The organism is Streptomyces sp. DI166, assembly GCF_900091315.1.
GTDB lineage: Bacteria > Actinomycetota > Actinomycetes > Streptomycetales > Streptomycetaceae > Streptomyces > Streptomyces fuscus.
On record NZ_FLSP01000053.1, the window covers coordinates 1 to 56,380 of the forward strand.

At 71.6% G+C, this 56,380-nt stretch carries 50 protein-coding genes (1 of these 50 cut by a window edge); 27 read left to right on the top strand and 23 right to left on the bottom strand.

Going from position 1 to position 56,380, the window contains the following annotated elements; all coding sequences use genetic code 11:
* The first annotated feature begins 171 nt into the window (after nt 1–171).
* Nucleotides 172–1,776 carry a nickel/cobalt transporter gene (locus tag GA0115233_RS24085; RefSeq protein ID WP_093722369.1) on the top strand — a complete coding sequence of 535 codons (1,605 nt, stop codon included), beginning with the start codon at nt 172–174 and terminating at the stop codon, nt 1,774–1,776.
* Between the two features lie 33 nt (nt 1,777–1,809).
* Nucleotides 1,810–3,435: a serine/threonine-protein kinase gene (locus GA0115233_RS24090; RefSeq protein WP_093722370.1), complete on the top strand. Its 1,626-nt coding sequence runs from the start codon at nt 1,810–1,812 to the stop codon at nt 3,433–3,435.
* Nucleotides 3,436–3,462: 27 nt separating this feature from the next.
* On the opposite strand, the gene GA0115233_RS24095 is transcribed toward GA0115233_RS24090, so the two are convergent.
* Nucleotides 3,463–4,257 (bottom strand): SGNH/GDSL hydrolase family protein, encoded by a 795-nt coding sequence (locus GA0115233_RS24095; RefSeq protein ID WP_093722371.1) that lies wholly within the window; start codon nt 4,255–4,257, stop codon nt 3,463–3,465.
* A 261-nt stretch (nt 4,258–4,518) separates the two neighbouring features.
* Here GA0115233_RS24095 and GA0115233_RS24100 point away from each other — a divergent pair, with 261 nt between their 5' ends.
* From GA0115233_RS24100 to GA0115233_RS24130, 7 genes are all read left to right on the top strand, one after another.
* Complete coding sequence (locus GA0115233_RS24100; RefSeq protein ID WP_093722372.1) at nt 4,519–5,727, top strand: S8 family peptidase; 1,209 nt, start codon at nt 4,519–4,521, stop codon at nt 5,725–5,727.
* Nucleotides 5,728–5,936: 209 nt separating this feature from the next.
* The gene (locus tag GA0115233_RS24105) at nt 5,937–6,311 is read left to right on the top strand and encodes a hypothetical protein (protein ID WP_250748992.1); all 375 of its coding nucleotides are present in this window, start codon (nt 5,937–5,939) and stop codon (nt 6,309–6,311) included.
* A gap of 1 nt (nt 6,312) precedes the next feature.
* On the top strand, nt 6,313–7,410 hold the full coding sequence (locus GA0115233_RS24110) for a GNAT family N-acetyltransferase (RefSeq protein ID WP_093722374.1): 1,098 nt from the start codon (nt 6,313–6,315) through the stop codon (nt 7,408–7,410).
* Nucleotides 7,411–7,746: 336 nt separating this feature from the next.
* Nucleotides 7,747–8,565, top strand: a complete 819-nt coding sequence (locus GA0115233_RS24115; RefSeq protein ID WP_093722375.1) for a glycosyltransferase family 2 protein — start codon at nt 7,747–7,749, stop codon at nt 8,563–8,565.
* Complete coding sequence (locus GA0115233_RS24120; protein ID WP_093722376.1) at nt 8,562–9,566, top strand: glycosyltransferase family 2 protein; 1,005 nt, start codon at nt 8,562–8,564, stop codon at nt 9,564–9,566. Before GA0115233_RS24115 ends, GA0115233_RS24120 begins: the two co-directional genes overlap by 4 nt.
* Entirely contained in the window at nt 9,559–10,377 is an 819-nt protein-coding gene (locus tag GA0115233_RS24125; RefSeq protein ID WP_176711923.1) for a polysaccharide deacetylase family protein, read from the top strand. The genes GA0115233_RS24120 and GA0115233_RS24125 overlap by 8 nt, the downstream gene beginning before the upstream one ends.
* Nucleotides 10,370–14,083, top strand: a complete 3,714-nt coding sequence (locus GA0115233_RS24130; RefSeq protein WP_093722377.1) for a lipopolysaccharide biosynthesis protein — start codon at nt 10,370–10,372, stop codon at nt 14,081–14,083. Before GA0115233_RS24125 ends, GA0115233_RS24130 begins: the two co-directional genes overlap by 8 nt.
* Nucleotides 14,084–14,092: 9 nt before the next feature.
* Here GA0115233_RS24130 and GA0115233_RS24135 read toward each other — a convergent pair whose 3' ends face one another.
* Nucleotides 14,093–15,511, bottom strand: coding sequence for a GH39 family glycosyl hydrolase (locus GA0115233_RS24135; protein WP_093722378.1), 1,419 nt, complete (start codon nt 15,509–15,511; stop codon nt 14,093–14,095).
* A 134-nt stretch (nt 15,512–15,645) separates the two neighbouring features.
* Between GA0115233_RS24135 and GA0115233_RS24140 the strand changes: the two genes are divergently transcribed.
* Together GA0115233_RS24140 and GA0115233_RS24145 are read left to right on the top strand one after the other, a co-directional pair.
* Complete coding sequence (locus GA0115233_RS24140; RefSeq protein WP_093722379.1) at nt 15,646–16,740, top strand: DUF5925 domain-containing protein; 1,095 nt, start codon at nt 15,646–15,648, stop codon at nt 16,738–16,740.
* A gap of 31 nt (nt 16,741–16,771) precedes the next feature.
* Nucleotides 16,772–17,539, top strand: coding sequence for a DUF72 domain-containing protein (locus GA0115233_RS24145; RefSeq protein WP_093722380.1), 768 nt, complete (start codon nt 16,772–16,774; stop codon nt 17,537–17,539).
* A gap of 10 nt (nt 17,540–17,549) precedes the next feature.
* Here GA0115233_RS24145 and GA0115233_RS24150 read toward each other — a convergent pair whose 3' ends face one another.
* Nucleotides 17,550–17,921, bottom strand: coding sequence for a GntR family transcriptional regulator (locus GA0115233_RS24150; RefSeq protein ID WP_176711924.1), 372 nt, complete (start codon nt 17,919–17,921; stop codon nt 17,550–17,552).
* Between the two features lie 71 nt (nt 17,922–17,992).
* On the opposite strand from GA0115233_RS24150, the gene GA0115233_RS24155 reads away from it, so the two are divergent.
* Entirely contained in the window at nt 17,993–18,916 is a 924-nt protein-coding gene (locus GA0115233_RS24155; RefSeq protein ID WP_093722382.1) for a GNAT family N-acetyltransferase, read from the top strand.
* A complete protein-coding gene (locus GA0115233_RS24160) occupies nt 18,897–19,397 on the top strand; it encodes a DUF402 domain-containing protein (RefSeq protein ID WP_093722383.1) in 501 nt (166 codons plus the stop codon). The genes GA0115233_RS24155 and GA0115233_RS24160 overlap by 20 nt, the downstream gene beginning before the upstream one ends.
* 3 nt (nt 19,398–19,400) lie before the next feature.
* On the opposite strand, the gene GA0115233_RS24165 is transcribed toward GA0115233_RS24160, so the two are convergent.
* Both GA0115233_RS24165 and GA0115233_RS24170 read right to left on the bottom strand, forming a co-directional pair.
* Entirely contained in the window at nt 19,401–20,015 is a 615-nt protein-coding gene (locus GA0115233_RS24165) for a class I SAM-dependent methyltransferase (protein WP_093722384.1), read from the bottom strand.
* A 27-nt stretch (nt 20,016–20,042) separates the two neighbouring features.
* The gene (locus tag GA0115233_RS24170; RefSeq protein WP_176711925.1) at nt 20,043–21,287 is read right to left on the bottom strand and encodes an RNA-guided endonuclease InsQ/TnpB family protein; all 1,245 of its coding nucleotides are present in this window, start codon (nt 21,285–21,287) and stop codon (nt 20,043–20,045) included.
* 50 nt (nt 21,288–21,337) lie between these two features.
* Between GA0115233_RS24170 and GA0115233_RS24175 the strand changes: the two genes are divergently transcribed.
* The 3 genes from GA0115233_RS24175 to GA0115233_RS24185 all read left to right on the top strand — a co-directional run bounded on the left by GA0115233_RS24175 (nt 21,338) and on the right by GA0115233_RS24185 (nt 23,057).
* Nucleotides 21,338–21,496: an Arc family DNA-binding protein gene (locus GA0115233_RS24175; RefSeq protein WP_093722385.1), complete on the top strand. Its 159-nt coding sequence runs from the start codon at nt 21,338–21,340 to the stop codon at nt 21,494–21,496.
* 215 nt (nt 21,497–21,711) lie between these two features.
* Nucleotides 21,712–21,849, top strand: coding sequence for a hypothetical protein (locus GA0115233_RS41185; protein ID WP_093722386.1), 138 nt, complete (start codon nt 21,712–21,714; stop codon nt 21,847–21,849).
* A 176-nt stretch (nt 21,850–22,025) separates the two neighbouring features.
* On the top strand, nt 22,026–23,057 hold the full coding sequence (locus GA0115233_RS24185; protein ID WP_093722387.1) for a lytic polysaccharide monooxygenase auxiliary activity family 9 protein: 1,032 nt from the start codon (nt 22,026–22,028) through the stop codon (nt 23,055–23,057).
* A 56-nt stretch (nt 23,058–23,113) separates the two neighbouring features.
* On the opposite strand, the gene GA0115233_RS24190 is transcribed toward GA0115233_RS24185, so the two are convergent.
* Together GA0115233_RS24190 and GA0115233_RS24195 are read right to left on the bottom strand one after the other, a co-directional pair.
* The gene (locus tag GA0115233_RS24190; protein ID WP_093722388.1) at nt 23,114–23,974 is read right to left on the bottom strand and encodes an esterase/lipase family protein; all 861 of its coding nucleotides are present in this window, start codon (nt 23,972–23,974) and stop codon (nt 23,114–23,116) included.
* Nucleotides 23,975–24,120: 146 nt separating this feature from the next.
* Complete coding sequence (locus GA0115233_RS24195; protein WP_093722389.1) at nt 24,121–24,564, bottom strand: MarR family winged helix-turn-helix transcriptional regulator; 444 nt, start codon at nt 24,562–24,564, stop codon at nt 24,121–24,123.
* Between the two features lie 101 nt (nt 24,565–24,665).
* On the opposite strand from GA0115233_RS24195, the gene GA0115233_RS24200 reads away from it, so the two are divergent.
* On the top strand, nt 24,666–25,040 hold the full coding sequence (locus GA0115233_RS24200; protein WP_093722390.1) for a cupin domain-containing protein: 375 nt from the start codon (nt 24,666–24,668) through the stop codon (nt 25,038–25,040).
* On the opposite strand, the gene GA0115233_RS24205 is transcribed toward GA0115233_RS24200, so the two are convergent.
* Genes GA0115233_RS24205 through GA0115233_RS24215 form a run of 3 tightly spaced genes read right to left on the bottom strand, consistent with a single transcriptional unit; the run spans nt 25,018 to nt 30,571 of the window.
* The gene (locus tag GA0115233_RS24205; RefSeq protein WP_093722391.1) at nt 25,018–26,157 is read right to left on the bottom strand and encodes an NADAR family protein; all 1,140 of its coding nucleotides are present in this window, start codon (nt 26,155–26,157) and stop codon (nt 25,018–25,020) included. The two genes, GA0115233_RS24200 and GA0115233_RS24205, sit on opposite strands and share 23 nt — an antisense overlap.
* A gap of 17 nt (nt 26,158–26,174) precedes the next feature.
* Nucleotides 26,175–27,149: a DNA polymerase Y family protein gene (locus GA0115233_RS24210; RefSeq protein ID WP_093722392.1), complete on the bottom strand. Its 975-nt coding sequence runs from the start codon at nt 27,147–27,149 to the stop codon at nt 26,175–26,177.
* Nucleotides 27,146–30,571, bottom strand: coding sequence for a DNA polymerase III subunit alpha (locus GA0115233_RS24215; protein ID WP_093722393.1), 3,426 nt, complete (start codon nt 30,569–30,571; stop codon nt 27,146–27,148). The genes GA0115233_RS24210 and GA0115233_RS24215 overlap by 4 nt, the downstream gene beginning before the upstream one ends.
* Before the next feature lie 133 nt (nt 30,572–30,704).
* On the opposite strand from GA0115233_RS24215, the gene GA0115233_RS24220 reads away from it, so the two are divergent.
* A complete protein-coding gene (locus GA0115233_RS24220; protein ID WP_093722394.1) occupies nt 30,705–31,757 on the top strand; it encodes a DUF3533 domain-containing protein in 1,053 nt (350 codons plus the stop codon).
* A 257-nt stretch (nt 31,758–32,014) separates the two neighbouring features.
* Here the strand turns inward: GA0115233_RS24220 and GA0115233_RS24225 are convergent, their stop codons facing one another.
* The 4 genes from GA0115233_RS24225 to GA0115233_RS24240 all read right to left on the bottom strand — a co-directional run bounded on the left by GA0115233_RS24225 (nt 32,015) and on the right by GA0115233_RS24240 (nt 36,700).
* Nucleotides 32,015–33,097 (bottom strand): S1 family peptidase, encoded by a 1,083-nt coding sequence (locus tag GA0115233_RS24225; protein WP_093722395.1) that lies wholly within the window; start codon nt 33,095–33,097, stop codon nt 32,015–32,017.
* Between the two features lie 275 nt (nt 33,098–33,372).
* The gene (locus GA0115233_RS24230) at nt 33,373–34,242 is read right to left on the bottom strand and encodes a slipin family protein (RefSeq protein ID WP_093722396.1); all 870 of its coding nucleotides are present in this window, start codon (nt 34,240–34,242) and stop codon (nt 33,373–33,375) included.
* A 158-nt stretch (nt 34,243–34,400) separates the two neighbouring features.
* Nucleotides 34,401–35,309, bottom strand: a complete 909-nt coding sequence (locus GA0115233_RS24235) for a S1 family peptidase (RefSeq protein WP_093722397.1) — start codon at nt 35,307–35,309, stop codon at nt 34,401–34,403.
* A 221-nt stretch (nt 35,310–35,530) separates the two neighbouring features.
* The gene (locus GA0115233_RS24240) at nt 35,531–36,700 is read right to left on the bottom strand and encodes a DUF5685 family protein (RefSeq protein ID WP_093722398.1); all 1,170 of its coding nucleotides are present in this window, start codon (nt 36,698–36,700) and stop codon (nt 35,531–35,533) included.
* A 313-nt stretch (nt 36,701–37,013) separates the two neighbouring features.
* Between GA0115233_RS24240 and GA0115233_RS24245 the strand changes: the two genes are divergently transcribed.
* Nucleotides 37,014–37,451 carry a cell division protein SepF gene (locus tag GA0115233_RS24245; protein WP_093722399.1) on the top strand — a complete coding sequence of 146 codons (438 nt, stop codon included), beginning with the start codon at nt 37,014–37,016 and terminating at the stop codon, nt 37,449–37,451.
* A gap of 47 nt (nt 37,452–37,498) precedes the next feature.
* Here GA0115233_RS24245 and GA0115233_RS24250 read toward each other — a convergent pair whose 3' ends face one another.
* Nucleotides 37,499–38,677 carry an acyl-CoA dehydrogenase family protein gene (locus GA0115233_RS24250; RefSeq protein ID WP_093722400.1) on the bottom strand — a complete coding sequence of 393 codons (1,179 nt, stop codon included), beginning with the start codon at nt 38,675–38,677 and terminating at the stop codon, nt 37,499–37,501.
* A gap of 89 nt (nt 38,678–38,766) precedes the next feature.
* Entirely contained in the window at nt 38,767–40,365 is a 1,599-nt protein-coding gene (locus tag GA0115233_RS24255) for an MFS transporter (RefSeq protein WP_093722401.1), read from the bottom strand.
* A gap of 248 nt (nt 40,366–40,613) precedes the next feature.
* Between GA0115233_RS24255 and GA0115233_RS24260 the strand changes: the two genes are divergently transcribed.
* Together GA0115233_RS24260 and GA0115233_RS24265 are read left to right on the top strand one after the other, a co-directional pair.
* Nucleotides 40,614–41,768 carry a glycosyltransferase family 39 protein gene (locus GA0115233_RS24260; RefSeq protein WP_093722402.1) on the top strand — a complete coding sequence of 385 codons (1,155 nt, stop codon included), beginning with the start codon at nt 40,614–40,616 and terminating at the stop codon, nt 41,766–41,768.
* A gap of 238 nt (nt 41,769–42,006) precedes the next feature.
* Entirely contained in the window at nt 42,007–43,005 is a 999-nt protein-coding gene (locus GA0115233_RS24265) for a phosphatase PAP2 family protein (RefSeq protein ID WP_093722403.1), read from the top strand.
* A gap of 109 nt (nt 43,006–43,114) precedes the next feature.
* On the opposite strand, the gene GA0115233_RS24270 is transcribed toward GA0115233_RS24265, so the two are convergent.
* Nucleotides 43,115–43,330: an I78 family peptidase inhibitor gene (locus tag GA0115233_RS24270; RefSeq protein WP_093722404.1), complete on the bottom strand. Its 216-nt coding sequence runs from the start codon at nt 43,328–43,330 to the stop codon at nt 43,115–43,117.
* 429 nt (nt 43,331–43,759) lie between these two features.
* On the opposite strand from GA0115233_RS24270, the gene ctaD reads away from it, so the two are divergent.
* Entirely contained in the window at nt 43,760–45,439 is a 1,680-nt protein-coding gene (gene ctaD / locus GA0115233_RS24275; protein WP_093722405.1) for an aa3-type cytochrome oxidase subunit I, read from the top strand.
* Here the strand turns inward: ctaD and GA0115233_RS24280 are convergent.
* From GA0115233_RS24280 to GA0115233_RS24290, 3 genes are all read right to left on the bottom strand, one after another.
* Complete coding sequence (locus GA0115233_RS24280; protein ID WP_093722406.1) at nt 45,330–46,355, bottom strand: helix-turn-helix transcriptional regulator; 1,026 nt, start codon at nt 46,353–46,355, stop codon at nt 45,330–45,332. The genes ctaD and GA0115233_RS24280 overlap by 110 nt on opposite strands.
* A 104-nt stretch (nt 46,356–46,459) precedes the next feature.
* Complete coding sequence (locus GA0115233_RS24285) at nt 46,460–47,761, bottom strand: ABC transporter substrate-binding protein (RefSeq protein ID WP_093722407.1); 1,302 nt, start codon at nt 47,759–47,761, stop codon at nt 46,460–46,462.
* Entirely contained in the window at nt 47,730–48,275 is a 546-nt protein-coding gene (locus tag GA0115233_RS24290; protein WP_093722420.1) for a hypothetical protein, read from the bottom strand. The genes GA0115233_RS24285 and GA0115233_RS24290 overlap by 32 nt, the downstream gene beginning before the upstream one ends.
* A 131-nt stretch (nt 48,276–48,406) precedes the next feature.
* On the opposite strand from GA0115233_RS24290, the gene GA0115233_RS24295 reads away from it, so the two are divergent.
* Genes GA0115233_RS24295 through GA0115233_RS24305 form a run of 3 tightly spaced genes read left to right on the top strand, consistent with a single transcriptional unit; the run spans nt 48,407 to nt 52,445 of the window.
* Nucleotides 48,407–48,880 carry a hypothetical protein gene (locus tag GA0115233_RS24295; RefSeq protein WP_093722408.1) on the top strand — a complete coding sequence of 158 codons (474 nt, stop codon included), beginning with the start codon at nt 48,407–48,409 and terminating at the stop codon, nt 48,878–48,880.
* Nucleotides 48,880–51,759: a branched-chain amino acid ABC transporter permease/ATP-binding protein gene (locus tag GA0115233_RS24300; protein WP_093722409.1), complete on the top strand. Its 2,880-nt coding sequence runs from the start codon at nt 48,880–48,882 to the stop codon at nt 51,757–51,759. The genes GA0115233_RS24295 and GA0115233_RS24300 overlap by 1 nt, the downstream gene beginning before the upstream one ends.
* Nucleotides 51,756–52,445 carry an ABC transporter ATP-binding protein gene (locus GA0115233_RS24305; protein ID WP_093722410.1) on the top strand — a complete coding sequence of 230 codons (690 nt, stop codon included), beginning with the start codon at nt 51,756–51,758 and terminating at the stop codon, nt 52,443–52,445. The genes GA0115233_RS24300 and GA0115233_RS24305 overlap by 4 nt, the downstream gene beginning before the upstream one ends.
* Here the strand turns inward: GA0115233_RS24305 and GA0115233_RS24310 are convergent.
* Entirely contained in the window at nt 52,384–52,941 is a 558-nt protein-coding gene (locus tag GA0115233_RS24310; protein WP_093722411.1) for a LysM peptidoglycan-binding domain-containing protein, read from the bottom strand. The genes GA0115233_RS24305 and GA0115233_RS24310 overlap by 62 nt on opposite strands.
* 116 nt (nt 52,942–53,057) lie before the next feature.
* Nucleotides 53,058–53,702, bottom strand: a complete 645-nt coding sequence (locus tag GA0115233_RS24315) for a LysM peptidoglycan-binding domain-containing protein (RefSeq protein ID WP_093722412.1) — start codon at nt 53,700–53,702, stop codon at nt 53,058–53,060.
* 540 nt (nt 53,703–54,242) lie between these two features.
* Between GA0115233_RS24315 and GA0115233_RS24320 the strand changes: the two genes are divergently transcribed.
* Nucleotides 54,243–55,025: a hypothetical protein gene (locus GA0115233_RS24320; protein WP_093722413.1), complete on the top strand. Its 783-nt coding sequence runs from the start codon at nt 54,243–54,245 to the stop codon at nt 55,023–55,025.
* A 131-nt stretch (nt 55,026–55,156) separates the two neighbouring features.
* The gene (locus GA0115233_RS24325) at nt 55,157–55,477 is read left to right on the top strand and encodes a hypothetical protein (protein WP_093722414.1); all 321 of its coding nucleotides are present in this window, start codon (nt 55,157–55,159) and stop codon (nt 55,475–55,477) included.
* Between the two features lie 52 nt (nt 55,478–55,529).
* Here the strand turns inward: GA0115233_RS24325 and der are convergent, their stop codons facing one another.
* Nucleotides 55,530–56,380, bottom strand: the 3' portion of a protein-coding gene (der, locus tag GA0115233_RS24330; RefSeq protein WP_093722415.1) for a ribosome biogenesis GTPase Der. It continues 625 nt past the right edge of the window; 851 of the gene's 1,476 nt are visible here — the last part of the coding sequence; its start codon lies off the right edge, out of view; the stop codon is at nt 55,530–55,532.

A 56,380-nucleotide genomic window follows, 5' to 3' on the forward strand; every position in this document is an offset into this window, starting at 1 on the left:
TCTCCGACTCAGGACCGGACCACCCGGCAGGACGCCCGCCGCCCCGACCCCGGAGGCCGACACATACCCCTCCCGCGCCCGATCGCCTCCACCACGGCCCCGACTCACCGCCCCGAAAGCCCCACCGCCGACCGGACCACCCTCCGCCGACAGAACCCCGGACGCCGGCGCATGCCCCTCCGCCGTCTCGTCGCCTCCGGTGCCACCCTGCTCGCGGCGGTCGGTGCCCTCGTGCTGACCCCGGCCGCGTCCGCGAGCGCGCACCCGCTCGGGAACTTCACCGTCAACCGCTACGACGGCCTGGTCGTCACCCCGCACGCCCTCCGCGTCGACCACGTCGAGGACCTCGCCGAGATCCCGGCGACCCAGGCGAAGCCGGAGGTCGAGCGGAAGGGCCTCGACAAGTGGGCCCGGGAGCGGTGCGCGAGCGCGGCCCGGGACAGCGCCCTGACCGTCGGCGGGCGGAGTGTTCCGCTCACCGTCGAGAGCGGCAAGGCGCAGGTGCGCCCCGGTCAGGCCGGGCTGGACACCCTGCGCGTGGAGTGCGAGTTCAGCGCGCCGCTGCCCGAGGAGGAGACGCTCATCCTCGCCTTCGAGGCCGCCGGTGCCGAGTCCGGGCCCGGCTGGCGCGAGGTCACCGCGCGCGGCGACCGGATGACGCTCACCGACTCCGACGTACCGCGCAAGTCGCTGTCCGGGGAGCTGACCGCGTACCCGGAGAAGCTGCTCTCCTCCCCCGCCGACACCGCGTCCGCCGAGCTGACCGTACGCCCCGGCGGGCCCGCCCTCACCGAGGAGGAACGGGACGCGCCCGGCGCCTCGGTACTGCCGCGCGGCGCCGACCGCTGGACGCAGGCCCTGGACTCCCTGGTCGCGCGCAACGACCTCACCGTCGGCTTCGCCGCGCTCGCGCTGTTCATCGCCGTGGGCCTGGGCGCCCTGCACGCGCTCGCGCCCGGCCACGGCAAGACGCTGATGGCGGCGGTGGCCACGGCCCGCGGCGGCCGCGCCCGGATGAAGGACGTCCTGCCGCTCGCCGCCTCGGTGACGGTCACCCACACGCTGGGCGTGGTCGCCCTGGGCCTGCTGGTCACCGCGGGCTCGGCCGCCGCGCCGTCCGTGATCACCTGGCTGGGCATCGCCAGCGGCGCCCTGGTGATGGCCGCGGGCGCCACCCTCCTGCGCCGGGCCTGGCACCAGCGAAGCCACCGGCACGCCCATGCCCAGGCGCACTCCCACACCCACGAACGCACCCCGGCCCTGGTCGGCGCCCACTCCCACGGCGACGAGCACGGCCACGCACACGAACACTCCCACGAACACGGCCACGCCCACGAGCCCGAGGAACACCACCCGCACGAACACCCCCACCCGCATCCCCACACCCACACGCACACCCACGGCGGCCACACCCACACCCACTCCACCGCCCCCACCGTGCGCGGCACGATCCTGCTCGGCTTCGCCGGCGGCCTCGTGCCGAGCCCGTCCGCGGTGGTCGTCCTGGTCGGCGCCGCCGCACTCGGGCACGCCTGGTTCGGGCTGCTGCTGGTCGTGGCGTACGGGGTGGGGCTCGCCCTGACCCTGACGGCGGCGGGATACGCCGTCGTGCGGCTCGGCGCCGGGGCGAGCCGGTGGGTGGAGCGGCGTCCGCGCTGGGCCGTTCACCCGGTGGCGGGCCTGGTCCGCCGCACCGCACCGCTGTTGTCCGCGTTGGTCGTCGTCGCTCTTGGGGCCGGATTGGTGCTCAAGGGGGCGGCATCCGCACTCGGTTGAGCTACTTTGTGAGGAAAAGGAGACTTCGCGCGCATGCGAATGGGGGCGCCCGTGTCCGACGCGACGGGCAGTGAACGAGTGATCGCGGACCGCTACCGCCTCCTGTCGCCGCTCGGCGAGGGCGGTATGGGGACGGTCTGGCGCGCTCGCGACGAGGTGCTGCACCGCGAGGTCGCCGTCAAGGAGGTCCGTGCCCCGCACGGGCTGCCGGCCGCCGATGTGGAGCGGATGTACGCCCGTCTGGAGCGCGAGGCGTGGGCCGCGGCCCGGGTGGCGAACCGCAATGTGGTGACGGTGTACGACGTGGCCACGCAGGACGGCCGCCCGTGGATCGTGATGGAGCTGGTGCGCGGTATCTCGCTCGCCGACTACCTGGACGCCGAGGGTCCGCTGCCGCCGCAGCGCGCGGCGCACATCGGGGCCGAGGTGCTGGCGGCGCTGCGGGCCGCGCACGAGGCGGGGGTGCTGCACCGGGACGTGAAGCCGGCCAACGTGCTGCTGGAGAACGACGGCCGGGTGGTGCTCACCGACTTCGGGATCGCCCAGGTGGAGGGCAGTTCCGCGCTCACCATGACCGGTGAGGTGATCGGCTCGCCCGAGTTCCTCGCCCCGGAGCGGGCGCTGGGCCGCACGCCCGGCCCCGAGTCGGACCTGTGGTCGCTGGGTGTGCTGCTGTACGCGGCGGTGGAGGGCAACTCCCCGTTCCGCCAGGACACCCCGCTGAGCACCCTGCGCGCCATCGTGGACGAGGAGCTGCCGCCGCCGCGCCGGGCCGGTCCGCTCGCCCCGGTGATCGAGGGCCTGCTGCGCAAGGACCCGGCCGAGCGGCTCTCCGCCGAACTGGCCGAGCAGGAGCTGCGGGTGATCGGCGCGGGCGGCACTCCGCGCGCGGGGACGGTCGGCGCGACGCCGTACGCCCCGACCATGGTCTCCCACCAGCCGCCGCCGACACCGCCCCGGCCCTACCCGGCGACACCCTCCGCCCACACGGCCCCCACCGCCGCCACCAGCCCCACCGGTCCCGAGCGCCCCGGCCGCAACCGCCGTGCCGCGGTCGTCCTGGTCGCGGGGCTGGCCGCACTGGCGCTCGCGGTGGCAGGTCTGACGTACGCGCTGCTCAACCGCGAGGACGACAACGGCAAGGAGGCGGACGGCGGTACGACCGGTCAGGTGGAGACGGAGAAGCAGGCGACGCCGTCCGAGACGGAGGACGACACCACCCCGACCACCGATCCCACGCCGAGCGAGACGGCGACGCAGTCGACCCCGCCGCCGCAGACGGTGCAGGTGACGCTCGCCGGGTCGCACACGGAGTACGAGGGGACCTGTCCGCCGCCGCAGGCCGAGGCGCCGTCGTTCACGGCGACGTTCACGGTGGGGCGGCTGCCCGCCGAGGTCAGCTATCGCTGGGTGTCGCGGGACGGCGATGTCATGGACTCGGGGTGGAAGACGCTGTCGTTCCCGGAGGGCGGCACGCGCACCAAGCAGGACCGGGCGTTCGTGACGACGAACGACGAGAGCGGGTCGTTCGAGAACGAGATCAGCGTCGAGGTGCGCTCTCCGGTGGAGACGAAGTCCAACTCGGTCGCCTTCTCGGTCACCTGTGGGACGGAGACCCCGCCGGACGGGGTCTCCCCTTCGCCTTCAGTGAGTTACTGAGGGTCAGGTCCGATGCGGTGACGCGGATCAGGCCGCGCCGTTCAGTACGGGCAGGTAGCCGCCGGACTGGCCGGCCGCCTTGGGGTGGTACGACTCGCCGATGTTGAGCCAGTTGACGCTGTGCAGCCAGGAGCTGCTGGAGCAGATCTCGTGGTTGGTGAAGGTGCCGCGCACATCGCCGAAGACGAAGGAGTGCGCCTGGGCGCGGGCCTTCACGGCGTTGTTGAGGTAGTCGGAGGCGTCGTTGATGGCCTTGCGCTTGGTCTCGGACAGCCCGAGGCAGGACTGGCCGAGCTTGTAGAAGCGCGGGTAGCCGAGCACGACGACACGGGCGTTGGGCGCCTTGCTGCGGATCGCCGAGTAGACGCTGTCGAGCTTGCCGGGCAGCGTCGAGTCGACGTACGCCTTGGCGGTGTTGATGCGGGAGATGCAGGTGCTGTCGGACTGGAGCACACAGGTCGTCATGACATCGGCGAACCCGGCGTCATTGCCGCCGATGCTGATGGAGACCAGCGCGGTGGAGGAGTTGAGCGGGCCCATCTGGTTGGCGAGAACATCACCCGTTCGGGCGCCCGAGCAGGCCGTGAAGGCGAACGACGAGGGTGAGTTGGCGGCCGCCCAGAGGTAGGGGTGGGCCTTCGTGCTGCGCTTGCAGTCGCCGCTCGATCCGATGTAGCTGCCGGCGCCGACGCCCGAGGCGTAGGAGTCACCGAGCGCCACATAGGGCCCGGTGGCGGCCTGCGCGGAGCCGGCGCCGGTGAGTACGGCGCCGACGGCGAGGATGAGTGAGCCGACGTATGCGGCAATTCGGGAACGTCTCATGGAACCTCCCTTTAGCAGGATCTCTGCCACATCTGTCGTAGCAGCTACGCGTGTTGACAGGAAGTGTCCATGTCAAGATTTTCAGTACCGAACCACCCTGTTTCCTGTGCGTTCGCTGTGGGTTCGATTACGTGCTCATGACAGATTTGTTGACAGCTCCTCAACTCCCTTGTTCCGCAAGGGAGTTGCCCCGAGGCTTGAGCCACCCCACAGACGCGCCCCCACCCAAGTGCGCGTCGCCGATGAGGAGGACTCCCTCGGATGGCACAACTGCGCAGCAAAAAGCTTCGGTTCGCCGCCGCAACCGGCCTGGCGACCGCGGCACTCGTCGGCGGACTCATCTCCCTGCCCGCTCAGGCCGCACCGGCCGAGGGCAGGGTCCTGGCCGCCGATTCCCTCACAGCGATCAAGGACAGCTACATCGTCACGCTGAAGAAGGGCGCCGGTCTCAAGGCGGCCTCCAGCGCGGGCAAGAGCCTGATCAAGGAGTACGGCGGCAAGGTCGACAAGACGTTCGGCAAGGTCCTCAACGGCTACTCGGCGACCCTCTCCGCGGCCGAGGCGAGAAGGCTCGCCGCCGACCCGTCGGTCGCCTCCGTCGAGCAGAACCAGCGCGTCCGGCTGACCGACACCACACAGTCCAACGCGCCCTGGGGCCTGGACCGCATCGACCAGACCTCGCTCCCGCTCTCCGGCACCTACACCTACCCGGACAGCGCGGGCAGCGGAGTGACGGTCTACGTCATCGACACCGGCGTGCGCATCACCCACTCCCAGATCAGCGGCCGGGCCAGCTACGGCTACGACGCCGTCGACGGCGACACCACCGCATCCGACGGCAACGGCCACGGCACGCATGTGGCGACCACGATCGCGGGCTCGACCTACGGCGTCGCCAAGAAGGCGAAGATCGTCGCGGTACGGGTGCTCAACAACAGCGGCTCCGGCACCACGGCCGGTGTCATCGCGGGCATCGACTGGGTGACCGCCAACCACTCCGGTCCCTCGGTCGCCAACATGTCGCTCGGCGGCGGCGCCTCCACCTCCCTGGACACGGCGGTCGCCAACTCCATCGCCAGCGGCGTGACCTACGCGGTCGCGGCGGGCAACAGCAGCGCCAACGCCTCCTCGTACTCCCCGGCCCGGGTCGCCGCCGCGATCACGGTCGGCGCCACCACCAGCACCGACGCCCGGGCGAGCTACTCCAACTACGGGTCGGTTCTGGACATCTTCGCGCCCGGCTCCTCCATCACGGCGGGCTGGCACACCAGTGACAGCGCGACGAACACCATCTCCGGCACCTCGATGGCCACCCCGCACGTCGCGGGCGCCGCGGCGGTCTACCTGGCGAACCACACCTCGTCCACCCCGGCCCAGGTCGCCTCGGCCCTGACCGCGGGCGCGACCACCGGCAAGGTCACCAGCCCCGGCACCGGCTCCCCGAACCGGCTGCTGAAGCTCGTCCCGTAGGGCCGGACCACAGGTTCACCTTCCGCACCAGCCGTTCCCCGGAGGCGCCCCACCGTCTCCGGGGAATCGGTCATTCTTCAACCATCGCCGTCTTGACTCCCGCAGCGCGACTGCGCCACATTGAAGCCCGGCATCCGGCGCTTCGGGGGGCAAAGTCGCCAATGCAGACCTTAAGGATCAGACGCACTTCATCGGACGGCGCCCGGCGCGTGCGACCAGGACCGGAGGATCTGGCGCCGCTGCTGGCGGGGGCCGCGACGGCCGTGGGGGCGGCCGGAGCACTGCTCGCGCTCGCCGACAGCGACTCGCCGCTGCGCGGACCGCTCACTGTCTTCTTCCTGCTCGCGGCACCGGCCGCGGCCATCGCCGTCGCACTGCGCGGCCTGGACCTCTTCGGCCGCGTCATCGCCGCGCTGGCGGGCGCGGTCGTCGTCAACATGCTGGTGGCACAGGCGATGCTGGCCGTGCACCGGTGGTCGGCCGAGGGCGGCATCGTCGCCGTGACCGCGATCAGCTCCCTTCTGCTCCTGCTCGTGTCGCTACGGCGGCTGCGCGGCCGTACGGAAAGAAAGCGGACTGTCTGACGTGGACATCAGCGTGTACCGTCCCGGCGAGCTGACCGCCGCCGACCGGACGGCGTGGACGGCGATGCAGTCCAAGGCCCATCTGCACGGTTCGCCCGAGCTGGCGAACCCCTTCCTGTCACCCGAGTTCACCCTCGCGGTCGGCCGCTGCCGGCCCGGGGTGCGGATCGCGGTCGTCCGGGAGTCCGGCGAGCCCGCCGCGTTCTTCCCGTACCAGCGCACCGCGACCGGAGTCGGCCGGGCCGTCGGGCTCGGGGTCTCCGACGCCCAGGGCGTGGTGCACCGGCCCGGGTTCGAGTGGGACGCCCGGGAACTGCTGCGCGCCTGCGGGCTCGCGGTGTGGGAGTTCGACCACCTGGTCGAGGGCCAGAGCGCGTTCATCGGCTCGGCCACCGGGACGTACCCGTCACCGGTCATGGACGTGGACCAGGGCTACGAGGCGTATCTCGCGCACCTGCGGGAGCGCTCCCCCAAGTTCACCCGGACCACCCTCGCCAAGGAGCGCAAGCTCGGCCGCGACCACCAGGGCGTGCGGTATGTGCACGACGAACGGGACCCGGCCGCGCTGCGCACCCTGATGGAGTGGAAGTCGGCGCAGTACCGCCGGACCGGGCGCAGCGACCGCTTCGCGCAGGAGTGGATAACCCGGCTGGTGAAGCACCTGTTCCACACCCGGACCGACTCCTTCGCCGGCGTGCTGTCGGTCCTCCACGCCGAGGGCCGCCCGATCGCCGCGCACTTCGGACTGCGCACCGAGCGGGTGCTGGCGTGCTGGTTCCCGGCGTACGACCCGGCGTTCGCGAAGTACTCCCCCGGTCTGGTGCTGCACTTGAGGATGGCCGAGGCGGCCGCCGCCGACGGCATCGCCTATCTGGACCTCGGCCGGGGTCAGAAGGAATACAAGGACTCCCTGAAGTCACGCGAGCTGAGCGTGGCCGAGGGGTGGGTGACCCGGCGTCACCCGGTGGCGTTCGGTCATCGGGCCCGGCGTGCTCCGGTACGGGCGCTGCGCAATGTCGTGGTGTCCCGGCCGGAGCTGTTCGAGCCGGCCGACCGTCTGCTGAAACGAGTGGGAAAGATCCGCTCAGGTCGGAAGTAACGGAAAAACCAACAAAAACGTGAGTCCTGGTTTCAGGTCTTGCCATACGGACGCAATCGTCAATACCGTCGTACATCTCACCCGCAACGGACCATCATTTGCGCGGACCAGGGGAGGGCTCAGGGCCGCGGTGGCACCGGCGCGGGGCGCGGTAGGGGGGTGCCGCACTCGGCCTGCGTACAGGAGGACGTACGCGTGACCGGGGCGTGCCGCGCAATCGGCTCTGCCGCCTTGGCAGGCCGGTGAGTTACGCCAGCAATAACCCCCCTTTCGAACCGGACACACAGCCGGGCCGCCCCAGGGGCGGGCGGTCCACCGGACGAGAGGGACCGACTCATGAGTTCAGTACTGCGCCCGGCAACGGGCGACAAGTACCGCACAGCCGGGAAGTACCGGCCCGTCTCCTCACACCTGGCCATCGCGCCGCCGGTGAGCGTCGTGATCCCCGCCATGAACGAGGCGGAGAACCTGCCGTACGTCTTCAAGACCCTGCCGGACTGGATCCACGAAGTGGTGCTGGTCGACGGCAACTCCACGGACAACACCGTCGAAGTGGCCCGCGAGCTGTGGCCCGAGGTGAAGGTCGTCGAGCAGCGGGGCAAGGGCAAGGGGGATGCCCTGATCACCGGGTTCGAGGCCTGCTCCGGTGACATCATCGTCATGGTCGACGCGGACGGCTCGGCCGACGGCCAGGAGATCGTCAGCTATGTCTCGGCGCTGGTCTCGGGCGCCGACTTCGCCAAGGGGTCCCGTTTCGCCAACGGCGGCGGCACCGATGACATGACGTTCATCCGCAAGCTCGGCAACCGGGTGCTGTGCGCCGTGGTGAACCGCAAGTTCGGCGCCCGCTACACCGATCTCTGCTACGGCTACAACGCTTTCTGGCGGCACTGCCTGGACAAGATCGACCTCGACTGCACCGGCTTCGAGGTGGAGACCCTGATGAACATCCGGGTGGTCAAGGCGGGGCTGAAGGTGCAGGAGATACCCAGCCACGAGTACCTGCGGATCCACGGCACCAGCAATCTGCGGGCCGTGCGGGACGGGCTGCGGGTGCTGAGGGTGATCCTGAAGGAACGCTCCAACCGGCGTGACCTGCGGCGCCGTGCCGGGCGCTCCCCGCTGCTCGACTCGGTCCGGGGAGAGGTGTCTTGAGCGGTCCCGACATCTCCGTCGTGATCTGCGTCTACACCGAGGACCGCTGGGAGGACATCCTCGCGGCGGTCGCCTCGGTGCGCGCGCAGTCCCGTCCGGCGCTGGAGACGCTGCTGGTCGTCGACCACAACGAACCGCTGCGCGAACGCCTGGCCAAGGAGTACAAGGAGGCCGGCGACGTCCGGGTGCTCGCCAACGCGGGCCCCCGCGGGCTGTCCGCGGGCCGCAACACCGGGATCGCCGCCTCCTACGGCGACGTGATCGCCTTCCTCGACGACGACGCGGTGGCCGAGCGGGACTGGCTGCGGTACTTCGCCGAGGGCTACGCCGACCCGCGGGTGATGGCGGTCGGCGGGCGCACCGAGCCGATCTGGGCCTCGGGGCGCAGACCGGCCTGGTTCCCGGAGGAGTTCGACTGGGTGGTCGGCTGCACCTACCGCGGCCTGCCGCCGGGCCGCGTCCCGGTGCGCAACGTCCTCGGCGGCAACGCCTCGTTCCGGCGTACGGCGTTCGACGCGGCGGGCGGTTTCGCCACCGGCATCGGACGCGACGGCGACCGGCTGCCGCTGGGCTGCGAGGAGACGGAGCTGTGCATCCGGCTGACCCGCGCCGTGCCCGACGCGCTGCTGCTGATCGACGACCGGGCGGTGATCCACCACCGGGTGCCCGCAGCACGCGAGCACTTCGGCTACTTCCGCACCCGCGCCTACGCCGAGGGCCTGTCGAAGGCACTGGTCGCGCGGAGTGTGGGCGCCGACAAGGGACTTGAGTCCGAGCGCCGGTACACCACCCGGGTGCTGCCCGCCGGGGTGGCGCGCGGGCTGCGCGACGCGGTGCTGGCCCGGCCGGGCGGCGCGGGGCGCGCGGGCGCGATCGTCGCCGGGGTGCTCACCGCGGCCGGTGGGTATGTGGTCGGGAGTGTCCGGGCGCGCAGGGGCGGGGCCACCTACTCGGTGGCGGCGATCGAGGGGGACGGCGGTCGAGGGGGCGGCGATGAGTAGCGGGACGGTGCGCGACGACACCGCCGTGCCGATCCTCATGTACCACGCGGTGTCCGCCGAGCCGAACGACGCCACCCGCACGCTGTCGGTGGCGCCCGAGGCGTTCGAGGAGCAGATGGCGGTGATCGCCGACCTGGGGCTCACCCCGATCGGCACCGCCGAACTCGCGGACCGCTGGCGGCGGGGCCGTCCGCTGCCCGCGCGCCCGGTCCTGGTGACGTTCGACGACGGCTACGAGGGCGTGCACCGGCACGCCCTGCCCGTGCTCGCCAAGCACGGCTTCCCGGCCACCGTCTTCGTCTCCACCGGCTGGCTGCGCGGCCCGTACGACACCGGCGGCGCCCTGGACACCATGCTGGACTTCGACCAGGTGCGCGAACTGGCCGCGGCCGGGCTGGAGATCGGCGGCCACAGCCACACCCACCCGCAGCTCGACCAGCTCCCGGACGAGGCGCTGCGCCGGGAGCTGATCCTGTGCAAGGAGATTGTCTCGGACCAGCTCGGCACCGTCCCTGCCTCGTTCGCCTACCCGTACGGCTACTCCGACCGCCGGGTCCGCCGGGCGGTGCGCGAGACGGGGTACGCGCAGGCGCTGGCCGTCGGCAACGGCCTCGCCCGCCGCCGCCAGGGCCCGTACGCGCTGCGCCGGGTGACCGTGCGCCGCGGCACGGGCGCCGAGGAGTTCCGGCGGCTGGTCGAGGGCCGCGCGATCACCCGCACCTTTGCCCGGGACCTGGCCCTGACCAAGGGCTATGCCATGGTCCGCCGAGCACGACAGATACGCCGGAAGGCCGTCCGAACCCGTGTCTGACACCACGACCACGACCGAGGCCGCGCAGTCCGCCGCACCGGCGTCCGAGCACCCGGCGCGGGGCAGCCAGCTGTTCCGCAACGCCTACGCCCTGATGCTGAACACCGGTATCTCCGCGGTGCTCGGCCTGGGGTTCTGGCTGGCCGCCGCCCGCTACTACTCCGAGTCGGCGGTCGGCCAGGGCTCCGCCGCCATCGCCGCGATGAAATTCCTGGCGGGGCTGACCGCGGTGGCGCTGACCGGGGCACTGGCCCGGTTCATCCCCATCGCGGGGCGCGCCACCGGACGGCTCATCCTGCGCACCTACGCGGGCAGTTCGGTGATCGTGGCGCTGGCCGCGGGCGTCTTCCTGCTGACGCTGGACGCCTGGGGGCCGTCGTACCGCTTCCTGGACACACCGCTGGCCGGGATCGGGTTCGTGGTGTCCGTGATCGCGTGGAATTTGCTGACCCTGCAGGACGGGGTGCTGACCGGGCTGCGCAGCGCGCTGTGGGTGCCGGTGGGCAACACCGCCTTCTCGGCGGTGAAGCTGGGTCTGCTGGTGGCGTTCGCGGCGGCGATCCCGACCACCGGGGTCTATGTCTCCTGGGTCGCGGCCATCGCCATCTCGGTGCTGCCACTGGGCTGGCTGGTGTTCCGGCGGCTGGTGCCACGGCATGTGGAGGCGACCGAGGGCCACGCGAAACCGCCGTCGTGGAAGGAGATCGGCACCTTCCTCGCGGGCGACTACACCGGCTCGCTGTTCTCGCTCGCCGTGGTCTATCTGATCCCGGTGATCGTGGCGGCACAGGTCAGTTCCGAGGACAACGCCTACTTCTACATCACCGCCACCATCGGCGGCACGGTCAATCTGCTCGCCATCAACATGGGCGCCTCGCTGACCGTGGAGGGCTCGCACGACCCGGCCCGGCTCTCCGTGTTCACCCGGGCCGCGCTCAAGCGCATGGCGAAGATCATGGTGCCGGTCGCGGCGGTCCTGTTCGTCGGGGCGCCGTGGATCCTCGGGGTGTTCGGCTCGGGGTACGCGGACGCGGCGACCCCGCTGCTGCGCTGGTTCGCGGTCGGCGGGCTGCTGCGGGTCGTGATGGAGACCTACTTCGCGGTGCTGCGGGCCCAGAGCCGCACCGCCGGACTGGCCTGGCTGCAGGGCCTGTTGTGCGCGCTGGTGCTGGGTCTGACGCTGCTGCTGCTCCCCCGGATGGGGCTGACCGGCGCCGGTGTCGCCGAGATCGTCGCACTGGCGGTGATCGTCACGATCGCGGCACCCAAGCTGTACCGGACGGTGCTGACCGCGCCGCCCGAGGTGCCGGAGGACTCGGCGCCCGACGGCGACCTCGCCGATCTGGGCACGCGCGACCCGGGCGAGGCCGGGCGCAGGCGGGGGCCGGCCTGGGCGCTGGACTCCGACACGCTGGGCCTCGGCATCCATGTCGACTTCGACCACCTGGACCGGCGGCCCGATGTCCGTCCGGGCCCCGGCACCCCGCCCGCCGGGCTGCCCGCGGTGCGGCGGCCCACCTGGGCCGTCGGACTTCCGGTGGAGAAGCTTCCGGCGGAGCAGAAGGAGCCGGAGGTGGACGCCCCGTTCGAGGCGGAGGAGAAGGCCATCGTCCCGGAGGTACCGGTGGCGCCGGCACCGGAGGACATCCCGGCGACGGTACGGGAGGAGCAGGCCGAGCCCGTCGCGAGCGCGCTGCCGACCCGCACCGGCGTGGTCCTGGGCTGTCTGCTGATCGCGGCGCTGCTGCTGTACTGGGTGCCCGCGCTGCGCCTGACCGAGGCCGACCTGGACGGCATGGGCGGGCTCGGGCTGATCTCGGTCCTGCCCACGCCGACGCTGATCGGCGCCGGGCTGCTGGTCACGGTGTTCGCCTCGCTGCTCTGGCTGGGCCGTGAGCACCGGACCCTGCTGCTGGTCACGCTGCTGGCGACGGTGGTGTCGCTGCACGCCCTGCCCGCGCTGATCGAGACCGAGCCGCGGTTCGCCACGGCCTGGCAGCATCTGGGCTTCCTGGACTACATCGACCGCACCGGGTCCGCCGTACCGGACCTGGACGCGCGCTGGAGCTGGCCGGGCTTCTTCGCGGCGGCCGCGTTCGTGGCGAAGGCCTGCGGGGTCTCGGACTTCACCGAGGTCATCCGCTGGTGGCCGCTGACCATGCAACTGCTGTACCTGGTCCCGATGTTCCTGCTGACCCGTTCGATGCGGGCGAGCTGGCGGGCCCGCTGGACCGGGATCTGGATCTTCGTGCTCAGCGGCTGGGTGGGCCAGGACTACTTCTCACCGCAGGGCTTCACGTACCTGCTGTACCTGGTGTTCGTGGCGCTGCTGCTGGTCTGGTTCCGGGCGCCGCGGGTGATCTGGACGAAGGTGCGGCCGGGCGAGCTGGAGGTGGAGCCGACCAGCCGACTCCAGCGGGCGGTGCTGCTGCTGGTCGTGATGGGCCTGTTCGCGGCGAGCGTCCCGGCCCACCAGCTCACCCCGTTCGTGATGCTGGGCGTACTGGCGGGTCTGGTGGTGCTCGGACGCAGCGAACTGCGCGGGCTGCCGCTGCTGTTCGGGGTCGTGGTGGTGTCCTGGATCGGCTTCATGGCGGAGCCGTACTGGTCCGGGCACTTCGACGAACTCTTCGGCGGCGTCGGCGGGGTCGGCTCCAATGTCTCCTCGTCGGTCTCCGGGCGGATCGAGGGCGGCAGCTCCACCCACCAGCTGGTGCTGTACGCCCGGGTGCTGCTGGCCGGCGGGGTGATGGCGATGGCCTGCTGGGGCTGGTGGCGCCGCCGCGACCACAAGTACCGCGAACGCTCCCTGCTGGTCCTGGCCTTCGTACCGTTCCTCGGCTTCGGCATGCAGAGCTACGGCGGCGAGATGGCGCTGCGGGTCTTCATGTTCGCGCTGCCCGGCGCGGCCCTGCTGGCGGGGCTCGCCCTGTTCCCGCGTACCGGGGTCACCGCCGAGGAGCGCGACAAGGACCGGGTGAGCCTGGCACCGCTGGCCGCGCTGATGGCGGGCCTGGTCCTCATCGGCGGGTTCCTGGTGGCCCGGTGGGGCAACGAGCCGTTCGAGCGGACCAGGTCCGGCGAGATCGCCGCCATGGAGTACGTCTACGCCCACGACGACCCGAGTGTGCGGCTGCTGTGGCTGAGCGACGACCCGGTCAACGTGGTCACCCCGTCCCTGCCGTGGGGGTCGCGGGACATGGAGAAGGTGGAGTACCTGCCGACCCAGGCGCCGGTCGATCCGGTGCTGGTGTCCGGCCTGGTCAAGTCGTTGAAGGACGCGGGCCCGAACTCGTATCTGATGATCAACCGCGGTCAGGTCACCTATCTGCGGATGGACGTCGGCTACGCGGAGAACTGGGAGCCGCGGCTGATCGAGAACCTCGACAAGCGACGGGAGCTGAAGAAGGTCTTCGCCAACCAGGACGCCACCATGTACGCGCTGCGCGAGCAGCCCGCGGGCGAGGTGCCGAAGGCCGATCCGGGGCCGATCGGTCCGCAGGTGACCTGGACGCCGTGGTCGGTGGTCGGGGCACTGGCCGCGCTGGCGCTGATCGTGCTGCTGGGCGCGCGCGAGGTGGTACGGGTCGCCGTGCGGCCGAGCGTGCGGCAGCTGCGGTGGCTGCAGAGCACGTTCTGGTTCTCGCTGCCGCTGCTGGCGGTGCTGCTCGCCTCGCTGGTGCAGCGGTTCCTCACCATCAAGTAGGAGGCGCGGTCAGGTGGCCCGGTCGAGCCACCTGACCTCGTACGCCTGGAGTTTGACCCGCTTGCCGTCGACAGTCGCCGTCGTGGAGCGGTCCAGGGTGTTGACGACGAGGGCGGTCCGGTCGGTGGCCAGCACGCGCAGGTGGTCGGGCGCGGACAGGTCGCGGTACTCGGTGCCGGGCGGGAAGGCGGCCGCGAACCGGGACAGCAGGCCGTACAGGGGCAGTTCCCGCCCGCCCTCCGCCCGGTCGGTGGGGGTCCACAGGCAGCCGGGGCAGTCGGTGCCCTTCTCCGCCTCGGGGTTCCAGTAGAAGCCGGAGGTGGCGCCGCCCCTGGCCATGGCGATCAGTCCGGCGGCGTGCACGGCCGCCCGGCGGGTCTCGGACCAGCCGTGCCGGTTGTCGTCGCCGTCGGCGGGCTCGACGTAGTACTCGGCCCACCACAGGGGCAGTTCGCCCCCGGTCTGCCGCCGCACCCACTCGCCGACGGCGGTGAACTTGTCGGTCGCCGCGAACTCGTCGGGGAGCAGTTCGTCGTGCCGGGTGTAGCTGGAGCCGTCCACCACCACGAAGTCGGCGCCCGCCTTGTGCTCGTTCCAGTAGGAGAAGGCGTCCAGCACGCGGCGGTCCATCGCGCCCCAGGCGCCCTTCAGGGTCGGGGAGGCGTGCGTCTCGCGCGGGTCGAGGCTGTCCATCACCAGGTAGGGGCCGCCGACCTGGATCTGGGGGTTGACCTTTTTCAGGGCGCGGTAGACGCGGTTGTACAGGTCTGTGTAGCCCTCGTGGTCCCAGCGGGCCTCGGCGTCGTTCCAGAAGCCCTTGAACTCGTTCCACACGATGAAGTGCCGTACGTCCGGATACCGCTTGGCGACCGTGGCGGCGAGCGCGGCGAAGTCGTCGAAGTGCTCGGGGTCGGGGGCGGTCTCCAGGGCGGCCTGGCTCCAGTCGGTGTTGTCGACCCCGGCCTCGCCGCCCTTCATCCAGTCCGGCGCGCAGCACAGGGTGACCACGGGGGTGCCGCCGGAGGCGCGCACGAAGTCGATCCGGCGGTCCATGGCCTCGAAGTCGTAACGCCCCTCCACCGGTTCGGGGTTGTCCGCGCCCCAGCCCATCAGGTGCTGGATCTGCGGCAGTCCCCCGCTGTCGGCGATCCGCCGCTCGACCCGCTCGGACGCCGCGGAGCTGCCCTCGTCGGCGCTGAACTGGGTGTGCGTGAACCCCCAGCCCACCTCGGGTTCGGCCGCGCCGTTCACGGGGGCGGGGGTGCCGTGCACCTTGTCGCCCTCCCGTGAGGTGCCCGCGGTGCTCGCGCCGCCGTCGGGAAGCGTGTTGAGCAGGGTCACCACCAGGGCCAGAGCGGCGGCCCCCACACCGAGCAGCGCGGTGAGCCGCCACCGCCGTGCCCCCGAATTCCACCCATGTCGTCCCATCGAGGGCAACGGTAACGGCGGGAACGGCCGCGGTGGCAGGCTTTGGTGCTCAACAGTCCTGTTGCAATCGCCGATCACCGGCCTCCGCGTGGAAATCCAGTGCACGACGGGCGTTCGTGCCGGATCATGACGACATGTCTGCGAACCCACACGACGCTCTGCCGATCCGGCTCAACGTCGACGACAGCGACTCCCCGTCCGATGTCGTCGACGCGCTGTTCCTCGGCCGCTTCGCGACGGGCGAGCAGCCTTACTCGCACGCGGCCAACATCGACCGGGTGCGCTCCGGCGCGACCCTGCTGCCGCCCGGCGCCCGGGTGCTGCGCGTGGCCCGTGACGACGACCGCAGCGCGACGCTGGCGGAGGGCGACGGCTGGACCGTGCTGATCTCCCGCTGGAGCCGCGGCGCCGACGTCACGGTGACCGCGACCACCGCGGAGCTGGCGAAGAAGGTCCTGGAGCAGGCCACCGACGGCGCGGCGGACGAGCCGGAGCCGCAGCCGGAGAACGTCACCATGGGCTTTTGGTACGTCTCCCCCAGGCGCGGCCCGCACCGCACCACCCGCCAGATCTCGGCGGGCACCTGGGAGGAGGTGCGGGCCAACTACACGGCGCCGGTGGCGGACGCGATGGACCGCCTGATGAAGACCACGCCGGAGGACATCGCGGGCCGGCTGCTCCTGCTGCACGGCCCGCCCGGCACCGGCAAGACCTCCGCGCTGCGCACCCTGGCCCGCTCCTGGCGGGACTGGTGCCAGGTGGACTGCGTCCTGGACCCCGAGCGGCTGTTCAGCGATGTCGGCTATCTCATGGACATCGCGATCGGCGAGGAGGACGGCACCGGCAAGGGCCGCTGGCGGCTGCTGCTCCTGGAGGACTGCGACGAACTGATCCGCGGCGAGGCCAAGCACACCGCCGGGCAGGCACTGTCCCGGCTGTTGAACCTCACCGACGGGCTGCTCGGCCAGGGCCGCAATGTGCTGGTGGGCGTCACCACCAACGAGGACCTGGAGCGGCTCCATCCGGCCGTGGTGCGCCCGGGTCGCTGTCTGGCCCGTATCGAGGTCGGTCCGCTGACCAGGGACGAAGCGGTGGGCTGGCTGGGCACCGAGGAGGGTGTGGGCCGCGAGGGCGCCACGCTGGCGGAGCTGTACGCGCTGCGCCGGGGCACCTCGCCCACGGCACTGCCGGAGCCGCGCGGCGGGGCGGACGCGGGGCTGTACCTGTAGCGCCCGGCCGCTCCGGTGCTTTGATGGTCGTATGACCCTGTTCGTCGGCACGTCGGGGTGGCAGTACAAGGACTGGCGGGACGTCCTGTACCCGCCGGGGTGCCCGATGCGGCTGTGGCTGGAGGAGTACGCGGCACGGTTCGCGACGGTCGAGCTGAACAACGCCTTCTACCGGCTGCCGTCGCGGGAGAACTTCGCGGCGTGGCGGGAGCGGGTGCCCGGCGACTTCGTGGTCGCGGTGAAGGCCAGCCGCTATCTGACCCACATCAAGCGGCTGCGCGAGCCCGAGGAGCCGGTGCGGCGGCTGATGAGCCACGCCGAGGGCCTGGGCGGCCGGCTGGGCCCGGTACTGCTCCAGCTCCCCCCGACCCTGCGGGCCGACCCCGCCCTGCTCGACGCCTGCCTGGCCTGTTTCCCGGCCGGGACGCGGGTGGCGGTGGAACCCCGGCACGACTCCTGGTGGACCCGTACGGTCCGGGAGGTCCTGGAGTCCCGGGGCGCGGCCCTGTGCTGGGCGGACATCCTCGCCCGCCCGGTCGCCCCGCTGTGGCGCACCGCGGACTGGGGGTACGTCCGTTTCCACCAGGGCCGGGCCCGGCCGTGGCCGCGCTACGGCAGACAGTCACTGTCGACCTGGGTGACCCGCATCGCGCAGACCTGGCCGGACAGCCGGGACGTGTACGCGTACTTCAACAACGACCCCGGTGGGGCGGCGGTCCGGGACGCGGTGGTGTTCGCCCGGCTGGCGGCGAGGGCGGGCCTGACGGTGACGCGGGTGCCGGAGACCGTGCCCGCGTGACGACGTCCGCTCAGCCGGTCCCGTACACCGCCCGCAGGGCGTCCCGTGCGGCGGACAGGGCCTCCTCCTCCGCGAGCCCGAGCCGACGGACCCGCTCGGCGTACGCCTGCGCGGCGGCCGCGGCCTCCCGCTCCGCGGCGGAGCCGGCCGCGGCCACGAAGGTGCCGTTGCGGCCCCGGGTCTCGATCACCCCGTCCGTCTCCAGCGCCCGGTAGGCCTTGGCGACCGTGTTCGCGGCGAGGCCCAGCGCCTCGGCGAGCCCGCGCACGGTCGGCAGCCGGTACCCGACCGGCAGCACACCGGCGCGCGCCTGCTCGGAGATCTGCGCCCGCACCTGCTCGTACGGCGGCGCGCTGTCATCGATGTGGATCTTCAAGGTCACGGACCGATTGTCCCGTACCCGGCGGAAAATAAGAGGCAGTGGGACCTGCCCCGGTCGTAACGTGCGGCCACATGACTGTCATCGTGCGCGAGATCGGACCCGGCGTCCGAGCGGACCTGGAGGGCTTCGCCACCGTGCGGCGAAAGGCCCTGCCGTTCTTCATCCTGACCCCGGACTCCCTCGCCTACGACCTGGACCACTACCCCGCCGCCGCCCACTACCGGCCGCTGGTGGCCGAGGCGGACGGCGAGATCATCGGCAGCGCGCAGGTGGGCCTGCTGCACGAGAACCCGGGACCTTCGCAGGGCTTCGTCAATGTGTACACGCGCCCGGACCGCACCCGCCGCGGCGCGGGCACGCTCCTGGTGCGGGCCGCCGAGGAGTATCTGGCCGGTCTGGGGGCGACCCGGCTGCTCGCCTGGGTCCTGGACGAGCCCGCCAACCGGGCCTTCGCCGAGGCGCACGGCTACCGCGCCGGCCGCTCCGCGCACTTCCTCCGCCTCGACCTCGCGCGGCTTCCGCCGCTCCAGGAGGTGCCGCCGGGGGTGGAGCTGCGTACGGCCGCCGACTTCGCGGACGACCCGCGGCCGTTGTTCGAGCTGGACGCGGAGACCACGGCGGACGAGCCCGGCGAGGCGGGTCCGGCCGAGCTGAACTACGACACCTGGCTTGACGACACCTGGCGCCACCCGCTGACCGACAGGGCGCTGACCACGATCGCCGTGGTCGACGGCCGCCCCGCCGCCTTCACCGCCGCGCGCACCGACGGCACCGGCCGCTACGGCACCGGTATGACCGGCACGGCCCGCGCGTTCCGCGGCCGGGGCCTGGCCAAGCTCGCCAAGAACCACTCCCTGCACCGGGCGCGTGAGGCGGGCTGCACGGAGGCCTTCACCGGCAACGACACAGGAAACGGACCCATGCTGGCGATCAACAAGTGGTTCGGCTACGAGATCTGCGCGACGGAGGTGCGTTATGTCCGTGAACTCGGCTGACCGCGAAGGGCAGGTGGACGTGGTTTTGGTGAAGGCGGGCCGCACGAAGATGCGTTACCCGGCCACCCTCCTCCAGGACGACGGCACCCGCATCACCGTCCGCGCCGACTTCGCGAGCGACAAGCCCCGCGACTTCGGCTTCGTCCGCTTCGAACCGGGCGACGTCTTCACCGAGTACTACTGGCGCGACCGCTGGTACGCGATCAAGGCGGTCCACACCTCCCGGGGCACCCTGAAGGGCTGGTACTGCGACATCGCCCGCCCGGCGACCTTCCAGGGCACGGAGTTGGTCGTGGAGGACCTGGACCTGGACCTGTGGCGCTCGGCCGACGCCACCGACATCCGCCGCCTGGACGAGGACGAGTTCGAGGAGAGCGGCCTGCGACACCGCGACCCCGAGGCCGCGGCGGCGGCACTGGCGGCCCTGACCGAACTGGAGTTGCTGGCCCACTCCGGCGACTTCGAGTCCCTGCTGACCTGAGCCTCACAGCCGCGCCACCACGGCATACCGCTCGTCGTCGACCTCCTTGCCCCACAGCCGCGGATCCCCGGACAGGTGTTCCAGGCACACGTCCGGGACCAGGGGCGCGAGCAGACCGGCGAGCCGCTCGGCGGAGATACCGACGGGGCTGACGCTGCCCCACACGCCCTCGACCAGCACGAGCCGCCCGCCGGGCCGCAGCAGCCCGCGCCAGTGCCGCAGGACGCGCTCGGGGCCGGGCAGCGCCCACAGCACGTGCCGGACGAGCACCACGTCGAACCGCTCCTCCCCCACGGGCGGCACCGCCGCGTCACCGACCAGGAACGCGGCGTCACGCCCGGCGAGCTTGGCGCGGGCGAGGCCGATCATGGCCGGGGACCGGTCCACGCCGGTGACCCGGTGCCCCTGCTCGGCCGCGAGCAGCGACAGGCTGCCGGTGCCGCAGCCGAGGTCGAGGACGTCGCCGCGGCGGTCCGGCAGCCAGGTACGCAGCCGGTCGGCCCAGGCCCGGCGTACCTCGGGGTCGCGCAGACCGTGGTCGGGCTCGTCGTCGAAGGTGGCCGCCGCCGCGTCCCAGTCGGTACGCGGCGCGGTCGTGTCGTCACCGTCGTGTGTCATACGGCCGAGATTGACATCCTCCCCGCCCTAAAGGGCGGGGATTCCTGGCTCACGTTGGCTGGGGACCAGCGGTCCGCCGGCTCTTACACGATCAGCACCAGCCGGGTTGAGACCAGCCCGGACCAGCATCACGCGGGCGGAGTTCTTGTCCCTGGGGGATACGACTCCGCACGCGGTGCAGGTGTAGGTACGTTCTGAAGGAGGAAGTGCGTGCTTGGTTCTCGCTCCGCACGACGCGCAGTCCATGGTGGTGTGCGCGGGATGCACGAGGCGGATGTCCCGTCCGTGCTTGCGGCCCATCTCGATCAGGGCCGTCTTGGTGGCGCCGATCGCCGCGTCGGCGGCTTTGCGGGCCATGGTGGTCTTCGCGAGGAACTTCGGCCGGAAGTCCTCGACGGCGATCGCGTCATGGTCGCGGACTACGCGCTTGGCCCACTTGCGGGCGGTGTCCTGCCGCTGCCGGGCGACCTTCTTGTGCAGCTTCGCCGCCTGCGCCTGCGCCTTCCGGTAGCCCTTGGATGCGGCCTGTCCCCTGTCGGGGCGGCGGCGGGCCATCATCCGCTGGTAGCGGGCCAGCTTCTGTGCGGCGGTCTTCCCGTGCTGGGCGTGCGGGAGGTCGTGCGCGTCGCTGGTGGTGGTCGCGGTCTCCCTGACGCCCCAGTCGACGCCGAGGACCGCGCCCGTGGCGGGCAGCGGCTGCACCTCGGAGGCGACGACGAACGACGCGTACCAGTGCCCCGCGCTGTCCTGGTAGACGCGCACCGAGGTGGGTGCGGCGGGGAGGTCGCGGGACCAGACGACCGTCAAGACGATCCCGCCGGCGACGTGCAGGCGGCCGTCCTTGAGGCGGAATCCGCGCTGCGTGTAGTTCAGGGTGGGCAGCGCCTCGCGCTTCTTCTTCGGCTTCGGCATCCCGGCGCGCTGCCGGAGCGGAAGCCGGGCCTTGATGTCCTTGAGTGCCTTGGCGCGGGATGTGGCGAAGTCGCGGATGGTCTGCTGTTGCGGCACCGAGCTGCCTTCGCGCAGCCACGACATGGCGGTGCGGGCCTCGGTCAGCATCTTGTCGAGCTGCGCCGGGCCGCACGTCGTTTTCTCGGCGGCGTCGCGGTTCAGGTGGTGGACCTTGCGGGACATGGCCACGCACTCGTTCCACACCCACCGGCAGCGCGCCCACTCGGCTTCAAGGCCCGCGCGGGCGGTCGACGACACCCGGAGCCGGTAGGTGTACCGGGCGTGCCCGGCGTCCCCCGAAACCTTCTCCCGTGTCGCCATGACACCACTCTACCACCAGCCGACCACTCGAAACCCACTACCATGGGGTCATGGATGAAGAGAAGCGCATCACGCTCCGTCTGCCCGCCGACCTGCACGAGTGGCTGGCCGCTCAGGCCAAGTCCGCCCGCAGGTCCCTCAACTCCGAGATCGTCTACCGACTGGAGGTCGAGCGCGACACCGCCGGGGCCGACGCCGAATCGCCCTGACGGCGATTCGGCTTTTCCTGCCCTGCTCCGCAGGAGTCCGATTCCTCCCCGGCCTGAAGGCCGGGGCATCCTCGGAGGGACCCGGTGACACGCGCCACTGACAGGCAATTCGTGACAACCACCACTGACAGGACACCCGGCGATGAGGAACTCTCGGCGAAAGGGTCTACCACCGTGCCAACGCGGGAACTCGGTAGGCACCGAAGGAGGCAGCCATGCGCCGCATCACCGTGCAGAAGCCCCTGAAAAAGAGCCAGTCCGGGCGGTCCGCCCGCGACGAGGCCGACGAGCGTCCCGCCGGTCGTCCGGAGGTCCGCAAGGACATCGCACGGACGTGGTGGCCGGACGGCTGATCCGGACCGGTTGAATCCGGTCCTACCTGATCTCAGTCTGAGTGCTTCCTTAAAGCGAGCATAAGGATCTCCATCACCCGCCTCCAACAGGCGATTTCACGGTTTTCTCGGGCTAGCTTGCTGATCGCCCCCACGGGCCCGGCAAGCAACCGACGACCGTTCCCCAGGAGTTCCCCATGCCCGCACGCCGCAGGGTCGCCACCACCGCGTCTATCGCCGCCGCCGGCGTCGCGCCGCTCGTCCTGACCGCGCTCGGCGCCGCGCCCGCGGCGGCGCACGGTTCGATGGGCGACCCCGTCAGCCGGGTCTCGCAGTGCTACGCGGAGGGCCCCGAGAGCCCCGAGTCCGCCGCCTGCAAGGCCGCTGTCGCGGCGGGCGGCACACAGGCGCTGTACGACTGGAACGGCATCCGCATCGGCGACGCGGCCGGGCGCCACCAGGAGCTGATCCCCGACGGCAAGCTGTGCAGCGGCGGCAACGACGCCTTCAAGGGCCTGGACCTGGCGCGCGCCGACTGGCCGGCCACCTCCGTCAGCAGCGGCTCGCACACCTTCAAGTACCGCGTGACCGCCCCGCACAAGGGCACCTTCAAGGTGTACATCACCAAGGACGGCTACGACCCCACCAAGCCGCTCGCCTGGGGCGACCTGGACCTGGCGAACCCGGTCGCGACGGCCACCGACCCGGCCGCGTCCGGCGGCTTCTACACCTTCTCCGGCACCCTGCCGAAGCGTTCCGGCAAGCAGGTCCTGTACGCGGTGTGGCAGCGCTCGGACAGCCCGGAGGCGTTCTACGCCTGCTCCGACGTCACCTTCGGCGGCTCCTCGGGAGGTGGCGGCACCACGACGCCCGAGACCTCCCCCGCGCCCACCGCCTCCGCCCCCTCCGAGGAGCAGATCGAGGACGGCGCCGACCAGTCGACGATCGAGCACGGCGGCCACGGCGACCAGGACGCGAACACCACCGCCGACCCGGTCGACGAGAAGGACGACGCGAAGGACAGCGCGGACAACGACGCGAAGAACGACGCGAACGAGCCTTCCGCCGAGCCCAACGAGCCCAGGGCCGACGGTGTCGGGCAGAACCTCGCCGAGACCGGTGGCGACAGCTCCACCGGGTACCTCGCGATGGGCGGCGCGGCGGCGCTCGCGCTCGGCGCAGCGGCCCTGTTCATGTCGGTCCGGCGGCGCGCCACGAACGGCCGCTGACCTCCAGAACTCCGGGGTCCGACCGGCGGCTCAGGCCGGTTGGACCCCGGCGGTGCTCAACTGAACACCGACGCGCAGGTGGTGGGCTTCGCCTTCGCCGGGTCGAGGGCGTTGGCCACCTCGTGGAAGGCGATCCGGTCGATCAGTCCGATCGCCACATGCTCCGAGAGGTCCACCGGGCACAGGTCCTGGAGCAGCACGTTGCGTACGTTCGACCCGCTCAGGAACTGGCTGCGGTAGGGCGTGACCACCTCGTCGTACTTGGTCGCGATCACCGTGTACTTGACGCCCGGCACGGTGTCGCCGCCCGCGTTCAGCTTGGTGAGGAACGCGGAGCCGACGATCTGGTCGGCGAGTGCGGGCGTGAGGGAGGAGATCAGGTCCTCGGCGCCCGGGAAGAAGGGCAGCAGATTGGTGAGCCCGGACAGATTGGTGCCGTGGTTCGACGGCGCGATGCCGACGAGGGCGTTCACCTCGGCCGCTCCGCCGAGGAACTTCAGGTAGTAGCGCGGCATCATCCCGCCCTGCGAGTGGCCGACCAGGTCGACCTTGGCGGCGCCGGTGGCGGCGCGCACCTTGTCGACGAAGGCGTCCAGTTGCTCGGCCGACTTGTCGATGGGCCCGAGGCCGTGGAAGAACGGCACGCCGGGCAGCTGGCCGTAGTCGAGGGAGAAGACGCAGTAGTTCCGCGCGGTCAGATAGGGCGCGAGGCCCAGCCAGTTGTCGACGGAGTTGCCGAGGGTGCCGTGCACCAGCACGACGGGGCGCGGGTGGGCGCTGGAGGGCTTGCAGTTGTAGTTGTTCCAGCCGGAGCTGGGCGCGGAGGCGGCCTGAGAGGCGGAGGCGGGGACGAGGGTGACCGTGGCGGCGAGCAGGAGGCCGAGGGCGGGTCTGAACAGTCTCTTCCAGGGCAGCATCGGGTGATCTCCTTGCGGCTCAAGGGAGTGGCGATGGCCTTACGCCCTGTGATCCGGATCACGGGATGCTGGTTCACTTGTCAAGTTACGGACCAGTAGTTCAAGTGGGAAGTTACGCGTCAGTAAAAACTTCCAGTGCTAACCGGTCACCACGAAGGGCGCACCGGCCCGCTGGGCGCGATCCCCAGCAAGTGCCGCCTGAGCTGCGCAACTTCCGCCTCACCGAGCACCGAGCACCACTCCCGCACCACATCGGCCGCCGCCTCCTCCGCGGCCCGCGTGTTGGCCCACCCCAGCTCGGTCAGCACCAGCAACCGGGCCCGCGCGTCGCCCGGATGGGGCCGCCGCTCGACGTACCCCTTGCGCACCAACTCCTCCACGAGCTGGCTCGCCGCCTGCTTGGTGACCCCCAGATGCGCGGCCACCTCGGACACGGTCGCCCCGCCCGCCGCGATCCGCGTGAAGGCGAACCCGTAGGCCGACTTCCCCTCGAAACCGCGCGCGACGACACCGTCGTTGATGCGTCGCACCAGCTCACCGGCGGTGGCGAGGAGCGCGAAGGACAGGGAGAGGGCCTCGGAGTTCTGCACGGGGGCATTCAAACACCCTTGACGATCCGGTCAAGCGGCTTGACCATGGGGACAGTCAAAGTAGTCAAGCAGCTTGACTACTTCCGTGCAGGGGGAGAGCCATGCCCGTCATCCGTTCGTCCGAGGCCGTGACCCATGAGATCCACGGCGCCCGTTTCGTCTCGTACGCCACCCCGCTCACCGGCAGCAAGGAGCTGTGCGCCTGGCGCGGCGAGGTCCCGCCGGGCACCAAGGCACCGGCGCACACCGTCAGCAAGGAGGAGATCCTGCACCTCCTCGTCGGCACCCTGCGCGTCACCCTGGACGGCGACACCGCCGACCTCGCGGCGGGCGACACCCTGATCGTCAACGCGGGCTCGACCCTGGCCGTCGAGAACCCGACCGATCAGACCGCGCTGACCTGGGTGACCACGTCCGTCGGCCTGACCGCGGAACTGGCCGACGGCACCGTACTCACTCCCCCGTGGGCCAACTGACCCGCGCCACCAGCAGTTCGGAGCGCACCAGCTCCAGCAGCCGTCCGACCCAGTTGCGCCCCTGGCCGTCGCGCCCGTCCGTCCAGTACGGCGCCTCGTAGAAGCCGGTGTAGCTGATCCGCGCGTCCCCGGTGGACAGCAGGACGTCGGCCAGTCCGGGGTGCTGCCCGAACTTGGCCCGCAGCAGCTCGCCCATCACGCCGGCCCGCAACTCGGCCCAGCCGTCCCGCCGCGCCGCCCGTCCGCCCAGCTCATGGGCGTTCCGTGGGGTGGCCGCGGCACGGATGCGGTCGTGGTCGGCGGGGTCGGCGGCGGACAGGGCCCAGTAGGCGTGCAGGACGGAGGGGTAGGTCCGGCCGCCGAACTCGACCGGCACGGGATAGTCGTTGCGCAGCACGAACAGACCGGGGGTCTCGGGCCAGCCCCGGGGGTAGACGGTCTCGTGGGACACGAGGGCCGGGCGGACGGGGCCGTCCCGGTCGTCGGCGTGCACGACGGCCCGCCATTCCTCCTGCTTCTCAACGGATTCGTCACCGCGGTCGAAGTACTCCATAGCTTCCCGGTGCATCTCGGCGGTGACCACGGGCCCGTCGCCGTCGACTGCCTCCCCGAGGTCGGTGAGCAGGATCCGCAGGGGCCGGTCCTGGCGGTCCATGTCCCCGAGGACGTAGACCCGCAGATGCGCGGGCACACCCAGGTACGCCGCGCGCAGCAGCTCGCGGCTGGCCTCGGTCCGCTCCCGCCGATACCGCCGGATCGCCTCCATGAGCCGGTCCCTCACGGTCGTCCGCCCGCCCAGCTCCTCGATCTTGTCGATGACTTCGAGGAGGAAGCTGTCCGGCGTGCACACTTCCGGATTGCGCGAGCGCCACTTGGACACGTCCGCCGGAGGTTCGGGAGCCCAGGGGCTCCGGGCCGTGATCCAGCCGGACGCGAGCGACTCCGCCAACTCCTCCAGGTCCAGCCACTTCTCGCAGCGGACGGCCCCGTCCGCGAAGACATACAGGTCCTCGACGACGTAGTCCTCGCTGTACGGAACCCACTGCCACACGTGGCACCAGGCCCCGTCGATCCGCTCCCCGTCCACGACCCGATGGGTCGGCCCCCGCCAGCTCATGACCGCACCCTACGCGCTCACGCCGCCAGCGACCCCGGCACCACCGCTCGCGGCCCGAACTTCGCCCGCACCCGGTCCGCGACCTCCTCGATCCGGCGGACCTTCTCGTCCACGGGGTCGAAGCTGAGCTGGTAGGAGGCCTCCTCGGCGGAGTCGAGGCCCTCCGCCCGCAGCGCCAGCGACCGCACCCGGGCCCGTTGCAGGCCCAGCGCCTCGTACATGCCGTACGCCACGCGGGTCAGCGCGGCCGAGTGCGCGGTGGGCTCCTTCAGGGTGCGGCTGCGGGTGGTCGCGGAGCGGTCCGCGTACCGCACGGTGAGGGTCAGGGCGCCGCACACCTGGTCCAGCGCCCGCAGCCGCATCCCCAGTTCCTCCGCGGCCGAGAGCAGGGCGCGGCGGTGCCGGTCGGGGTCCAACTCGTCGCGGCCGAAGGGCCGTTCGGTCATCAGTGAGCGGGCGATCCCGTTCGGCACCACGCGTCCGCGGTCCACCCCGTTCGCCTTCTCCCGCAGCTCCCGTCCCGCCTTCGCGCCGACCAGCCGCTGCAGGGTGGACAGCGGGGCGGCGGCGACCCGGCCGAGGGTGTCGAGTCCGTACTCGCACAGGATGCGCGCGGTCGCCGTACCGACGCCGGGCAGCGCGCCCACCGGCTTGTCGGCGAGGAACTCCACGACGGCTTCCCGGTCCCCGGGCACCGCGCATGTCACCCCGGGCCGGGCCTCGCGCAGCGCCATCCGGGCCAGCATGGTGCCCGGCCCGGCCCCGATCACGCAGTCCACGCCGTACAGGGCGAGCGCCCGCACCCGGATCACGGAGGCCAGCTCCACCGCGCTGCGCCCGAAGTACCGTTCGGCGCCCCGCAGATCGACCAGCGCCCCGTCCGGGGGCAGCGCCTCGACGACGGGCGAGAACTCCTCCAGCAGCCCGAGCAGCCCCGGCAGGGCCGCCTCGTACATCGGCGACAGCTGGAAACGTACGCAGAGGATGGTCATCCCGCACTCCCCGGACTCTGGTGCCACAACTTCCGTGTCTGCGAGGGCTCCTGACCCGCGGGGCGCAGATCGGCCCACGGATGCATTTCGTAACCGGTCGGCATCTGGATGCGCCGGCCGCCGGTCGGGTCCGCGCCCGCCTCGGGCACCGGCTCCGCGAGCCGCGCCGCGACCACGTCCAGCCCTCCTTGCGCGCGCAGTTCGACCAGTTCGGCGAGGTTCCAGGCGGCGGACCCCACCACGCTGAGGCTGCGCGGGCCGCGCCGCTGCACCACTCCGCGCACCAGCAGCAGCCAGGAGTGGAAGACGGTGTGCGCGCAGGCGTCGTGGGAGTCGTCGAAGAAGGCGAGGTCGACCAGGCCGGTGCCGTCGTCGAGGGTGGAGAAGATGACCCGCTTGCCGGACCGGATCGGCGGCGTCTGGGTGGCCGCCTTGGCGCCCGCGACCAGCACCGTCTCCCCGTGCCGCGCCTCGCGCAGCCGGCGCGCGCTGACCACGCCCAGCTCGGCCAGGAACTCCCGGTGGTCATCCATGAGATTGCGCGAGGCGTCCATGGACAGCACCCCCAGCTCGGCGCTGAGCCGCTCGGCGGAGGACAGGTCGGGAAGACCGGCCGACGCGGTCTTCCGCCCACCGGTCAGCGGCAGTTGACCGCCGCCCGCGCCCCGCGCACCCCGGTGCAGCTCGGTCAAGTGCAATTGCAGATCACGCCGGTTGGCACCGAAAGCATCCAATGCGCCAACCTGGGCCAGCCGTTGGGCGAGCGGACGGCTCGGGCGGGCCCGCTCCCAGAAGTCCAGCAGGGAGGCGTACGGCCGCCCCGCCGCGATCCGCTCCGCCTCGGCCTCGCTGATGCCGTGCACATCGGAGAGGGCGAGCCGCAGCCCCCACACCTCCGGTGATTCAGACACCAGTTCGATACTGTGGGCGACCGCCGACCGGTTCACGTCCAACGGCAGGATCGGCACCCCGCGCCGCCGCGCGTCCGCCAGCAGCAGCCGCTTCGGGTACATCCCGGGGTCGTGGGTGAGCAGTCCGGCGTAGAAGGCGGCCGGGTGGTGCGCCTTCAGCCAGGCCGACTGGTACGTCGGTACGGCGAAGGCGACCGCGTGCGCCTTGCAGAAGCCGTACGAGCCGAAGGCCTCGACGATCTCCCAGGTCCGCCGGACCGTCTCCGCGTCGTACCCCCGGGCCGCCGCGTGCTGCGCGAACCACACCCTGATCCGCCCCTGCGACTCCGGGTCGGACAGCCCGCGCCGCACCCGGTCCGCCTCGGCCCGTCCGCAGCCGGTCATGATGTCGACGATGTCGATGATCTGCTCGTGGAAGACGACGACCCCGTACGTCCCCTTCAGCGGCTCCTCCAGATCCGGGTGCGGATAGCGCACCGGCGCCCGCCCGTGCCGTGCCTCGATGAACGGCCGCACCATGTCGGCGGCGACCGGCCCCGGCCGGAAGAGCGAGATGTCGACGACGAGATCGTGGAAGGTGGCCGGCTGGAGCCGCCCGACCAGATCCCGCTGCCCCGGCGACTCGATCTGGAAGCAGCCGAGCGTCTCGGTGGAGCGGATGAGCTGGTACGTCGCCGGATCGCCCGGCGGTACGGCGTCCAAGTCGATCCGCTTCCCCGTCGCCCGCGCCACCTCCGCGACCGCGTGCGCCATCGCCGACTGCATCCGCACCCCGAGCACATCCAGTTTGAGCAGCCCGAGGTCCTCCACGTCGTCCTTGTCGAACTGCGCCATGGGGAACCCCTCGCCGCTGGTCGGCATGACCGGCGTACGGCTGAGCAGGGAGGCGTCGGAGAGCAGCACTCCGCACGGGTGCATGGCGACCCCGCGCGGCAGCGCGTCCAGCGCCTCGGTCAGCTCCCACAGCTTCCCGTACTTCTCCTTCTCCCCCGCCAGCTCCCGCAGTTCGGGCAGCTCCTCCAGCGCGGCCCGGGCGTCGCGGGCCCGGATGTGCGGGAAGGACTTGGCGATGCGGTCGATGTCGGCGGGGTCCATGGACAGGGCCGCGCCCACGTCCCGGACGGCGTGGCGCACCCGGTAGGTCTCCGGCATCGCGACGGTGGCCACCCGCTCGGTGCCGAACCGGTCGATGATCGCGCGGTAGACCTCCAGCCGACGGGCGGACTCCACGTCGATGTCGATATCGGGCAGCACCATCCGCCGCTTGGACAGGAAGCGCTCCATCAGCAGCCCGTGCTCGACGGGGTCGGCGTGCGCGATCCCGAGCAGATGATTGACGAGCGAGCCCGCCCCGGACCCCCGCGCCGCCACCCGGATACCCATGCCCCGCACATCGTCCACGACCTGAGCAACCGTCAGAAAGTAAGTGGCGAAGCCGTGATGGGCGATGATGTCCAGCTCGCGATGCATCCGCTCCCAGTATTCGCGCCGGTCGGCATACCCCTTGAGCACCATCCCGGCCGCCGCCCGCGAGGCGAGCACCCGCTGGGCGGTACGGCGGTCCGCGCCGACCAGGTGCGGCTCGGGGAAGTGGACGGTACCGATGCCGAGGTCGTCCTCGGGGTCGACCAGGCACTCGGCGGCCGTGGCCCGCGTCTGCTCCAGCAGCCGGTGCGCGGTGTCCCGCCGGAAGCCCGCGGCCTCCACGATCCGCTCGGCGGCGTGCAGCATGGCGGCGGCGTCCTTCAGCCACGCCTCGCCGGAGTCCAGCTCCTTGGCGGGGTCGATGGGGACGAGCCGCCGGGCGGCGTCCAGGACGTCGGCGACCGGTCCCTGTCCGGGGTCGGCGTAGCGGACGGCGTTGCTGAGCACCGGCCGCACCTTCTGCTCGGCGGCGAAACCGACGGTACGGGCGGCCAGCCGCAGCGAGCCGGGCCCGGTGCCCTTGCGGCCGTGCCAGACGGCCTCCAGCCGCAGCGCGTCCCCGTAGACCTCCCGCCAGGGGACGAGCAGCCGGGCGGCGCGGTCGGGGCGCCCGGCGGCGAGGGCGCGGCCGACGTCGGAGTCGGGGCCGAGCAGGACGGTGAGGCCGTCGCCCCGGTTGGCGGACCGGGACAGCAGCGGCGGCCCTTCGCCGGAGTGCGCCGCCGTAACGATTCGGCAGAGGTCGGCCCAGCCGCGGGCACCGTCCCGGGCGAGAAAGGCGACCCGAGGTGTCGACTCATCGACGAAAGCACCCCCACGGACAGGAGCACGACGCTTCTCCCCCCGCACACCTTCCCGTCCGGCCCGAAGCCCCTCCACCGCCAGATCGACGCCGAACAGGGGACGCACCCCCGCCCTGGCGGCGGCCTTGGCGAAGCGGACGGAGCCGGCGAGGGTGTCGCGGTCGGTGAGGGCGAGGGCGTCCATGCCCCGCTCGGCGGCACGCTCGGCCAGCCGCTCCGGATGGGAGGCGCCGTAGCGCAGGGAGAACCCGGAGACGGTGTGCAGATGCGTGAAACCGGGCATCCACACCTCCGAAATCGAACATCAGTTCCCGACAGCCTCACCCCCACCATAGACCAAAACTCGAACGTCTGTACGACAACCGTTCGGCCCTCCCCCACCTGCGGAAACGCCCCTCGCCTCGGACCGTGGGGACATGACACGGAACGGCTTTCTCGCCGAGGTGAAGGACGCGGTCACCCCACGCGCCACCCTGCTCGTCCTCGGCGTGCTCGCCCTTCAGCTGCTGTTCATCGCCTCCTACGTGGGGGCGCTGCACGACCCGAAGCCGAAGGACGTGCCGTTCGCGGTGGCCGGCCCGCGAGCCGCGGCCGAACAGACGGCGACCAGGCTGGACCGGCTACCGGGCTCCCCGCTGGACCCACGCGTGGTGGCCGACGAGGCGACGGCCCGGGACCAGATCCTGAACCGCGAGATCGACGGAGCGCTGGTCATCCACCCGGACCGCACGACCGACACCCTCCTGGTCGCGAGCGGCGGCGGCACGGCCCTCGCGGTCACCCTGGAGAAGTACCTGACCACCCTGGAGACCTCCCAGCAGCGCACCCTGCGAACGGTGGACGTGGCCCCGGCCTCCCCGCACGACTTCAACGGACTGTCGGCCTTCTACCTGGTCATCGGCTGGTGCGTCGGCGGCTATCTGTGCGCCTCGGTCCTGGCGATCAGCAGCGGCGCCCGGCCCGTCAGCCCGCACCGGGCACTGATCCGGCTGGCGTCGATGGCCGTGGTGGCGATCGTCGGCGGACTCGGCGGCGCGGTGATCGTGGGCCCGATCCTGGACGCGCTGCCCGGAAGCCTGATGGCCCTGTGGGGCCTGGGCTCCCTGGTCATCTTCGCCGTCGGCGCGGCCACCCTGGCCTTCCAGGGCATCTTCGGCATCATCGGCATCGGCCTGGTGATCCTCCTGGTGGTCATCGCCGGCAACCCCAGCGCGGGCGGCGCCTTCCCCCTGCCGATGCTCCCCCCGTTCTGGGAAACAATCGGCCCCGCCCTCCCCCCGGGCGCCGGCACCTGGGTGGCCCGCTCGATCGCCTACTTCAACGGCAACGACACAACCGACGCCCTGCTGGTCCTCTCGGCGTGGGCGGCGGGCGGCATCGTGGTGACCTTGCTGGCGGCAGAACTACGAGCGAAACGCACCCGCAGAGAACCCCACACACCGACCACCTCCAGCCCGTCCGCCACATGAGAACACAGGCCAGCTGTACTCAGCCCGTCCGCCACATGAGAACACAGGCCAGTTGCACTCAGCCCGTCCGCCACATGAGAACGCAGGCCAGTTGCACTCAGCCCGTCCGGCGTTTGAGGACGAGGCCCTTTCAGGGCCGACAGCGGGGGTCCGGGGGCGGCAGCCCCCGGGGACGGGACGGGTAGGGGCGGCGGGGGCGAAAAAACCAGAGAGCCCCGCCCCCACCGAACAGGGACGGGACTCTCACACACAGACCGTCAGCCGATAGACGCCCCCGTCACCGACAACGCCTCGGTCACCGGCTGGAAGAACGTCTCCCCACCGGAGGAACAGTCCCCGCTCCCCCCGGACGTGAGCCCCACCGCCTTGTCCCCGGAGAACAACGACCCACCACTGTCCCCCGGCTCCGCACAGACATCGGTCTGGATCAGCCCGTTGACGATGTCACCGTTGCCGTAGTTCACCGTCGCGTCCAGCCCGGTCACCACCCCGGAGTGCACCTGCGTGGTGGACCCACTCCGCGTGACCTCCATACCGACCGTCGCCTCGACCGCCCCGGAGATCGCCTGCGCGGACCCGTCGTAGAGGTTGACCTCGCTCGGGTGCTCCACGTCGGCCGTGTACTTCACCAGCCCGTAGTCGTCGCCGGGGAAGCTGGACACCTCATTGGTACCCAGCTCGTTCCCGTTCGCGTCCTGCCAGTTCGTGATCCCCTCGGTGCAGTGCCCCGCGGTCAGGAAGAACGGCTCCCCGCCCATGACCACGTTGAAGCCCAGCGAACACCGCCCCCGCCCGTCGGTGATGGCGTCGCCACCGGCGATGAAGGGCTTGAACTCCCCCTTCGTCCGCTGGAGTTCCGCCTTCCCACCGAGCCCCTCGACGACCTCGCCGAGCTTCTTCCACTCGGCGTCGGACACCGTACGGTCGGCGGTGACGACGATTCTGTTGGTCGTCGGGTCGGTCACCCAGGAGGTGCCCGGAATCGTCGCGTCCTTCTTGAGCGTGCCGCGCGCGCTCTTCAGCTCGGCCAGCGAGTTCGTCACGACCCGGGCCTTGGCCCCGGCCTCCTCGACCGCTTCCGCCGCGCTCTCGTCCAGGACGTTCACGACGAGGTTCTTGCTCTGTGCGTCGTAGTACGTGCCGGCCGCGGCGTTGCCGAGATCCTGGACCAGCGTCGAGGCGAGCTTTCCGGCCGCCGTGACCGACAGGGGCCGGGGCTCGGCGGTCGTCGAGGGCTCACTCGCGTTCGCAGTCTGGAAGGTGACTCCCGCGGCCACCAGCGCGGCAATGCCCGCGCCGACCGCGGCGGCCCGCCGCTTGGGTATGCGTCGGTGCTTCAACTCACGTCCTCCTGTGGGGGGTCGGCCGAGAGGTTGTGGGGACCCCTCGAACCGGAAGGCGTTCGGCCACAGAGGCGGCGCACAGCAAAAAGCCGCGTCCGTGCCGGTTGATCGCCGCCCACTATTCCGATCCTCACAGGGGGCACACAAGGTCGACTCCAGGACGTACACACGGCCGTCACACCACATCCCCGCCCTCTTGACCGCACACGGTCACTCCAGCCGGGTTCGCACTGCAAACACTGTGCAGGACAAGCCACATCGGCAGGCGCGACCTACTCCTGGCCGGAATCCGCCCTCTCCCGGTCCCGCTCCACGAGCGCCTCGGCAGCCGGCGCCGCGGCCACCGCCCCGGGCCCCGACCCCTGCCCCGGCCCCGCCCCCGGCTGCTGCGCCTTCTCCAGGAACCTCAGCAGTTCCACCGGGAACGGCAGCACCAGCGTGGAGTTCTTCTCGGCCGCCACCGCCACCACCGTCTGCAGCAACCGCAGTTGCAGTGCGGCGGGGGTGTCGGCCATCTGCTGGGCGGCCTCGGCGAGCTTCTTCGACGCCTGGAGCTCGGCGTCGGCGTTGATGACGCGGGCCCGCCGCTCACGGTCCGCCTCGGCCTGCCGGGCCATGGACCGCTTCATCGTCTCCGGCAGGGAGACGTCCTTGATCTCCACCCGGTCCACCTGCACGCCCCACCCCACGGCCGGGCTGTCGATCATCAGCTCCAGACCCTGGTTGAGCTTCTCGCGGTTGGAGAGCAGGTCGTCCAGCTCGCTCTTGCCGATGATCGACCTGAGCGAGGTCTGCGCCATCTGCGAGACCGCGAACCGGTAGTCCTCCACCTTGATCAGCGCGCTCGCCGGGTCCACGACCTTGAAGTACACGACCGCGTCCACCCGCACGGTCACGTTGTCCCGCGTGATCCCCTCCTGCGCCGGGACCGGCATCGTCACGATCTGCATGTTCACCTTGTGCAGCCGGTCCACCAGCGGAACGACCATGGTGAACCCCGGCTCCCGCACCTCACCCCGCAGCCGCCCCAGCCGTAGCACCACGCCACGCTCGTACTGCTTCACCACGCGCGCCGCGGCCATCACATAGACCACGCCCGCCGACGCGACCGCCGCTCCCGCCGCCACCAGTTCCTCGACCATCACGGCCCCCAGGGTCCGATGTGGACGCATCAGGTTGTCAGGTGCCCACCTGGTGTCTGTCTCGACCGTAACTCCGCGCCCGGGACAAGGGCGAGCCCCCGCACGCCGGTTGCGTGCGGGGGCTCTTCAGGCGCTGCCGGAGGTGTCCGGACCCGCTCCTAGAAGACGCTCATGCCGTAGGCGTTGAGGGCCTCCACGACGGGCTGGAAGAAGGTCGTACCGCCGGAGGAGCAGTTGCCGCTGCCGCCGGAGGTCAGACCGTAGGCGGTGCCGTTGCTGCCGTAGAGCGGGCCACCGGAGTCGCCGGGCTCGGCGCAGACGTTGGTCTGGATCATGCCGTAGACGATGTCACCGCCGCCGTAGTTGACGGTCGCGTTGAGCGCGGTGACCCGGCCGGTGTGGATGCCGGTGGTGGAGCCGTCCCGGATGACACTGGTGCCGACGGTGGGGTTGGCCGCGCGGACGATGTCCGTGTTGCCCGCGGTGCCCGACTTGGCGATCGAGGTGTTGGTGTAGCGCACCAGGCCGTAGTCGTTGGTCGGGAAACTGGAACCCGCGGTCGGGCCGAGGACGGTCGTACGGCCGGAGTTGGAGTACCAGGTACCCGCGCCGTCGGTGCAGTGACCGGCGGTGAGGAAGTAGTAGGCGCCCGAGCTGTTGCGGACGTTGAAGCCGAGGGAGCAGCGCCAGCTACTCGCATAGATGGCGTCGCCGCCCGCGATGTACTTCTGGAACTTGCCCGGGGTGCGCTTGATGGTGAGGGCGTCGGCGTTGGCGCCCGCCTGCTGCCGGATCTTGGCGATCTCGGCCTTGGAGACCGTGCTGTCGACGGTGACGACGACCCGGTTGGTCTTGCTGTCGACGGCCCAGGCGGTGCCCGGCACGTCGGCCTTGAGCACCGAGGTGCTCGCACTCTTCAGCTGGCCGGCGCTGAAGGTGGTGGGGGTGTCGGCCGCGTTCGCGCTGGGGATCGCGATGGCTGCGGCGGCCACGATGCCGGTGGATACGGCGATCAGCCGGGTCCGTCTCGTGATGCCGCTGCGGGGGGTAGTGCGCTTGATCCTCACTTTTCGTTCCTCCACATGGGAAGTCGGGGGCCCTCGTGGGGTTCGGGCCCGTGAGGCGCAGCCAGGAGCCGGACTCGTCCGGATTCCGAACACGCCGTGCCCCTGACAAGCGCTGTGGGGGAGTATTCGGCCGCACGGCCGATAGGCGCAAGAGCGCCTTTCGGCCGTCAACCGTTGAATCGCCTACCACCTGACGGGGTGTCAAGGCCCCGTCGCATGCCTCAGCAGTCGCACCCGCAGTCACAGCCGTCGCAGCAGCCGCCGTCGTCGCCGCAGCAATTCGAGCAGCAGTCACAGCAGTTGCAGCAACTGTCGCAACCGCCGCAATCGCAATTGGCGCACGGCCCTTGGCGCCGCTCACGCGACCAGGGGTCCTCGTACTCCCCGCAACAGACCTGACAGGTACAAGCCAAACCCAGCCATACCGCGCACCCCGCGAGCAGTCCCCGGCGGTCCCGCCGGGGCGGCTCGGGAGGCGGCCCGGCCGGGCCGCCCGGACCGCCGGGCGGCGGGGCGTACGGGGCGTGCGCGCAGGAGGGCGCGCCGAACGCCCGGTCCACCGACCGCCGCAGTTCGTGCACCAGCAGCAGGTGCACCAGATGCGGATCGGTGAACTCGACCTCGCGCAGCGTCAGCCGGATGCCGTGCAGCGCGTCGTCGGCCAGCCGCCGCGCCTCCGTCAGGGACGTCCCCGTCGCCGTCAGCGGGTTCCAGGCTCCTGACGCCGCGTCAGCCTCCCTGTCTTCCACGGCGTCCAGCAGATGCGCCAGCCGCCCGAACAGCCGCCCCGCCTCGGCGAGCGGCTCGGCGTTGGCCGGCCGCCCGGCCAGCACCGCCGTGTGCGCGAAGGCCGCGGCCGTGGCCGTCTCCGTCGGCTCGGTCACCACCAGCAGCGGGGTGCCGGGTCCCGCCAGCGCCTCGATCCCGGTCTGCCGGTCGACCGCGTCGACCAGCAGGGCGGTGTCGAACCCGACCGCGGAACCGCCGCGCGCCCCCGCGGCACCCCAGCTCGACGCGACCCGGCGCGCGGCCAGCGCCACCGGCTTGCGCGCCAGCAGGCCGTCCCCGTCGGCGAGATGGTCGCGCACTTTCGCCGAGGCCAGCACCAGCGAGACCGCCGCCGCGAGCCGGGCCCCCTCGCCCCGCGCCACCGACGCCGTCCGCATCCCGCGCAGCGGGCACGGCCCGGCGGTGCGCCGCAGCCCTTCGGTGCCGACGGACTGAGCCTCCGTCAGAACCGAGATCAGCAGCCCGTCGTAGTTGGTGACCACCCGCGCGAACTGACCGTGGTCCCCGCGCAACGCCAGGCACAGACCGCACAGATGGGCCATCCACTGACCGGCGAACCGCTCCCCCAGCCGGTGGCGGCAGGGCCTGACTATTCCGAACACGGCATCCCCCGAGGTTGGCGCGACATGGAGCCGCCGCATCGTACCGGCCGTCCCTGAGGCCCCGTTCACGGCCTTCCGCATCACCCGTACGCACCGCGCCTCACCCATACGCCGCGAAGAATAATATTTCACTCACAGTCAGCAGCCGTGTGTGTCACGACCCTTGGCACTACTGGGCTCTCGACGGATGCGCTGTGCACCAGTACCGTCACAAACCCCCCGCGCGGCGTCTATCCACTTGGCGCGCTGTCCGCATCATGGATGACCATAGGGATGCGGAATGCAAGAAAGACCGCTGTGAGAGGAGGCGTCCATGGGATCGGTGCGCAAGGCGAGTGCCTGGCTGGGCCTCGTTGACGACAACGATGACGAGCGTTACTACGACGACGACTACTCCGAAGGGACCGAGTCCGGGGATGCCTGGGTCACCGACCCGCGGGTCAAGGTGGCCGCGGACGTCGCCGAGGAGCGGGGCCGCCGGATCGGCACGGTCACCCCGGACAGCTTCCGGGACGCCCGCGCGATCGGTGAGATGTTCCGGGACGGCGTCCCGGTCATCATGAACCTCACCGCCATGGAGGCCGCCGACGCCAAGCGCGTCGTCGACTTCGCGGCCGGTCTGATCTTCGGCCTGCGCGGTTCCATCGAGCGGGTGTCCACCCGGGTGTTCCTGCTGACCCCGGCCGACACGGAGATCGTCAGCGGCGAGCCCGCGGCGCACCGCACGGACGGTTTCTTCAACCAGAGCTGAGGCAGGGCCGCCGCCACGGCCCTGCCCCGCTGTTCAGTTCTCCGGGCTCACCGGAAGGCGTCGATGCCGGTGAGTGCCTTGCCCAGCACGAGCTGGTGCATCTCGACGGTGCCCTCGTACGTCAGCACCGATTCGAGGTTGGTCGCGTGCCGCATGATCGGGTACTCCAGCGAGATCCCGTTGGCACCGAGGATCGTCCGCGCCGTACGGCAGATGTCGATGGCCTCGCGGACGTTGTTGAGCTTGCCGAAACTGACCTGCTCCGGACGCAGGCGGCCGGCGTCCATCCGCCGCCCCAGATGGTGGGCGAGCAGAATCCCCTTGTGCAGTTCGACCGCCATGTCGGCGAGCTTGGCCTGGGTGAGCTGGAAGCCGCCGATGGGCCGCCCGAACTGCTCCCGTGACTTCGCGTAGTCGACCGCGGCCTCGAAACAGGAGCGGGCCGCGCCCATCGAGCCCCAGACGATGCCGTAGCGGGCGTGCGACAGACAGCTGAGCGGCCCGCGCAGCCCCGTGACCTCCGGGAGCACGGCGTCGCCGGGCAGCCGTACCTCGTCCATGACCAGTTCGCTGGTGACCGAGGCGCGCAGGGACAGCTTGTGCTTGATCTCGGGGGCGGAGAAGCCAGGGCTGTCGGTGGGTACGACGAACCCGCGGATCCCCTCCTCGGTCTGCGCCCAGACGACCGCCACCCCGGCGACGGACCCGTTGGTGATCCACATCTTCCGCCCGCTGAGGACCCAGTCGCCGCCGTCGCGCTTGGCGTACGTGCGCATGCTGGCCGGGTCGGAGCCGATGTCGGGCTCGGTGAGCCCGAAGCAGCCGATCACCTCGCCGGCCGCCATCCGGGGCAGCCAGGTCTGCTTCTGCTCCTCGCTGCCGAAGCGGTGGATGGCGTACATGGCCAGCGAGCCCTGTACGGAGACCAGGGAGCGGATACCGGAGTCGGCGGCCTCCAGCTCCAGACAGGCCAGCCCGTACTGGACCGCGGTGGCGCCCGCGCAGCCGTAGCCGCTCAGGGACATACCGAGCGCGCCGATCCCGCCCAGCTCACGGGCCAGCTCCCGGATGACGGGCAGCTCACCGGTCTCGTACCACTCGGCGACGTGCGGCAGCACCCGGTCGGCGGCCCAGCGCCGCACGGTGTCGCGGACCGCGAGGTCCTCGGGCTCCAGCAGATCGTCGATCCCGAGCGGATCGGCGGGATCGAACGGGGGCAACGGCATGGGAGACCCTCCGGCAGCTCAAAACTAGCAGCGCTAGTCACGGATTGAAGGCCGACGTTACGACGCAGTCTCCACCACGTCCAGGGCGGCTACGCGGACACCCTGGCCTCGGCCACCTCGCGTGGCGCCGGGACCTCCACGGGAGCGGGGGCGGGCTCGCAGTTCATCGTGCGGGGAAGCCTGAGCGCCATGACCGCGCCGAGCAGCAGCAGCCCCGCGCTGACCAGCAGCGTCACATGGAGACCGTGCACGAAGCAGTTCCGCGCGACCTCGCGCAGGGTGTCCCCCGCGGTGCCGCCCAGTCGCCCGGCCACCTCGTACGCCTCGCCGAGCGAGTGGCCGGCGGAGGCCGACGCGGAGGCGGGGACGCCGGGGACGGACGACAGGCCGGGCGCGTACGCCGCGTTCATCACGGTGCCCAGCAGAGCGATGCCGATGCCCGCGCCGAGCTGGTAGGAGGTCTCGCCGATGGCCGCCGCGCCGCCCGACTGCTCCGCGGGCGCCTCGCTGAGCATCGACTCGTACGCCCCGAAGAGCGTGGTCTCCAGGCCGAAGCCCAGCAGGACGAACCCGGAGAGCATCAGGGCGGGGTTGTCGGTGTGGCCCATCGCGGTCAGCAGCACCACGGCGAACGCGGTCAGACAGAACCCGGCGCACACCATCCGCCGCGGCCCGAACCGGCGCAGCATGCGTGCTCCGGCGAGCCCCGCACCCATCGCCGCGAAGGTCAGCGGCAGCAGGCGCAGGCCGGTCTCCAGCGGGGACAGACCAAGGACGAGCTGGAGGTACTGCGCCGCGATCAGCTCCAGGCCGACCAGCGCGAGCATCGCCAGCACGATGCAACCCACCGAGGTGCTGAACGCGGGCCGCGCGAACATCCGCAGGTCCACCAGGGGGTGCTTGCGGCGCCGCTGACGCCGTACGAAGAGAACGAGCAGCGCGGTCCCCAGCAGCAGGGGAAGCAGGGTGAGCACGTCCGCCTCGCCGCCGCCGAGGCGCTTGACGCCGAGCACGACCCCGAACAGGCCCGCGGCGGCCATCAGGGCGCCGATCACGTCCCAGGGGCCGTCGCCGTCGCCCTTGGACTCGGGCAGCAGCATCCGGCCCACCGGCAGGCTGACCAACATCAACGGAATGTTGACGAGGAACACCGAGCCCCACCAGAAGTGCTCCAGCAGGAACCCGCCGAGCAGCGGTCCGACGGCCGCGCCGACCGCCGCCACCGCACTCCAGATACCGATGGCCAGCGCCCGCTCGCGCCGGTCGGGGAAGACCTGGCGCAGGATCGAGAGCGTGGCCGGCATGATCATGGCGCCGCCGACGCCGAGCAGTGCCCGGGCCAGGATCAGCACCTGGGCGGTGTCGGCGAACGCGGCCAGCGCGGAGGCGACCCCGAACAGGCCGTAACCGAGGAGCAGGATGCGTCTGCGGCCCACGCGGTCACCGAGCGTGCCGAAGAGGATCAGCAGCGAGGCGCAGACGAGCGGGTAGACGTCGACGATCCAGAGCAGTTCTATGGCGCCGGGCTTGAGGTCCTCGGTGACAGCGGGCACCGCCACGTGCAGCACGGTGGCGTCGACGGCGACCAGCAGCAGGCTGGCGCACAACACCACGAGGACGACCCAGCGGTTGGCACCGGCCCCGGCCGCCCGACGGCGCAGCGCGGCGGCCGTGGTCGTCCCGGACATGTACGTACCTCCCAGATGTTCCCTCGCGTTCGGCGGGCACACGGGGTGGGGACTCCCCGTGACTCGGCCGGGGAGGAGCGGTGGTCCCCGGCCCGCGCAACGAAGCGAGTGACTCGTCAGCGTACGCGAGTCCATGCCCCGACCGAGTGGCGGACCTCTCAGACTCCGGACACAACACGTGTGGCGTACGCCACTTTCCTCCCTCGTGTGGAGTACGCCGCGACCGCCCTCCCGGTTCCGCGCAGCACATGATCGAGGTCGTGCACAGTCTTTCCACACGCGTGCGCCTGGCGGCACCGGCCCTCGTGGGGTATGCCGCCGTACGCGCTCTCGGCCTGCTCGTCCTGGCCCTGTGGAGCGCGGCGCGCGACAGGAGCGCCTATCAACTGCTCACCGCCCGCTGGGACTCCCTGTGGTACGCGAGGGTGACCGAGCTGGGGTACGGCTACGAGGTCCGCCTGCCGAACGGCGACGTCCATTCGAACCTGGCCTTCTTCCCGATACTGCCCTGGCTGGAGCGGCTGCTCGCGGCGCTCACCCCGCTCTCGGCGGCGGACGGCGGGTTCCTGGTCTCCGCGCTCGCCTCGCTGGCCGCCGCCTGGGGGATCTTCGCGGTCACCGAGCACCTGTTCGGCCGCCGGGCCGCCGTCTGCGCGGTGCTGCTGTGGGCGGTGCTGCCGGTCGGGATCGTGCAGTCGATGGCGTACAGCGAGTCACTGTTCACGGCGCTGGCGGCCTGGTCGCTGTACGCGGTGCTGACCGGCCGCTGGGTGACGGCGGGCACCCTCGCACTGCTCGCGGGCCTGACGCGCCCGGTGGGGCTGGCCGTGGTGGCGGCGGTGTGGGCGGCCGGGATCGCCTCGTTCGTGCGGGACCGCAGCACGGCGCCCGCCGACCGCGCGCGGCACCTCAGGTGCGCCGTCGCCATGCTGCTCGCGCCCCTGGGCGCCGCCGGTTACGTCCTGTGGGTCGGTCACGACACCGGCCGGGGTCCGCTCGGCTACCTCGCCGTCCAGGCCGGCTGGCGCAACGGCTTCGACGGCGGCTACGCCTTCGCCCGTTTCGTCGGCGACAAGTTCACGTCGTTTCCGTCGGCGCTCGCCGGGCTCGGCCTGATCGTCGGCGTGGGCCTGCTGGTGTGGCTGTACGTCGTCTGTGTCCGCCAGGGCCAGCCGCTCCCGCTGCTGGTGTACGCGGGTGTGGTCACCGCCCTCGCCCTGTGCGCGTCGAGCTACTTCGGCTCGAAGCCGCGTCTGCTAATGCCCGCCTTCCCGCTGCTGTTGCCGCTCGCCCTGGCGCTGGCCCGGACACGGCCACGCACGTCGGTCCCGGTCCTCGGGCTGACCGCGGCGGCGTCGGCGGTCTACGGAGCGTTCTGGCTGAACGGCTCCGGTCCGCCCTGACCGCCCTGGGTCCGCCCGACGGCCTCACGCGAATTCCGTAGCGGCTTTCGATTCCTCAATTCATAAACCGCACTTAGCCGTACGCCGGAATGATCAAAGGAATTGAAGGGAAGCGTTTGCCACCGGTTGTGAACTCGCAGGAAATAAGCCCCTCCTGAGAGCAATCCCACATCACATCGTCATCACAAACCGGCGGTATGGACAGGCTTCAGAGCTCACTCGCTGTAACGTCGATTGGGTGCGTACCGAACGAAACCTCACCCGTCTGGACCGGGTGTTCGCGAGGCTCGACCGGGAGCCGGAACGGCCGGCCCACATCGACGTGCCGCGGATGAGCCGGCACCGGGTCGCGCTTTTCGCCGCGACCCTGGCCGTCTACGGGGCCATCGTGTGGGCCGTCGTCAGCACCTCGTGGCTGGTCCGGCTCGACTGGCAGGTCATGTTCTTCCGGCCGTACGAGCAGTGGTCGGAGATCCACGCATTCGTCGACTACTACGTCGTGCTCGGCCAGCGCGGCCCCACCGCGGTGATGATCGCGGCCTGGCTGGGCTGGCGCTCCTGGAGACAGCACACGCTGCGGCCGCTGCTGGCGCTCGCCACCTCGCTGCTGCTGCTGAACGTCACGGTGGGCGCCGCCAAGATCGGCATGGGCCGGCTCGGACCGCACTACGCGACCACCATCGGCTCCAACGAGATGTGGCTCGGCGGCGATATATTCCCCAGCGGTCACACCGCCAACGCCGTGGTGACCTGGGGCATCCTGGCGTATCTGGCGTCCACCCCGGCGGCCCGCCGCTGGCTGTCGGCCCTGTCCGCGGTGACCTCCCTGGGCGTGGGCCTGTCCACCGTCTACCTCGGTACGCACTGGCTGAGCGATGTGCTGCTCGGCTGGGTCGCGGGTCTGCTGATCCTGCTCGCGCTGCCCTGGTTCGAGCCGCTGATCGCCCGTACCGAGGCGGCCATCTTCGACCTGCGCGACCGTCGGCGCGACCGCCGCGCCGGTACGGTGCCCGCCCGGCCGACCCCGGTGCAGGTCCCGGTGCGGCACAAGCCGCGCGAGTCGGCCCAGGACGTCTCCCCCACGGCCTGTACGCCGAAGGCCCCGGTGTACCTGGCGCCAGGCCCGCACTCGGCCCGCTCGGAGCGCACCCCGGTCACCCCGGTCGGCAGCCGACGGCCGCCCCACACCGACCGCGGCACCCGTGGCACGGCCTCGACCGCCCGCCCGGTGACGTAGTCCGGGAAGGACGGCGGGGTCCGGTACGCACCACCCTCCCCGCACCGACGGCCCCGGCCCCTCCCAGGAGGAGCCGGGGCCGTCGCCGTCACGGAGGCCGGTGGCCGGTTCAGCCCTTCCAGGCCCGGGTCACCCGCCCGTCGCGCACCTCGAAGTTGAGCCGTCCCGCGCGGTACTCCATGGTGATGATCGCGCCCGGCGGCAGTGACCGTACGGTGGACCAGCCCCGTTCGCGGGCCAGCCGTTCGGCCCGGTCGGCGGCCAGTCCGAGATAGCTGTCCGGCTGGTCGTGGGGTTCTGCGGGGGGTTTCGGAATGGGTGCCATGCCGCCACGCTAGGCGTTGTGCGCCGACCGGGGCCAGGGCGGGGGGCATTTCGGGCGGTCGTCCCTCTCCTGTCACGCTTGTGTCACAAGATCACGACACACGTTTCAGTCGCAGCACGTCACACGTGCGAGCGGTTCACTACGCCTTTCGCAGGTATTCGAACGTAATTCCCGCGTGTCGCGCCGACGCGTCCAATAGGGCAGCGGAAAGTTCCGGGAGAACTCCCCCCGGACTCCTTTCTTCCCCGATTCCGCGCGGGTTCCAGGGAACTGACGCCCCGCGGGAATTGCCCCGCACCGGTTCGGCCGACCCTCGTACGCCCCCTGTCGGAGCGTGCGGTGGCGCGAGCATCATGGCGTGGGCTCGCGGGTACGCGTGGCGCGGGCTTCAGCGGGCCCGGGGCAGGCGAGCGAAGGGGCGAGCGAGCGATGGGCACTCATGCTGTGCAGGCGCCGGAACGACCCGTGCGGAGCAGGCGGAAGGGCCGGGTCGTCGTCGACTGGCTGACCACCACCGACCACAAGAAGATCGGCCATCTGTACCTGATCACGTCGTTCCTGTTCTTCCTCGTCGGCGGTGCGATGGCGCTGCTGATGCGGGCCGAGCTGGCCCGGCCGGGGCTGCAGATCGTCAGCAACGAGGAGTTCAACCAGCTCTTCACCCTGCACGGCACGATCATGCTGCTGCTCTTCGCGACCCCGGCGTTCGCGGGCTTCGCCAATGAGCTGATGCCGCTGCAGATCGGCGCGCCGGACGTGGCGTTCCCGCGGCTGAACATGCTGTCGTACTGGTTCTTCCTGTTCGGCGGCCTGATCGTGCTCGGCTCACTGCTGGTGCCCTCGGGCCCCGCCGACTTCGGCTGGTTCGCCTACGCGCCGCTGAACAGCGAGGAGCGCTCCCCCGGTGTCGGCGCCGACCTGTGGATCATGGGGCTGGCGCTGGCCGGGTTCGGCACGATCCTCGGCGCGGTCAACTTCCTGACCACGATCATCGGGATGCGCGCGCCCGGTATGACGATGTTCCGGATGCCGATCTTCGTGTGGAACACGCTGTTCACGTCGATCCTGATCCTGATGGCGTTCCCGGTGCTGGCGGCGGCGCTGCTGTGTCTGGAGGCCGACCGGCGCTTCGGCTCGCACATCTTCGACGCGGCCAACGGCGGGGCGCTGCTGTGGCAGCACCTGTTCTGGTTCTTCGGCCATCCCGAGGTGTACATCATCGCGCTGCCGTTCTTCGGGATCGTCAGCGAGATCATCCCGGTCTTCTCCCGCAAACCGCTGTTCGGCTATCTGACGCTGGTCGCGGCGACCATGGCGATCACGGGTCTGTCGATCGTGGTGTGGGCGCACCACATGTTCGCCACCGGTGCGGTGCTGCTGCCGTTCTTCTCGTTCATGAGCTTCCTGATCGCGGTGCCGACGGGGGTGAAGTTCTTCAACTGGACCGGCACCATGCTCAAGGGCTCGCTCTCCTTCGAGACCCCCATGCTGTGGTCGACGGGCTTCCTGGTGACGTTCCTGTTCGGCGGGCTGACCGGGGTGATCCTGGCCTCGCCGCCGATGGACTTCCACGTCACGGACTCCTACTTCGTGGTCGCCCACTTCCACTACGTCGTCTTCGGCACCGTCGTCTTCGCGGTGTTCGCCGGGTTCTTCTTCTGGTGGCCGAAGTTCACCGGGAAGATGCTCGACGAGCGGCTCGGGAAGATGCAGTTCTGGACGCTGTTCGTGGGCTTCCACACCACGTTCCTGGTGCAGCACTGGCTGGGTGCGGAGGGCATGCCGCGCCGGTACGCCGACTATCTGGCCGCCGACGGGTTCACCGCCCTGAACACGGTCTCCACCATCGGCTCCTTCCTGCTCGGCCTGTCGACGCTGCCGTTCCTCTACAACGTCTGGAAGACGGCGAAGTACGGCGAGAAGGTGGAGGTCGACGACCCCTGGGGCTACGGCCGTTCGCTGGAGTGGGCGACGTCCTGCCCGCCGCCCCGGCACAACTTCACCAGTCTGCCCCGGATCCGCTCGGAGTCCCCGGCGTTCGACCTGCATCACCCCACGTTCGCGGCGATCGCTCAAGAGCCCTCGACAGCCGGTCCCGAGCGGTCCTGATCGCGTCGGTCAGCTCGACCGGCTCCAGTACCTCGAACTCGAAGCCCAGCAGCATCACATGGATCACCATGACGTCCAGGTTCCCGGCGCCGGTGCGCAGCAGACAGCTGTCCGGCCCCTCCGGCTCCAGCACCCCGGCCGAGGGCGAAATGTGCTCGGCTGCCTCCTTGACGGGCACCAGCAGCCGGACGAGGGCGTGGGTGGCGTACGCGCGCGTGGACACGCCCCGGGAGACGTAGGCGGCGAGGTCGTCGGCGGGCGGACGGCGCGGGGTGAAGCGGGGGCCGTGCGGGGGTCTGGGTACGACGCGGTCGACGCGGAAGATGCGCCAGTCCTCCCGGTCCAGGTCCCAGGCGACCAGGTACCAACGCCGCTCGGTGCACACCAGCCGGTGCGGTTCGACGCGGCGGCGGCTGGGTGTGCCGTCGTGCCCGCGGTACTCGAAGCGCAGTTGCTCGCAGTCGCGGCACAGGTGGGCGAGTTCGGTGAGCAGACCGGGGTCCACGCCGGAGGGCTGGTCGCGCAGCATCGGCACGGTGAAGGCGTTCAGGGCGCTGATGCGGCGGCGCAGCCGGTTGGGCAGCACCTGCTCCAGCTTGGTCAGGGCCCGCACGGAGGTCTCCCCGATGCCCTCGATGCCCTGTCCGGCGGCGGTGCGCAGTCCGACGGCGACGGCGACCGCCTCGTCGTCGTCGAGGAGCAGCGGGGGCAGTTCGGCGCCGGCGCCGAGTTGGTAGCCGCCGCCTGTTCCGGGGCTGGCGTTGACGGGGTAGCCGAGTTCGCGCAGCCGCTCCACGTCCCGCCGCACGGTGCGGGGGGTCACCCCGAGGCGTTCGGCGAGTTGCGCGCCGGACCACTCCCGGTGTGCCTGGAGGAGGGAGAGGAGGCGCAGCAGTCGTGCTGAGGTGTCCAACATGGCGCCGAGTCTGCCAGCGCGACCGGACAGTAACGGTCCGCGACGCTCAACTCGGAGAAGAACTAGGACAATTCACGGTCACTTCGGTCATCGTCACCCCTCTCTCAGGGCTGGTAGGGCAACTGGGGCACCTCGAAGCAGTTCTCGTCCATCTCGCCCTGGGAGACCCAGCCCCGCCCGTCCTGCCAGCGGGCCACCGACAGACACGCGCGCCGTGTTTCCGGCGGCTCGGCCAGGTGCTCGAAGCTCACCGGGAGCAGCAGGCCGTCGGCGGTGAAGTTCTGGCTGCGGCTCATCCAGCCGTCCACGCACGCGCGCGTGACGCCCTCGTCGGCGCAGGCCCGCGCCGCCTCCGTGAACCAGCGTGCCGCGGCCCACCCCTCCAACTGCCACTGCGAGTGGGTCTTCAGGCCCTCGGTGGCCGCCCGGAACTCCCGTACGGCCGGCTGGTCCGTGTCCTCGAAGTTGCGGCTGGAGCCGGTCGCCCACAGGGCGTTGCGGCAGCGCGGGGCGTCCTGGTAGTCGTCGGCCACCGTGGAGGTCCAGTTCTGCACATTGGTCACCTTGGCGGTGATCTCCACGCCCGCGTCGTCCATGGCCGCGCACAGGCGGGCGTTGCCGTGGCTGTCGATGGCGTCGAAGACCAGGTCGGCGCCCTGTTCCTTCAGGTCGGCGGCGACGGCGCGGAAGTTGGGCAGCGCGAAGTCGACCTGCTCGGTGACGACCTTGTACCCCTCCGCCCTCAGTCCCTGCTCGACCAGGCGCGCGTAGGCGGCGGAGGCGGACTGATTGTACGAGACCACGGCGGCGGTGCGGGCGCCGTGCTCGCGCTTGAAGTACCGGTAGACCTCGGTGCCGCCGTACAGCTCGCCGTCCCAGCCGGTCGTGCCCTCGCGCGGGGTGAGGCTGCCGTAGATGCCGTACAGGTGCGGCCAGGTGTCGTAGGCGGGGCCGATGGGCTGGCCGCCGATGTCGGGCACGCGCGCGCGGGAGACCCGGGAGGCGCCCGCGTAGTCGAGGGCGGTGGTGGCGACGAGGGCGACGACCTCGTCCTCGTCGACGAGTTCGTGCACGCACTCGTTGTTGCCGACCCCGCTGCCGCCGTCGTCGCACAGCCGCACCTCGACCGGCCGCCCGTCGATGCCGCCCTGCGCGTTGAGGTGCTCGAAGTACGCCTTGGCGCCGTCGCGCGGGCCGGTGAAGGCGTTGCCGCCGACCGGGCTGGTGGCGCTGGTGATGATGCCGACCCGGATCGGCTCGCCCGCGGTCGAGGGGGTCGTACGGTCCGGGCGGGTCCCGTCCTCGAAGTCGCTCTCCGGCAGCCGGCTGCCGCAGGCCGCGCTCAGCGCGAGCAGCAGCAGCGCGGCCAGCGCCTCAGCAGCCCGGAACCGGCGACGCCGAGCCATTGCCGCTCAGTTGCACCAGCGCGCACAGGGTCTTGGCGGACACCTTCCAGCTGCCGTCCTGCTCCACGGCCGTCCCGGAGGCGTCCGGCAGGGCGGTGGCGCCGTTCAGGGTCAGGGTGTACGTCACGTCCGCCTCGGTCGGCGAGGTGAAGGCGACCTCGGTGACCTGGGCGCCGACCTGGCCGCCGCGCTCGTCGCCGCTGAACGCCTGGAGCACCGGGGCCATCTGCTCGCCGTTCTCCAGGACGGTCTGCTTGTCCTCCAGCGAGGTCTTCGGGTCGAAGAACTTCTGCCAGTTCTGCTTGATCTCCTGCTCCGCCGCGGCCGCGTCGGCGGGAGCGGAGGCCGGGGCGCTCGTCGTCCGTTCGACGGACGGGGTGGGCGGGGTGGATTCGCTGCCGCCCTCGTCGTCGCTGCATGCCGCGAGCGCCGGGGCGAGGAAGAGCAGCAGGGCGGCCGCGAGTGCCGTGCCGCGCCCCGTGTTCCGCCGACTGAGGTCGCTCCCGAGAACCATCTGGCTCACCACCGGGTGTCGGTCCGGGCCGGGTGCGCCCGGTGCTTTCAGGGTCAGCTTCCAGAAGGCATAGTGCAAGCCATCGGCTGACATGGACAGACACACGACGTGTGAAGCCAGAGGAGCCCGACATGCGGACAGCCCGACTGCGGACCGTGCACCCCGTCCTGTGGGCGGGCTGGACCGCCCTCGCCGCGGGTGCGGTGCTGTGCGTCCTCGGCTGGTACGGCGTCTCCGGTGAGCGGTTCGCCGAACGGCAGCTGCCCTACCTCGCCTCCTGCACGGTGCCCGGCGCGGCCCTGATCGTCGCCGGGGCGGTGCTGCTCACCCACGGGCGGGGCGCGCTCGCCGCCGCGCGCGTGGAGGAGCTGTACGGCCTGCTGGTGGCCGCCGAACCGGCCGACGAGGGGCCGGGGCAGCAGGCGTCGGCGCCGCTCGCGGTCAGCGCGGACCGGCTGATGGTGCCCGGCGGCACCCTCTTCCACCGGGCGGACTGTCCGCTGGTGGCGGGGAAGGCGGAGGCGGTGCCGGTCGACGCGAAGCTGGTGCGCAGCGGCGAACTGGGCCCGTGCCCGATCTGCGAGCCCGCCGCGGCGGACGACTGATGTCGTCCCTCACCTACGACCTCACCCTGGCCGGCCTGTCGGTCGGCAGCGCCGCCGCGCTGACCGGCATCGGGCTGGTCGTCACCTACCGCGCGACCGGCGTGCTCAACTTCGCGCACGGCGCCATCGCCATGGTGTGCGCGTACATGCTGCGGCAGTGCGTCGTGGAGTGGGGCTGGCCGCTGTGGGCGGGGGCCGCGCTGACCCTGCTGGTGCTGGCGCCCGCGATCGGCATGGTGCTGGAACGCTTCGTCTTCCGCCCGCTGTCCGTCCTCGGCAGCGATCCGGCGCAGACGCTGGTGGCGTCCATCGGGGTGTTCGTGCTGCTGGTGGGCGGTGCGGCGCTGCTGTGGGGGCAGGGGGCGCGGGACGACGCGCCGGAAGTGCTGATGTCGGCGGACCCGTGGGGGCAGCTCGCGGTGGTCCTGGTGCTGGCGGCGGCGGTCGGGGCGGTAGTCCGCTGGACGCGGTTCGGGCGGGAGCTGCGGGCCGTGGTGGACGACCGGCAGCTCGCGGTGCTGGGCGGCATCGACGCGGACCGGGTGACGGCGGCGGGCTGGGCGTTCGGCTCGTTCACGGCGGGCCTGACGGGGGTCCTGCTGGCGCCGTACGTCCGGCTCGACCCGTACGGGCTGCCGCTGCTGGTGATGGAGGTGGTGGCGGTCGCGGTGGCCGCCCGGATGCGGAGCCTGCCGGTGGCGGTGCTGGTGGCGCTGGGGATCGGGGTGGCGCAGAGCCAGCTGACGCGGCTGCACCCGTCGGGCTGGCGCGAGCCGCTGCTCCAGGCGGTGGGCGCGAACCTGTTCGTGGTGGCGCTGCTGGTCGCCGCGCTGGCCCTCCCCCGCGTCGGCACCCGGGACGCGCTGCCGCGCACGGCCACCGCGCGGGTGCCCACCCCGCAGGGCGCCTGGACAGTGGCGGCGGTGCTGTTCCTGCTGCCCCTGGGCTTCGCGGGCTCGGACCTGCACACCTCGGTCCAGGTCCCGGCGCTGGCCGTGGTGCTGCTCTCCCTGGTCGTGGTCACCGGCCGGGGCGGTCAGATCTCCCTCGGCCAGGCCGCCTACGCGGGTCTGGGCGCCCTCTTCACGGCCCTGCTGGCAGCGGGCCGCTTCCCGGGCCTGCCGCGCCTGCCGGAACTGGCGGCGCTGGCCGTGGCGGTCCTCCTGGTGGCGCCCCTGGGCCTCCTCACCGGCTGGCCGGCGATCACCCGCAGGGGCCTGGCCCTGGCCCTGGCCACCTTCGCGGTGGGCGTCGGAGTGAGCCGCTTCGTCTTCGCCCAGCCGTACGCCACGGCGGGCCTGTCCCTGGGCCGTCCGGCGGGCTTCGAGGGGGACCGCGCGTACTACGTCCTGGAGCTGGCGCTCCTGGCCACGGCCCTGCTCGCCACGTGGTCCCTGCGCCGGGGCCGAACGGGCCGCGCCCTGGCGGCGATGCGTGACCACGAGGCGGGCGCGGCGGCGACCGGCGTCCCCGTCCCCTCCCTCAAACTCCTGGCGTTCGTCTCCGGCGCGGCGCTGGCCGCCCTGGGCGGCGGCATGCTCGGCATGGGCCTGCGCGCCTTCGACCCGGCCGCCTTCGACCCCGTCCGCGGCCTCCTCTGGTTCGCCGCGATCATGGTCCTGGGCGCCGACAGCACCCTCGGCGCCCTGGCCGCGGCTGCCCTCCTGGTCGGCCTGGACGCAGGCACCCGCGGCGGCGTGGCCGCGGCCCTGATCGGCCTCCTGGCAGTCCTGATCGGCCGCTTCCCGGGCGGCCCGTACGAGGCCCTGCGCACGGCGGCGACCCGCCTGCGCGTCCGCCCGTCGAGTGCCCGGTTGTCGGACAGGGGGAGGGCGGTACGGGGCCTGCTGCGGGAGCAAAGGAAGTTGCCCGAGACGGCGGCACAGAACGATCTGACGGCCGCATCGGAGCCTCCGCGGGCGGGGTCTGAGCGGGCATCGGAGTGGCCGGGACCGAATGGGGTACGGGCATCGGCACGCCGCGGAGCTGACTCGACACGGGCGCCGGGAGATCCGGCGACAGAGCCCGCGCCGCCCCCGGACCGGGCCGCCGCGGAACCCCCGCCAGCCGTATCACGACCCGCAGCCGCCGACGGCGGGTCACCCCCACCAGGGCCACCCGCACCCGACCACGAAAGCCGCTCGGGTGGTGCGGGTGGGAAAACAGACCCGGCCGAAGGCCGGGGGCCCACCCTCCGGGCCCGCGCCCTGCACGCGGCCTACGGCAGCTTCAAGGCCCTCAACGGCGTCGACCTGGACATCCACCCCGCCCGCATCACCGCCGTCGTCGGCCCCAACGGCGCCGGAAAGAGCACCCTGTTCCACTGCCTGGCAGGCACCCTCCGCCCCGCCCAAGGCCACATCCACTACGGCGACAGGGACATCACTCCCCTCCCCGCCCACACCCGCACCCGCCTCGGCATCGCCCGCACCTTCCAACAGCTCTCCGTCTTCCCCACCCTCACCGTCGCCGAGAACGTCCACGTAGGAGCGGAACAGGGCCGCACCAGAAACCCGGAAGCGGCGGAACAGGCCCTGCGCCTACTGGGCCTGGACGCCGTCCGGACCGCCCCCGCCGCAGACCTCCCCACCGGCACCCTCCGCCGTGTGGAGCTCGCCAGAGCCCTCGCCGGACAACCCCGCGTACTCCTCCTCGACGAACCCGCCGCCGGCCTGGACACCGCGGAGGTCGCCGCCCTCTCCCGCGTCCTGAAGGCGCTCGCGGCGGATGGCACCGCCCTCCTGGTCGTGGAACACGACCTCGACCTCGTCGCCGATCTGGCGGACATCGTCCACGTCATGTCCGCGGGCCGCGTCATCGCCTCCGGCCCCCCGGCCCACGTCCTCGAAGCACTCGGCGCCCAGGAGACCCCCGTATGACCCTCTCCCTGCGCCACGCGCGCGTGCGCTACGGCCCGCTGGAGGCCCTGCACGGCATCACCCTCGCCGCCCCCGCCCCCGGCCTCACCGTCCTGCTGGGCCGCAACGGCTCCGGCCGTACGACAACACTGCGCGCCCTGGCCGGGACGCTCCCGCTGTCCGCGGGCGCGGTGGTGTGGGACGGAGTCGACGTGACCCGGGTACCGGCGTACGAGCGCGCCCGCAGGGGCCTGTGCCTGGTCCCCGAACGCGGGGCGGTCTTCGGCTCGCTCACCGTCCGGGAGAACCTCGAACTCACCGCCCGCGCCTACGACAGGGCCCTGGACGCCTATCCCCGCCTGGCGGGCCTGCTCGACCACCGCGCGGGCACGCTCTCCGGCGGCGAGCAGCGGATGCTCGCCCTGTCGAGAGTGCTGCTGGCCCGCCCGCGCGTGGTGCTCGTCGACGAGGCGGCGCAGGGCATGTCATTGGCGGTCGCGGCCCGTACGTACGAACTCCTCGCCGCCCTCGACGCCTGCGTCGTCCTCGCCGAGCAGCGGCTGCCGCCCGCCCTGCACGGGCACCCGGCGCTCGTCTACGAACTGCGCCGCGGCGCCGTGGTGTTCAGCGGCGAGGCGGCCGAGCTCAGAACCGCTCCAGGGGCGGCCCGAAGACCGCCCCGGAGCGGGTCGCGCCCTGCGGGATGACGAGCAGCATGCCGGGCCTGATCCGGTTCGGATCGGACCCGATGGTCTTCTTGTTGGCCTGGTAGAAGGCCGGCCAGCCGCCCTTGACCTTGTACTTGCGGGCGATCGAGGAGAGCGTGTCACCGGACTTGACGGTGTGCATCCGGCCCTTGAGCCCGTACCGCTTGGAGCACACGGGCCAGGCGCCCCAGCCCTGCACGGCCAGTACCTCCTGCGCGACGGCGATCTGCTGGGCCTTGGTGGCGAGATCCGCGCGCCGGGCGTACTTCAGGCCGCCGAACTCCTCCCAGGTGGGCTGCCAGAACTGCAGTCCGCCGTAGTAGCCGTTGCCGGTGTTGATGTGCCAGTTGCCGCCGCTCTCGCACTCGGCGATGCAGCCCCAGGGCCACCCCTGCTTGGCGCAGGCGTACGGCGGTGCCGAGGCCTGGGCTTCTCCGGGGGCGAGGACGGGGAGCAGTGCGGTGGCGAGGGCGAGGGTGATCGGCGTGCTGATCATCGGACCACGCTAAGCAGCCCGCGGCGGGTCGCGGCCGTGCCGCGTCGGTGTGCCGCGGGGCCCCACCCGGTCGGCGGACCGGGTGGGGCCTTGGTGCCCGGCGAGGGGGAGTCGCGTCAGATGCGAAGACGCTGACCGGGCACGATCAGATCGGGATCACCGCCGATGACGGCCCGGTTGGCGGCGTACAGCCGCTGCCAGGTGGTCCCGTGCCGGGCGGCGATCCCGCTCAGTGTGTCGCTCTGCCGGACGATGTGCTCGCCACGGGACGCGCCGCGGTCGGTGTGGCTCGTGGAGCGCTCCGGCGCCTTGGGCGGAGTGGTCTTGGACGGTGCCGCCTTGCGGGGCTTGGGCGCGGTGTTCGTCGCCGGCGCGGCGGGCGCGCTGCCGTACGCCCCGGCGCGGGCCGAGCAGGTGGGCCAGGCCTGCCAGCCCTGGGCGCGCTGCACCTTGGTGGCGACGGCGATCTGCTGGGCCTTGCTGGCCCGGTCGGCGGTGGGCGCGTAGGCCGTGCCGCCGTAGGCGTTCCAGGTGCTCGCGGAGAACTGGAGTCCTCCGTAGTAGCCGTTTCCGGTGTTGATGTGCCAGTTGCCGCCGCTCTCGCACTGGGCGATGCGGTCCCACACCCCGCCGTCCGCCGCCGCGGCCTGGCCGGTCGCGGCCAGCAGTCCGAGCGGGGCGAGCAGTGCGGCCCCGGCGAGGACCGCCGTGGTACGCGCCCTACGGGCGTTGTCGCGGGTGGTATCGGCACATTCGGACATGGAGTCCCCTCCCGACTGACCCGGGCTCCCCCAGGGCCGGGCGCGTTCCGCGCGCTGGGTCGCGGTGGTCGCGCCCCGCCCCGTCCGCCGGTGGGGTCGTGCTGAGGACGTGCTGTGGTGCGGCCGGCGGACGTACCCGAGCGGTGCTCCGTGCACACGGCGGAGGAATGTAGGGAGGGTGACCGCCCGGCATCAACCAACTCCTTGTCATTCCTGGCCAGTTCGCCGTTACCGCGGGTATCGGCGAATTCCGGCCACCCACTTCATTCCCTGATTTCATGATTTGTCGACCAGCCACGGCCGTGATCTGTGACTCACTTCACGGAGCCAACTACCTTGACGTGTCATCGACTTGACCAGGAGTACCGGATTCCGCGGGCGATGTGACCGTCCGCGACGGATGGTTCTATTCCGTTCGCCCTGGTGCGTGACTCCCGCCACAGATCGGGCGTTGTCTTCTTCATGAGCCCGGGACCCACCCGGATCACGGGCCGGGAGCCACCCGGCCGCGCCACGTACCACATCCCGAGGGAGCCACCCGTGCCGCGCATGCTCGACGTCAGCGACGAGGTACGCGCCGAGATCGGCGACGAAGAAGCCGACCGGCTGCTCGCCGGAGACAACGCCCCCGGCAGTTACGACTGCACGTCCTGCCGTACTCCGGGCGACTCCGCCCAGGAGCGCACCAGCACCGTGCTGTTCGTCGGTGACGAGACCGCCGTGCTGGCCTTCGCCCACGCAAGTTGCCTGCCCTCCCAGGTCGTCCAGGTCACCGAGGAGCAGCTCCAGGGGGCCGTCCGGTCCATCACCGGCGACAGCGTCGACCTGGAGCCCGACAAGGTCGTTCCCGAGCAGGCGGTGCTCGGGGTCACCAGCGGACTGATCCTGATCGCCGGGGAGTTGCACCCGGCGCTGGTCGTGGAGCCGACCGCGCCCATCGTCCGGCCCGGCTCCACCGCGGCGGGCGACGACTTCCTGCCGCTGCTCATCGAGCAGGGGTTCATGCCACTCACCGCGATCGAGTCGGTGCCGCCGGTGCTGCACGGCTGGTCGGTACTGCTCGCCATGGGGCAGCTGCACGCGGTGCTCCAGCCCGGCGCCAACGGCGGCCAGCCGGTGGCCTGGTGGCAGGCGCACCAGCCGCTCCAGGTGACCGAGGGGTGGCGTACGGCGGCCAACAAGCACCAGCAGGTGCTGATGTTCGCGGCGCCGGTGGGCTCGATCGGGCGGCAGCCGCGGGAGGACCTGCTGCGGGACGCTCTCGACAAGGCGGCGGCCAACGGGAAGTTGGTCGCGTGCGCGCTGCCGCTGGCCGGTACGTGAGCGACTGAGGGCCGGGGGGTGCGTGCGGTCCGGCGCGCGCGGGTCCTTCGTGGCCGTCGCGCAGTTCCCCGCGCCCCCGGACGCGAGTCCCCTGACCGCATCCCTTGATCTGCCCGGTCGTTTGGACATACGTGCACGCATACGATGTTTCTCCATCGGCCACGCCGATCTACGACGCGCTCTACGCCGAGTACGTCAAGTCCTTCCGCACGCTGCCGGGTGACCGCAGCGGCGAGGAGGATCTGGGGTTCACCGCCTTCGGGAACATCCCGCGCAGTACGGGCTCCTACGGCGGACACCGGCCGGGTTCCTTCAGCAGCTCCTACAGCGCCTACAGCGCGGGCGCGCACAGTGCCCGGCAGTCGCAGTGGCAGCGCGTGGGGCACATCGGACCACAGGCGTCCGGCACCACGCACGCGGCGCTGCAACCGGTTCCCCGCGGAAACATCTGAACGCGGAAGAGGGCGGCCCCGCGCGGGGCCGCCCTCTTCCGTGCCGTACCGGCTACTTCTTCCTGCCGCGCTTCTCGCGGACCCGGACCGAGATATGGATCGGGGTCCCCTCGAAGCCGAACTCCTCGCGCAGGCGGCGCTCGATGAAGCGCCGGTAGCCCGCCTCGATGAAGCCGGAGGCGAAGAGCACGAACCGCGGGGGCTTGGTGCCCGCCTGGGTGCCGAAGAGGATGCGGGGCTGCTTGCCGCCGCGGATGGGGTGCGGGTGGGCGGCGACCAGCTCGCCCAGGAAGGCGTTGAGGCGACCGGTCGGCACCCGGGTCTCCCAGCCCGCGAGGGCGGTCTCGATGGCCGGGACCAGCTTCTCCATGTGGCGGCCGGTGCGCGCCGAGACGTTCACCCGGGGCGCCCAGGAGACCTGGCCCAGCTCGGTCTCGATCTCCCGCTCCAGGTAGTAGCGGCGCTCCTCGTCGAGGGTGTCCCACTTGTTGTAGGCGAGGACCAGGGCGCGGCCCGCCTCGACGGCCATCGTCACGATGCGCTGGTCCTGCACGGAGATGTTCTCCGAGGCGTCGATCAGCACGACCGCGACCTCGGCCTTCTCCACGGCGGCGGCGGTGCGCAGCGAGGCGTAGTAGTCGGCGCCCTGCTGGAGGTGGACCCGCTTGCGGATACCGGCGGTGTCGACGAACTTCCAGGTGACCCCGCCGAGTTCGACCAGCTCGTCGACCGGGTCGCGGGTGGTGCCCGCGAGTTCGTTGACTACGACGCGCTCCTCGCCCGCCACCTTGTTCAGCAGCGAGGACTTGCCGACGTTCGGGCGGCCGATCAGGGCGATGCGGCGCGGCCCGCCGATCGCGGTGCCGAAGGTCTGCTCGGGGGCGTCCGGGAGCACCTCCAGGA

Coding starts and splice junctions, on each gene's coding strand:
- GA0115233_RS24085 (WP_093722369.1), top strand. CDS start 172: ATGCCCCTCCGCCGTCTCGTCGCCTCCGGTGCCACCCTGCTCGCGGCG.
- GA0115233_RS24090 (WP_093722370.1), top strand. CDS start 1,810: ATGCGAATGGGGGCGCCCGTGTCCGACGCGACGGGCAGTGAACGAGTG.
- GA0115233_RS24095 (WP_093722371.1), bottom strand. CDS start 4,257: ATGAGACGTTCCCGAATTGCCGCATACGTCGGCTCACTCATCCTCGCC.
- GA0115233_RS24100 (WP_093722372.1), top strand. CDS start 4,519: ATGGCACAACTGCGCAGCAAAAAGCTTCGGTTCGCCGCCGCAACCGGC.
- GA0115233_RS24115 (WP_093722375.1), top strand. CDS start 7,747: ATGAGTTCAGTACTGCGCCCGGCAACGGGCGACAAGTACCGCACAGCC.
- GA0115233_RS24125 (WP_176711923.1), top strand. CDS start 9,559: ATGAGTAGCGGGACGGTGCGCGACGACACCGCCGTGCCGATCCTCATG.
- GA0115233_RS24135 (WP_093722378.1), bottom strand. CDS start 15,511: ATGGGACGACATGGGTGGAATTCGGGGGCACGGCGGTGGCGGCTCACC.
- GA0115233_RS24140 (WP_093722379.1), top strand. CDS start 15,646: ATGTCTGCGAACCCACACGACGCTCTGCCGATCCGGCTCAACGTCGAC.
- GA0115233_RS24145 (WP_093722380.1), top strand. CDS start 16,772: ATGACCCTGTTCGTCGGCACGTCGGGGTGGCAGTACAAGGACTGGCGG.
- GA0115233_RS24155 (WP_093722382.1), top strand. CDS start 17,993: ATGACTGTCATCGTGCGCGAGATCGGACCCGGCGTCCGAGCGGACCTG.
- GA0115233_RS24160 (WP_093722383.1), top strand. CDS start 18,897: ATGTCCGTGAACTCGGCTGACCGCGAAGGGCAGGTGGACGTGGTTTTG.
- GA0115233_RS24165 (WP_093722384.1), bottom strand. CDS start 20,015: ATGACACACGACGGTGACGACACGACCGCGCCGCGTACCGACTGGGAC.
- GA0115233_RS24170 (WP_176711925.1), bottom strand. CDS start 21,287: ATGGCGACACGGGAGAAGGTTTCGGGGGACGCCGGGCACGCCCGGTAC.
- GA0115233_RS24175 (WP_093722385.1), top strand. CDS start 21,338: ATGGATGAAGAGAAGCGCATCACGCTCCGTCTGCCCGCCGACCTGCAC.
- GA0115233_RS41185 (WP_093722386.1), top strand. CDS start 21,712: ATGCGCCGCATCACCGTGCAGAAGCCCCTGAAAAAGAGCCAGTCCGGG.
- GA0115233_RS24185 (WP_093722387.1), top strand. CDS start 22,026: ATGCCCGCACGCCGCAGGGTCGCCACCACCGCGTCTATCGCCGCCGCC.
- GA0115233_RS24190 (WP_093722388.1), bottom strand. CDS start 23,974: ATGCTGCCCTGGAAGAGACTGTTCAGACCCGCCCTCGGCCTCCTGCTC.
- GA0115233_RS24200 (WP_093722390.1), top strand. CDS start 24,666: ATGCCCGTCATCCGTTCGTCCGAGGCCGTGACCCATGAGATCCACGGC.
- GA0115233_RS24205 (WP_093722391.1), bottom strand. CDS start 26,157: ATGAGCTGGCGGGGGCCGACCCATCGGGTCGTGGACGGGGAGCGGATC.
- GA0115233_RS24210 (WP_093722392.1), bottom strand. CDS start 27,149: ATGACCATCCTCTGCGTACGTTTCCAGCTGTCGCCGATGTACGAGGCG.
- GA0115233_RS24215 (WP_093722393.1), bottom strand. CDS start 30,571: ATGCCCGGTTTCACGCATCTGCACACCGTCTCCGGGTTCTCCCTGCGC.
- GA0115233_RS24220 (WP_093722394.1), top strand. CDS start 30,705: ATGACACGGAACGGCTTTCTCGCCGAGGTGAAGGACGCGGTCACCCCA.
- GA0115233_RS24230 (WP_093722396.1), bottom strand. CDS start 34,242: ATGGTCGAGGAACTGGTGGCGGCGGGAGCGGCGGTCGCGTCGGCGGGC.
- GA0115233_RS24245 (WP_093722399.1), top strand. CDS start 37,014: ATGGGATCGGTGCGCAAGGCGAGTGCCTGGCTGGGCCTCGTTGACGAC.
- GA0115233_RS24250 (WP_093722400.1), bottom strand. CDS start 38,677: ATGCCGTTGCCCCCGTTCGATCCCGCCGATCCGCTCGGGATCGACGAT.
- GA0115233_RS24255 (WP_093722401.1), bottom strand. CDS start 40,365: ATGTCCGGGACGACCACGGCCGCCGCGCTGCGCCGTCGGGCGGCCGGG.
- GA0115233_RS24260 (WP_093722402.1), top strand. CDS start 40,614: ATGATCGAGGTCGTGCACAGTCTTTCCACACGCGTGCGCCTGGCGGCA.
- GA0115233_RS24270 (WP_093722404.1), bottom strand. CDS start 43,330: ATGGCACCCATTCCGAAACCCCCCGCAGAACCCCACGACCAGCCGGAC.
- ctaD (WP_093722405.1), top strand. CDS start 43,760: ATGGGCACTCATGCTGTGCAGGCGCCGGAACGACCCGTGCGGAGCAGG.
- GA0115233_RS24280 (WP_093722406.1), bottom strand. CDS start 46,355: ATGTTGGACACCTCAGCACGACTGCTGCGCCTCCTCTCCCTCCTCCAG.
- GA0115233_RS24285 (WP_093722407.1), bottom strand. CDS start 47,761: ATGGCTCGGCGTCGCCGGTTCCGGGCTGCTGAGGCGCTGGCCGCGCTG.
- GA0115233_RS24290 (WP_093722420.1), bottom strand. CDS start 48,275: ATGGTTCTCGGGAGCGACCTCAGTCGGCGGAACACGGGGCGCGGCACG.
- GA0115233_RS24295 (WP_093722408.1), top strand. CDS start 48,407: ATGCGGACAGCCCGACTGCGGACCGTGCACCCCGTCCTGTGGGCGGGC.
- GA0115233_RS24300 (WP_093722409.1), top strand. CDS start 48,880: ATGTCGTCCCTCACCTACGACCTCACCCTGGCCGGCCTGTCGGTCGGC.
- GA0115233_RS24305 (WP_093722410.1), top strand. CDS start 51,756: ATGACCCTCTCCCTGCGCCACGCGCGCGTGCGCTACGGCCCGCTGGAG.
- GA0115233_RS24310 (WP_093722411.1), bottom strand. CDS start 52,941: ATGATCAGCACGCCGATCACCCTCGCCCTCGCCACCGCACTGCTCCCC.
- GA0115233_RS24315 (WP_093722412.1), bottom strand. CDS start 53,702: ATGTCCGAATGTGCCGATACCACCCGCGACAACGCCCGTAGGGCGCGT.